Origin of the sequence: Mesorhizobium sp. B2-3-12, from assembly GCF_006442205.1 — a bacterium.
Taxonomy (GTDB): Bacteria; Pseudomonadota; Alphaproteobacteria; order Rhizobiales; family Rhizobiaceae; genus Mesorhizobium.
This window is the reverse complement of the sequence record NZ_VFVR01000001.1, coordinates 841,948-899,067: the sequence shown is the minus strand read 5'-3', so window position 1 is coordinate 899,067 and position 57,120 is coordinate 841,948. Positions and strand designations below refer to the sequence as shown.

Genomic DNA, 57,120 nt, shown 5'->3' with positions numbered 1-57,120 from the left:
GCGGGCGCTCGACATCGATCCCGGTGCGGTCACCGTCTTCGTGCGGGTGCAGACCAAGGGCCATGCCGCTTACGAATTGTCGAAGAAATTCGGCGCCGGGCCGGCCTATGCCGTGGAACTCGCCGAGCGGTTGAACCGCACAGGCTACAAGGTTGGCCTGTGTTTCCATGTCGGCAGCCAGATCGAGGATCCCGACACCTATGAGCGGGCGCTGGCCTCGGCCGACTGGGTGCGCAACCGGCTGACCTTCGACATTGCCGGGCTCGATGTCGGCGGCGGCTTTCCAGCCGAATACGGCCATGATCCCAACCGCAAGCAGATCGAGATGCCATCGCTCGGCCAGATCATGTCGCGGCTGTCGGGCGACCTGAAGGAATACCAGTTCGACCAGGTGCCGCTGGTGGCGGAGCCGGGCCGGGTGATCGTGGCGCGCTGCCTGTCGCTGATCGTGCGCGTGCTGTTGCGCAAGGGCAAGCGTCTCTACATCAATGACGGCATCTGGGCGTCGCTGTCGGATTCATGGACCGGCAAGATCACGCTGCCGGCGCGCTTCATTCCCGATCCGGCGATCCGAACGCGCAATGGCGACGAGAAGAACATCGTGCCGTTCAAGGTGTGCGGCGCGACCTGCGATTCCGTCGACATCCTGTCGCGGCCATTCTGGCTGCCCGAAACCGTCGACACCGGCGACTGGATCGAGATCGGCCATATCGGCGCCTACTCGCTGTCGCTCAGGACCCGCTTCAACGGCTTTTATCCCGACACCTTCGTCGAGGTGACGACGCCCTTCGACGAGGGCGACGCGCCGCAAGGCTTTGCGAGCCTGGAGACGATGGCGGATTAGGAAAAGAGTGAGTAGTGAGTAGTCAGTAGGGAATTCTCCATATTTCACTACTCACTACTCACTACTCACTACTCACTACTCACTACCTTACAACTTCCCCAACAACTCTGGCGTCGGCCAGCCATCCACCGGCATGCCCAACCGCATCTGTTCCCTGCGGATCGCTTCACGGGTGTTGGTGCCCAAAATGCCGTCGACGGTGCCGACGTCGTAGCCTCTGGCTTCGAGCTTGGTCTGCAGTTCCTTCATCTGGTCGTTGTTGAGACCTGGCTCGGGATTGCGCGGATCGAGCGGCGGCGCGCCGGCGAGCCGCGCGGCGAGATTGGCCGCGGTCAGCGCGTAGGTAAAGGACTGGTTCCATTCGAGATAGACGTCGAAATTCTCATAGGTGAGGAAGGCCGGACCCTTGCGGCCCATCGGCAGTGCCAGGCCGGCCTTCAGGCCCTTGTCGACCAGCGGCGAGCCGTTGGGATTGGTGACGCCCCACTGCGCCCACTGCGTCAGCGGCAGTTTGTTGGTGCGCCCGGTCTGGTCCCACGGCATCTCCTCGGGCACGCGCACTTCCTGGATCCAGGGCTCGTCGCGCTTCCAGCCGCGCGACAGCACCTTGTTGCCCGTGGTCATGATCACGTCCGGCACGCTGTTTCGCAGGTCAATCTTGCCGTCCCCATCGCCGTCGACGCCGCGCGCAAGATAGTCGGACGGCAGGATCTGCGTCTGGCCGATTTCGCCGGCCCAGGCGCCCGTGACATCGGCCGGCAGCACGCCGCGATCGATCAGTTCCAGGAGCGGCACCAGTTGCTGCCGGAACAATTGCGGGCGGCGGCAGTCATGCGACAGGGTCACCAAGGCGCTCAGCGTATGGAAATCGCCCTGGACGGCGCCGAAATCCGTTTCAAGCGCCCAGAAGGCGGTGATGACAGGCGCCTGGACGCCGAATTGCTGGTCGGCGCGGGCGAAGATGTCGGCGTATTTCTTCATGTTCGCCGCACCTTGCTTCAGCCGGTAGGCCGAGATCATGCGGTTGGAAAACTGGACGAAGGTTTGCGTGAAGACGCCCTGCGCGCGGTCGCGCGCCAGGGCCCTCGGGTCAAAAGTGGCATCCTCCAGCGCATCGAGACCCACGGCGCCGACACCGGCGGCCTTGGCTTCCGCCGCGACGCCCTGTTTCCAGGTTTCGAAATCGCCGCCGCATTCCTGCGCCATCGCCGGCAAGGCCGTGGCGCACAGAAACAGCGCCGCGAGGGCTTGGGAACGCAGTCGCATCAGCTTCCTTTCGAAACGAAGAGGGCATTGGCGTGCCTGGAGCCTAACGCCCTGAATTACCAGCGGTTGCACTCTTTACCGCTGGTAGTGTCGAAAAGCAGGCGGCAGGCCCGGTGTCAACGGTTCTTCTGCCGCAGCCGCCATTCCAGCCGGCTTCGCGACCGTTAGCCGGTATCAGCGCGTGTTCTGCCGCAGCCACTTGTTCCAAGCGGCTTCCGAGCCGTTGAAGACGTTGATGTCGGATTTGCCGGTCATGCCGGGAACGATACCGGTTCCGGTGTACTGCCAGAAGGTGAAGGGGTGGCTGCCATATTTTTCGCGTGGGTGGCCGGCGACGGAGCGCAGCCAGTAGGGATAGCCGCGGAAGGTCGACAATTCATTGTCGTCGAAGAAATCGACCGAGGTGTAGATGATCGGTTTCTTGCCATAATGCCGCTCGACGATTTCGAGGAAGGTGGTCATCTCCGCGCGTACCGTGGCCGGGTCGGGGCGCAGGCGGCAGGTCGGCGATTTCGGATTCCATTCCATATCCAGCACCGGCGGCATGGCCGAGCGGTCGACAGGCACATTCTGGATGAACCAGCGCGCCTGGGTGGCCGCCGGCGTGCAGAAATAGAAGAAATGATAGGCGGCGCGTGGAATGCCGTTGGCTTTCGTGCGCGCCCAGTGCTCGCTGAAATATTCATCGAAACGGTCGCCGCCCTCGGTCGCCTTGATGAAGGCGAAGGAAATGCCGCTGGCCCTGGCCGCCGGCCAGTCGACCGAGGTCTGGTATTTGGAGACGTCGGTGCCGTGGACAACATAGTTCCATGGCGCGCCGCTGTCCCATTCATGCGGCTTGGAATCGGCGAAGCGCGGCGCGCGCACGGCCACCGTCGGACTGCTCGACGCGGACGGCGACAGCGGCGACAGATCGTCCACGGTCGAGCAGGCGCCGAGCAGCGTCAGCATGAAAAGAACCGCAAGACGACGCATCGCAACTTCCAAGCCGGAATCAGCCGGTCGCTGATGGGTCTGTGCACCGATGGCCTAAATTGGTCTGGCCCCTCCAGACGATAGCCCCACGCATCGCCTGATATCTTGATTTCGTGCATGTCGTTGTTCCAAAACCGCTGTGCACTTTTGGGCGACATGCATCATGTGATCGCCGATCATGGTTGATAATCAGTTGACGGCGCTCGACAAGAGGCCCGATTTTGCCGAAGCAATGGCGGCAATTCGATGACACAAGGGCAGGCGATTGCCTGGGAGGAAACGCATGCGGTTCGTCGTCAAGATCGTCAAATGGCTGCTTGGCCTGATCGTGCTGGCGGTCGCCGCGCTGTTTGCCTGGCTGTATATAGCGCCGCCGGAACTCATCCGCGTCGGTTCGGGCTATTCGGCCAAGATCGTCTGCTCCAACGTCTTCGTCGCCGGGCGCGACGCCAAGGAGGTGCTGGCCGTCGATGTGCAGGCGCCCGGCCACCCGCTGCTGCGGCTGATGCGGGTCTCGGTCGACAAGAACCGGGGGACGGTTTCGGCCGGACTGCTCGGCTTCCTCGGCAAGAGCGAGGCGGTTGCCCGTGACGGGCTGGGCTGCGCTTCGGTCCCGGACGGCGATATCGGCAAGGCGCGGCGCACGGCGGTCCATGCCGAACCCGCGGCGACGAGCCAGGATGCGCTGTGGCCCGAGGGCGAACGGGTCGATGCCTCGCAGAATCCGGAGGTTGCGAAAATCGTCGGCGACGACGCCATGGCCGGCACCGGCATGCGCGCGATCGTCGTGGTCAAGAACGGACGGGTCGTCGCGGAACGCTATGGCGACGGCTTTTCCGCCAAGACGCCGCTGCTCGGCTGGTCGATGACCAAGACGGTGAATGCCGCCATCGTCGGCACGCTGGTCAAGGACGGCAAGATGGCAGTCGACAACAAGGGCCTGTTCACGCCGTGGAAGGCGGATGGCCGCGCCGCCATCAGCCTCGCCGACATGATGGCGATGTCGAGCGGGCTGGAATTCAACGAGGACTATGGCGACGTCGCCGACGTCACGCGCATGCTCTATCTCGAGCCCGACATGGCGGGCTTTGCCGAAGCCAAGCCGCTCACCGGCGCGGTGGGCAAGGTGTTTTCCTATTCGAGCGGCACGGCGGTGATGCTGTCGCGGCTCTGGCAGGACGCGATCGGCGACAAGGCAAAGGCGCTGACTTGGCCACGTACGGCGCTATTCGAACCGCTCGGCATGCACAGCGCGGTGCTCGAGACCGACGAGCAGGGCACTTTCGTCGGCTCTTCCTACCTCTACGCCACGGCGCATGACTGGGCGCGCTTCGGCCAGTTCCTGCTGCAAAGCGGGGTGTGGAACGGCAACCAGATGCTGCCGGCCGGTTTCGTCGACTGGATGCGCGAGCCGGCGCCCGCCTCGAAAGTCTACGGCAAGGGCCAGTTGTGGATAGAGGCGCCGGGCGATGAGGAAACCCCCGGCGCGGGCGTTGCCGCCGGCCTGCCCAAGGACACTTACTGGATGGAAGGCCATGACGGACAGACCGTCGCCATCATTCCCTCCGAGCAATTGGTCGTGGTACGGCTCGGGCTAACGCCGGCCAAGCTCAATTATCGCCCGCAGGCAATGGTCGGGGCGCTGGTGAAGGCGCTGCACTAGAGCAATTCCAGGAGAAGTGTGTAACGGTTTTCCTGGGAGAAGCGCGTAGCGCTTCCCCTTGGGAATTGCGTGGAAACAAAGAGCTAGAGCGGTTCGGCGTTTCTATTAAACGCTGAACCGCTCTAAAGCGGAAGTCGATCGATACAATCTGTCTTCTATGCCGCGGTCGCCAAAGGCTTGGCGCGATCGACACGCGCTCGCTCGTCGGGCGAGTTCATGACCGTCCAAAGATCACTGCGGCGCTGCACGTTGAGCCAGAAATCCGGGCTGTTGCCGAAGACCCGCGCCAGGATGAGCGCGGTCGCAGCCGTCACGTTGCGGCGGTCGTTGCACAATTCGTTGACATGCTTGCGCTGGACCCCCATCGCTTCCGCCAAAGCAGCCTGTGTCAGGCCGAGCGGCTGCATGAATTCTTCCGTGAGGATTTCGCCCACCGTTGCAGGCTTGCGTGTGGTCATCAACATGTGTCACCTCACCTTGAGGTCATACCATAACCGCATCCGCCGGGGGTGGGAATGGAGCGGCAGGTGGCCAGCGCGAATGCGAAAGCGCCCCGAACTCGGGCCACTTTTACCCGAGCTTGATCACAGCCAGCCAGGCATAGCCACGATAAAGCGTGCGAAAACGGAAGGTTGCGCTGGCGCGCTCGGCTTCCGATTCCAGACCGTCACGCAGGGATTCGCGTGGCGTGACGTGGAATTTTTTCAGCCACCCGCGCAGCAAGGCGCGAAACCACCCCGGCAGGCCTTCCTGCTGGCCGAAATCGACCACGTGCAGCGAGCCCGTCGGGGTCAGCGCGGCAAGTGCCGCCGAGACCGTCTTCTCCCAGCCCGGGATCATCGATAGCGAATAGGAGACGAAGACCCGGTCGAAGCTGGCTTTGCCGAACAGCGCCTTGGCGGCGAAATCGGTGGCATCGCCCCTTGCCAGCACGACCCGGTCCGACAGGCCTTCGCGGTCGATCGCCTTGCCCGCCGTTTCCAGCATTTCGGCCGAAATATCGAGACCGAAGAAGCGCGCGTCTGGATAGGCGCGGGCGGCGAGGATGATGTTGCGGCCGGTGCCGCAGCCGAGCTCCAGAACGGTGCCGCCCGGCGGTACGTCCAGCCCCGCGATCAGCCGGTCGCGGCCGAGCAGGTAGTATTTGCGCGTCAGGTCATAGATGTGGCGCTGCCAGCGGTAGACGCCGTCCATCAATTCGGCATGGTTAGCCTTGAATTCGGGGCTGGCCGGCAGTTCCGTCGTGCTCATGCCGCGCGCTTCACATAGAGATGGAAGCCGCCATAGATGGCGGAGCGGTCGCGGGCCGAGAATTCACGCGATGCTTCGTCCTTATAGTCCCACTGGTCGAGCAGCGAGGTGGAGACGCGACCTGGCAGCAGGCTGGGCTCGGCGGCGGTGCGGAAGATGACGCGGGCGCCGGCCGAGGCCGTGCGGGTGATCTCCGACCACAGCGCATTGAGCTGGTCGTCGGTCATCCAGTCCTGCGCGTCGAGCAGGATGAAGCGGTCGACGGCGCCGGCATCCTTGCCGGCGAGGAATTCGATCAGGTTGGCATGGTGGATGGCGACGCGGTCGATGTTGCCGCGAATGGTGTCGTAGTTCTGCTTTTCCAGATAGGCGGGCAGGGCGGCCTCGCCTGGTTCCGGGTAGCGGCGGGCGAAAGCCTGCCAGGCGAAGTAATTGTTTTGCAGGGGGAAATCGCAGGCGAGCTTTTCCAGCCGGGCCTTCAGCACGCTGGCCATGGTGCCGTCGCCGGAGGTGATCAGCGAATCGTACTGCGCCGGCGGAATGCCGAGGCCGAACAGGGAAGCCTTGCGCGAGGTCGCCCACTTCAGAAGCTTCCTGTCGAAGACCGGCGCCAGTTCCTCGTTGAAGAAGCGGCGCTGCTCGCCGATATTCCTGGCTTCCATCATGCGCGCCGGGTTGACGCCGAAGAATTTCGCCGTGCGGTGGCCCATGGCGATGAACAGGCCGAGCAGTCCGGTCTGGTAGAAATTGCGGTCGAAAACAGCGATGCGCCTGTTGCCGCGCCAGTTGCGGCGCTCCCAGTAATGCCGGCTGACCGGATCGAGATGCGGCGCGATGAAGCGGTCGTAGGCTTCCGAATTATGGCTGGTATCGGCTGCACCGAAGAAGCGGAACAGGTCGCCTTGCGAGGGCAGATGGCGAACCGCTTCCAGCTTCATGCGGTTCAGCGCGATGTGGGCGGCGTTGAGGTCAACGGCGTCGATCCGTGCCGGCGAGCGGGTGAGATAGGCCAGGATGTTGCAGCCGCCTGACGCGATTGTGACGACGCGGTGGCCCTGGCCAAGCTGCATCGCCTCCATGTCGACGTCAGGGTCTTCCCAGATCTGCGGATAGACCAGGCCGGAAAACAGGAAGGCGAACAGCCGCTCGGAGATGCCGGCTTTTGAAAGCGCGCGGTTCTGGTAGACGGCCTTGCCAACTTCCTTGCCGCGGCGAAAAACCAGATCCGAGGAGACGTCCGTCATGGCAAAGTGATTCCCCATTTGCTTTGCCGCAAGCGGGTAACCCAGGGTCATGACAGGCCAGTGACAGCTTGTTGACGCCTTTCTTACAGCTTGCCAAACCCTCCCGGCGTTGGTGTCCTCAGGATGACAGCCTCGCCTGCCTCAAGCATGGTCTGGTCACAGGCTTTCAGCACATCGACCGTGCCGTCGTTGCGGCGCACCTTGGTCGAGCCGACCTCGCCGTCGCCGCCACCGTCCAGCCCCTGCGGCGGGCGGTTGCGGTGCGAGGACAGGATCGCGCATTCCATCTTTTCGAGGAAGCGGATGGTGCGTCTTGTGCCGTCGCCGGCGCTCCATTTGCCCTTGCCGCCGGAACCCTGGCGGATGTGGAAATCCTCCAGCACCACGGGAAAGCGCAGTTCCAGCACTTCCGGGTCGGTGAGACGCGAATTGGTCATGTGGGTGTGCACGCCCGACGTGCCGGCAAAGCCGCGCCCCGAATTCATATGCCCTGCCGGCGAGCCGGAGCAGATCGTCTCGTAATACTGATATTTCTTGTTGCCGAAGGTCAGGTTGTTCATCGTTCCCTGCGCATTGGCCATCGCGCCCATGGCGCCGAACAGCGCGTTGGTGACGTGCTGTGAGGTCTCGACATTGCCGGCGACGACGGCGGCAGGGTAGGCGGGCTTCAGCATGCAGCCATCGGGAATGACGATGTTGATCGGCCTGAGGCACCCGGCATTCATCGGGATCATGTCCTCGACCATGACGCGGAAGGCATAGAGTACCGCGGCACGAGCGACGGGCTCCGGAGCGTTGAAATTGTTCTTCATGACAGGCGACGTGCCGCTGAAATCGACGGTCGCCTCGCGTTTTTGCCGGTCGACCGATATCCTGACCTTGATCACCTGGCCCGTATCGGTCGGATATTCATACTCCGATGTATCGGGCAGCCGCTCCAGCACACGCCTTACGCTCTCGGCCGCATTGTCCTGGACATGGCCCATATAGGCCTGGACGACATCGAGGCCGAAATGCGTGACCATCTTGCGCAACTCCGCCACGCCTTTCTCGTTGGCCGCGATCTGGGCCTTGAGGTCGGCGATGTTCTGCTGCGGGTTGCGGGCCGGATAGGGGTGGTCGGTGAGCAGCGTATGCAGCTCCGTCTCGCGGAATTTTCCGCGGTCGACGACGCGGAAATTGTCGAACAGCACGCCTTCCTCGTCGACCGTGGTGGCGAGCGGCGTCATCGAGCCGGGGGCGGTGCCGCCAATATCGGCGTGGTGGCCGCGCGAGGCCGCCCAGAAGAGGATGTTTGTCCTGGCATCGTCGAAGACCGGCGTCACCACGGTGATGTCGGGCAGATGGGTGCCGCCATTATAGGGGGCGTTCAAGGCAAAAACGTCGCCGGGATGGATATCGCCGGAGTTCAGCCGGATGATGGTTTCGACCGAACGGTCCATGGAGCCGAGATGCACCGGCATGTGCGGCGCATTGGCGACCAGCGCCCCGGTGTGGTCGAAGACCGCGCAGGAAAAATCCAGCCTTTCCTTGATGTTGACGGAATAGGCGGTGTTCTGCAGCGTCACGCCCATCTGTTCGGCGATCGACATGAAGAGATTGTTGAAGACTTCGAGCATCACCGGATCGGCTTGCGTGCCGAGGGCTGCGGCGCGCGCTTTCTTTTCCGTGCGGCGTATGACGACGTGGTTGACGTCCGTGATTTCGGCCCGCCAGCCAGGCTCGACGACGATGGTCTGGTTCGGCTCGATGATCAAGGCGGGACCAGCGACCAGACTGGACGGCCTGAGGTTTTCGCGGCGGTAGACGCCAGCTTCATGCCACTTGCCTTCCGTGTAGACAGGCCTGGTCTCGGAGGTGTCCGGCTTGGCCTTCGCCGGTCCGGCGGGCGCATGGGCTTCGGCGCTGGTCTGGCCGGTTTCGGTGCCTTCGACGCCGACCGTCTCGACGATCATCGGCTTGTCGTCATAGACGAAGCCGAACTGCGCCTTGTGGGCGATTTCGAAATCGCGCCTGGCCTGGAAGATCGAATCCGCCTCGAAATTCACCGGCAGTGCCGTGTCGGTGCCGTCATAGCGGATGTGCAGCACCGGCTTGGTGGCGACCGCGTTCTCGGCGATGCCTTGCGCCGCCAGCTCCGCGACCACGGCCTTTTTCAAGGTGGCGATGAGGTCGCCGATCTCCGTTCTGGACTCTTCGGCGAGCGGCTTCAGCAGCGCCTGCTGGCGCGAGGCGAACACCGAGGCGAGGCCGATGCCGTAGGCCGAAAGCAGGCCGGAGAAGGGATGGATCAGCACCGCCTCCATGCCGAGCGCGTCGGCGACCAGGCAGGCGTGCTGGCCGCCGGCGCCACCGAAGCAGTTCAGGAGATATTCGGTGACGTCGTAGCCGCGCTGGACGGAAATCTTCTTGATCGCATTGGCCATGTTCTCGACCGCGATGGTGACGAAGCCTTCGGCGACCGCTTCGGGCGTGCGGCCGTCGCCGATCTCGGAGGCCAGTGTTTCGAATTTCGCGCGCACGGTTTGCGCGTCGAGCGGCGCGTCCTGGTCCGGGCCGAAGATCGACGGGAAGAAATCGGGCCGCAGTTTGCCGAGCATGACGTTGGCGTCGGTGACGGCAAGCGGCCCGCCGCGCCGATAGGCGGCGGGGCCGGGATTGGCGCCAGCGGAATCCGGTCCGACGCGGAAACGGCCGGCCTCGTAGTGCAGGATCGAGCCGCCGCCGGCGGCGACGGTGTGGATGCGCATCATCGGGGCGCGCACGCGCACCCCGGCGACTTCGGTGTCGAAGGCCCGCTCATATTCGCCGTCATAGTGAGCGACATCGGTGGAGGTGCCGCCCATGTCGAAGCCGATGACCTTGTCGAAACCCGCGAGCTTGGCCGTCTCGACCATGCCGACGACGCCGCCGGCCGGGCCCGACAAGAGCGCGTCCTTGCCTTGGAACATGTCGGCGGCGGTAAGCCCGCCGGAAGACATCATGAACATGAGGCGGGGGGATTCGTCGTTCCCTCCCGCCGTGCCCAGTTCTCCCGCCACCCTTTGCACATAGCGCGACAGGATCGGCGACAGATAGGCGTCGACGACCGCCGTGTCGCCGCGGCCGACCAGCTTGATCAGCGGCGAGACCTCGTGGCTGACCGAGACCTGGCCGAAACCGAGCTTGCGACAGACCTTTGCCACCGCCTTCTCGTGATCGGGATATTTCCAGGCATGCATGAAGACGATGGCGACGGCGTCGATGCCATCGGCTTTCGCCTGCTCCATGGCCGGCCGGCAGGCCGCGATGTCGAGCAGCCGTTCGACGCAGCCATCGGCGAGCACGCGCTCGTTGACCTCGATGACGCGCTCGTAGAGCTGTTCGGGAAGGATGATCTCCTTGGCGAAGATGTCGGGCCGCGCCTGATAGGCGATCTTGAGCGCATCGCGAAATCCCTTGGTGATGAGCAACAGCACACGATCGCCCTTGCGCTCCAGAAGGGCGTTGGTGGCTACCGTGGTTCCCATCTTGACGTCGCCGATCAGGCCGGACGGGATGGCGGCCGCCGGCTCCAGGCCGAGCAGGTCGCGGATGCCCTGAATCGCCGCATCGGCATAGGCCTCGGGATTCTCCGACAGCAGCTTGCGCGGATGCAGCCCGCCTTGCGGGTCACGGCCGATAATATCGGTGAAGGTGCCGCCGCGATCGATCCAGAAATCCCATTTCGCGGCCATGCCTGTGTCTCCGGTATTGCGTTTGCGGTGTCGTTGTTAAAGCGCCGAAGCGCCGGCAGCAATGTCGCCCGCATGCCATTGATGTTACAGGCGGAAACGCAACGTTACGAAACCCTCGGCCCAGTCACGCATTTTCCCTTCGACCGTTCACCGCAACGTGAACGTGTGTTGAAGGAGAGATGTTATGAAAAAGATCATTCTTGCTTCCGTGTCCGCACTTGCCCTGCTGGGCGTCGCGGCCTGCAGCGACAGCGGCACCGGCACTGACAACACCACGACGCAGAGCACCAATCCGCCGGCCGCCGAGCAGCCGATGAAGCCCGCGGCCCCGACTGATAATTCGACCAAGCCTGCCGAGCCGGCTCCGGCAACGCCTGCTCCTGCGCCCGCGCAGTAGTTTGTAAGCAGTGAGTGTCTTGGGAGGGAGGCCGGCGTGATGCCGGCCTTTTCTCGTGAAGACCCACCATCGGCACCGGCAATCGCCTCGGGTTCACAGGCCTAGAGGTGGCCTTTATTGGCTTGATAGCGGGGACCGGTTCGCTCTATGAAGCGGGCCATGTCGATTTGGGACCGCCTCGGCGACTTCATCACGCGGGTTTCGTCTTCGACCACGTCTGGCGTCGCCGACGTGGTCGAAGCCGTGCGCACGGTTTTTTCCGGCGACGCCGACCTGCGCCGCCGCGTCGCCTTCTCGGTGGCCATGATCGCGCTGTCGGCCAAGATGGCCAAGGCCGACGGCATCGTCACCCAGGACGAGGTGCGTGCGTTCCAGGAAATATTCGAAGTGCCGCCGAAGGAGACGCGCAACGTTGCACGTCTGTTCGATCTCGCCCAGCAGGACGTGGCCGGTTTCGAAACCTATGCCGAGCGCATGGCGCAGCTTTGCGGCTCCGGGCACTCCAATTGCGTCATGCTGGAAGACATACTCGATGGCCTGTTCCACATCGCCAAGGCCGATGGGCTGGTGCATGAGCGCGAAGGCATCTTCCTGCACCGTATCGCCGAGATCTTCCGCATCGACGACACGCATTACGAGTCGATCATGGCCCGGCACGTCAATCTTGGCGCCGGCGACCCCTATGTCGTGCTCGGCATTGAGCGCGGCAAGCCGTTCGAGGAGGTCCGGAAACGCTATCGCAAGCTGGTGTCCGACAACCATCCGGATCGGCTGATCGCGCGCGGGCTGCCGCAGGAATTCATCAAGATCGCGACGACCAGGGTGGCGGCGATCAACGCGGCCTACGAGATGATCGAACGGGGTCTGCGGCACGCATGAGCGGCTTCCTGCCCGACGAGCCGAGCGCCGAGGTCAGGGTGTCACCGAATTTCGGGCCAAGGCGCGACGGGCTGAAGCCGGACATGATCGTGCTGCACTATACGGGCATGGCGACCGGTGCGGGGGCCGAAGCCTGGCTGTGTGATCCCGCCAGTGAAGTCTCATCGCATTATCTGGTTCATGAGAATGGACACATCGTGCAGATGGTCCGGGAAAGCGACCGCGCCTGGCACGCCGGCCAGAGTTCCTGGTTCGGGCGCACCGACATCAATTCCTGCTCGGTCGGCATTGAAATCGTCAATCCGGGCCATTCACTGGGCTATCCTGGCTTTCCGAAACGTCAGATCACGGCGGTCATCGCGCTGTGCAAGGGGATCGCCGCGCGGCATGAAATCGCCGCCGAGCGGGTGCTGGCGCACTCCGACGTGGCGCCGGGGCGCAAGATCGATCCGGGCGAGAAGTTTCCATGGGGGGCGCTGTTTAAGGCCGGTGTCGGCCATCTCGTGCCTGCCGCTCCCATCAGGCGCGGAGCCGCGTTGAAGTCCGGCGACCACGGTCCCGATGTCGAGGAGCTGCAGTCGATGCTGTCGATCTACGGCTATGGCGCCGAGATATCGGGTGTTTTCGACGATCGGACACGGATCGTCGTCGAGGCCTTCCAGCGGCATTTCCGGCCGCGCCTGGTCGACGGATTTGCCGACGCCTCGACGATGCGTACGCTGCGGAAGCTGCTTGCTTCCGTCGGATCCTGACTGATTCAAGTAATCCCCAAACGTCATAAAGTTACAAACTGTCACGGAAAGTGACTTGCGCCGCCTTCATTGGTTCCAAATCGGGCTTCAAAGGGCGTTTCGTACAGTTTGTCGGACATCAAGCCCCACGTGTTCCGATGGTAACCAAGCGTCGCCGCGCGAAATCTTCGCATGGCCCCAACAAAACAGGATCACATGCAGAAATTGACCGTTTTAACGGCAGCTCTTGCTGCCGGCGCAATGAGCTTTGCCTTCAGTGCGGCCGACGCCGCGCCGTTAAGCCAGCGGGCCGATCAGGGCCTCGTCACGGCATCCGCCAAGGGCAACCCCATTTCGGCCAAAGGCAGCAAGAGTGCGAAGGCGACGACGAAGCAGGCTTCCGCGAAGGTGGAAAAGGCAAGCTGGGCCAAGGCGCGGAAATCCTCCGCCAAGAGGACAAAGCGCGGCCGCAAAACCGTGGACATGACGACGACGGCATCGATCGGTCTCAGGAACGTCGCCGCGTCGACCGCGGCCGTGGCGAGCAGCGGCCAGTATTCCGCGATTGTCGCCCGCTATGCGGCGAGCTACGGGGTTCCGGTGTCGCTGGCCGACGCCGTGATCAAGATCGAGAGCAATTACCGGCCGAACATGGTCGGCGGCGCCGGCGAGATCGGCCTGATGCAGATCAAGCCGGCAACCGCGCGGATGATGGGTTACAACGGATCGGCCAAGGGCCTGTTCGATCCCGACACCAATATCAAATACGGCATGAAGTACCTCGCCATGGCGCGCGACCTCGGCGGCGGCACGACCTGCGGCACGATCCTGAAATACAATGCCGGCCATGGCGCCACCCGCATGAACCCGGTTTCGGCGGCTTACTGCAGCAAGGTCAAGGTTCAGCTGGCGGCTGTCGGCGCGCCGGCTTGACAAGAACCGGTCACGACGGGCTTTTTCGGTTGCGTTTTGTGGTGTGAACCCCTTTATACGCCCTGCCAGCTGGCCGGGCGGCCGCACCCGCAAACGCCGAAAGGCCGCGGGTGAGGAAAGTCCGGGCTCCATGGATACACGGTGCCGGTTAATGGCCGGCGGGGGCGACCCCAGGGAAAGTGCCACAGAAAGCAAACCGCCCCGACTAGTCGGGGTAAGGGTGAAAGGGTGGGGTAAGAGCCCACCGCGCGACTGGCAACAGGAGCGGCACGGTAAACCCCACCGGGAGCAAGACCGAATAGGGGCGGTGCGAGGGGAAACCCTCGAGGGCTGTTTCCGGCTCACCGTCCGGGTAGGTTGCGTGAGGCGCATGGCAACATGCGCCCAAGATGAATGGCCGCCACGTTCTCGCCTCGCAAGGGGCGAGGGCCATACAAAACCCGGCTTACAGGCCAGCTGGCAGTTTTCTCCGCGATATCCGGGATAAGTCTTTCGATATCAGTAGGTGCGCCCTTGGGCGCAGCTTCCGATTCAAGGGCGTGGCGCGGCCTTGAATCGCCATGAGGCATAGAGCCTTCGCCCCATTTTCTTGAAACTGGTGCGATTAAATCGTACCATCGCGGCTCATCAGCGGGAGCCTATCATGGGTCAGGTCGACAAACGCAGCATCACGCTTTCGCCGGAACTGGCACAAGCGGTCGACGATGTGGTCGCGGCCGGAGAATATGCCTCAGCGAGCGAAGTGATCCGCGATGCGTTGCGACAGTGGAAGGACCGCCGTGACCTGATGGGCTACACGGTCGAGGAACTGCGCAAGCTGGTGCAGGAGGGGATCGACAGCGGGCCGGCGCAAGACGGCCAGCCAATCATGGAACGACTGCGCGCGAAATACCTGAAGATGGCCGAGGCCAAAGGCTTTCAGGAGTGAAATATCGACTGCTTCCTCAAGCCGCCGTCGATCTCGAAGGCATCGGTGACTACATCGCCAGCCATGACCCGCGCGCTGCTGCTCGCCTCGTGGACGCCATGGAAAGACGTTGGGATTTGCTGACCTTGCATCCCTTCTCAGGTGCGCCACGCGACGATATCGGGCCCGGCATCCGTCATTTGGTCATCAGCGAGTATCTCACTCTGTATCGTATCAGCGCCGATGCCATCGAAATTCTTCGCGTGCTCCATGGTCGTCGCAACATCGAAGCCGATGACCTCGGCGCGTAGTCGATTTGTCAGCCGCTGATCCTGTCCAGGGAGGCCTCGATCGCCTTCCAGAGCTCTTCCACCGGCTCGCAGCCGACCGACAGGCGGACAAAGCCAGGCGGCACCGCGTCGCCTCGCTTCAAACGCCGCTCGGCTGAAGTGTGGACGCCGCCGAAAGAGGTCGCGGCCTCTATCAGGTGGCAATTGTCGATGAAATCCTCGGCCTCTTGCTCGGAGGCGAGCTCGAACGAGATGAGAAAGCCGAAGCGCTCCATCTGGGCGCGGGCGAGGTTGTGCGAGGGATCGCCATCGAGGCCGGGAAAACGCAGGCCGCGCACCGCGCGATGTTCCTTCAGCCGTTGCGCGATCGTTTCGGCCGATGAGCACATGCGGTCGAACCGTACCTCCAGTGTTTCGAGGCCGCGATGCACCAGCCACGCCTCGAAAGGTCCGGGAATGCCACCGACCATTCCGCGCCAATCCGCCACCTTGGTGACGATATCGGCGTTGCGGCAGGCGACATGACCGAACAGCACGTCGGAGTGACCGTTAACCGCCTTGGTGTCGGCGGAGACGACGGCATCGGCGCCGAAGTCGAGTGGCCGCTGGCCGAATGGCGTCATCGTCGTGTTGTCGACGACAAGGATCGCGCCCTGTTCGCGGACAGCCTGGGAAACGGCCGAGATATCGCAAATGTCCAGGCGTGGATTGGATGGCGTTTCCATGAAGACCAACGAATAGCCTTCGAAGCCGCCGTCAAGGAAAGTCGGCGTCGGTCTGACATCGAAGTTCACGCCCAGAGGCTTCAGGAAGCGTTCGGCCATCGCGCGCGTGGCGTGGTAGCCGTCCGCGGGCAAAAGCACGCGATCGCCCGATTTCAAAAGCGCGAAGAACACCGCGGAGATCGCGGCCATTCCAGAGGGGAAACTCACGCATTGTGCGTCTTCCAGGTGGCCGAGTACATGTTCCACGGCGCGCCAGGTTGGATTGTCGTAACGACCATATTGATCGATCCCGGTCTCGGTGCCCGGCGTGTGAAAGATCGAAGCCATGGTCAGCGGCAATGGGATCGGATCGCCCTTGCCGAAATCGCGGCTGCGCAAATGGGAAAGTTCGGCGGCGCGTGACCTTGCCGTCTCGGACATGAGTTCGATCCTTGTAATTGGCCGTGTAGTGCGGCGAAAGACGTCGCTCGACGCTATGCCCGGCAAAGGCCCTCGGCAAGGCGTGTCGAGTTGGGCCAGACGGCTCTAAACGCTTCGTTAGGCTTAATGGATCATAAAGACGAGACGTGCCGTGACGGCTGCGCTCGTCGGTCGAGATGCGCACGTCTGTGAAGCCTATTCCCGTTGACGCCCATAGTGCCCCATGATATCCCATTTCGACATCAAAGCCTTCGTTCCGCGTCAGGGTAAAGCGTACGCCAATCGGGCAGCCGCGGCGGCTGTGCGTTTGCCGGTTTTCGCCTGTGTGGACGAGGTGGGTGCGGGGCAGGGAACGCGCGGCGGTGGCGCGTGCGACACGATGAAGAGGGGTGCGGCGGCGCAAGCGGCTGTAACGCGTGATGGACCGGTTTCTGTCGAACACGGTGAGCAGGATCGATGCGAAGGGGCGGGTGTCCGTTCCGGCGCATTTTCGTGCCGTCGTGCAGAAGCGCGGCTATTCGGAACTCTATGCGCTGCGTTGCCTGGACCTGCCGGCGATGGATGTCGGCGGCCTCGATCTGCTCGACCGCTACGAGCAGCGCATCGCGCAGGAAGATCCCTTCCTGCAGACGGCGGACGACATGTCGTTCTTCTGCCATGGCGACGGAGCGTTCCTGAAACTCGACCAGGACGGTCGCATCACCATGACCGATTTCATTCGCGAACATACCGGCATCTCGGCGGAGGTGGCCTTTGTCGGGCGCGGCAATTTCTTTCAGATCTGGGAGCCTGGACGGCTTGCGACCTATGGGGCGCAGGCGCGGGCCAGGCTTTTGCAGCTTCGGCAGGGGACGAAGGCTCACGAGGCCAAGGCTCACGAGGCGAAGGCTGGGGAGCGATCGGAATGACGGTGGGCCACGGCGATGATATCAACGCCGTTGGCGGATCGGTCCGCCACATTCCGGTCCTCCTTGGCGAAGTGCTGGAAGCGCTGGCGCCGGCGGAGGGCGACATCGTCATCGACGGCACGTTCGGTGCCGGCGGTTATACCAAGGCCATCCTGGCGTCCGGCGCGTCCGTGGTTGCGATCGACCGCGATCCGGATGCCATCGCGGCCGGCCGCGACCTCGAGGCGCGATCCGGCGGCAGGTTAAGGCTGGTGCAGGCGCCGTTCTCGACGCTGGACGAACATATCGACAGCGCCGATGGCGTCGTGCTCGACATCGGCGTCTCCTCGATGCAGCTCGACCAGGCCGAGCGCGGCTTTTCCTTCCGCTTCGATGGCCCGCTCGACATGCGCATGGCGCAGGCAGGGCTCAGCGCCGCCGATGTCGTCAACAGTTTCAAGCCGGGCGACCTTGCCCGCATCTTCGGCTTCCTCGGCGAGGAGCGTCACGCCGGCCGTATCGCCCGCATGATCGAGGCGCGCCGGGAAAAGCGGCCGTTCGAGCGCACGCTGGAACTTGCCGACGCCATCGAGACGCATATCGGCCGCGCGCCCAAGGACAAGATCCATCCGGCGACGCGGGTCTTCCAGGCGCTGCGCATCTTCGTCAATGACGAGCTCGGCGAATTGGCCAGGGCCTTGCTGGCGGCCGAGCGCGCGCTGAAGCCGGGCGGGCGGCTCGTGGTGGTGACGTTCCATTCGCTGGAAGACCGTATCGTCAAGCGCTTCATCGCCGACCGCGCGGACGCCATGACCGGTTCGCGCCATATGCCGGAGGCGCAGGCGCGCACCGCGACCTTCCGCAAGGCCGGCGGCGGCGTGACGGCTGATGACGCCGAGGTCGCGGCCAATCCACGCGCCCGTTCGGCCAGGCTGCGTGCGGCAATTCGCACCGAGGCTCCGGCGCGCAGCGGCGATTTTTCGATCTTCGGCCTTCCAAAGCTTCCCGGCATCGATCGGCCGGGGGAGAGGTAAGCACGTGTTTCGTACCAGCGACATTGTCCTGATCGCCGTCATGGTTTCGGCGGCGGCCTTGACCTACAAGGCCAAGCGCGAGGCCGAGGACCAGTTGGCGGCCGTGCAGAAGATCCATGCCCAGATACGCTACGAGGAGGACACCATCGACCTGCTCAAGGCCGACTGGAGCCTGCTCACCCAGCCGTCGCGGCTGCAGAAGTTGGCCGAGCTGTACAAATCGCAGCTCGCACTGGAACCGGTCAGTGGCCGCCAGATCGTGGGTCTGGGTGACCTGCCGGCCAAGGCCCTCGACATCCAGGACATCCTGAACGGGCGCCAGGGCGCCATGGCCGACAATGCCGACAAGGCGCCCGCGGGCGACAAGGATCCCGTCGTGACCGGAGACATCGCCCAATGATCGGCAAACTGCTGAAGCGCTTCGCCACGGCAAGCCGCGCCAGGACGGGCGAGGACAGGTCGATCGTGGTCGAAGGCGCCCGCAAGGCGACAGGCGGCAAGGGCAAGGCGCGCATCGTCATGACCATGGCGGTGTTTTTCGGTATCTTCTCGACCATATCGGGGCGGCTGGTCTATCTCGGTTTCCAGACTCCCGACCTGTCGGGCGGTCCGCAGAGCCGGGTGACCGCCTCACGTCCCGACATCGTCGATCGCAACGGCGAGGTGCTGGCCACCGACATCAAGACGGCGTCGCTGTTCGCCGAGCCGCGCCGCATCGTCGATGCCGACGAGGCGATCGAGAAGCTGTCGACGGTGCTGCCGGAGATCGATTACGAGCAGACCTATCACAAGCTGAAGAGCGGAGCCGGCTTCGTCTGGCTGCAGCGGCAACTGACGCCCAAGCAGCAGGCCGACATCATGCAGCTTGGCATTCCCGGTTTCGGCTTCCGCACCGAAAAGCGTCGTTTCTATCCGAGCGGCGAGACCTCGTCCTACATTGTCGGCCTGACCAACATCGACAACCAGGGCATCTCCGGCATGGAGAAATACATCGACGAGCAGGGGCTTAGCGACCTGCAGGCGTCGGGCCTGGCGGTGGCCAAGGATCTCAGGCCGGTGAAGCTTTCGATCGATCTGCGGGTCCAGCATGTGGTGCGCGACGAGATCGCCGCCGGCCTGGAGCGCTATCGCGCCATGGGCGCGGGCGCCGTCGTGCTCAACGTCAAGACCGGCGAAGTGGTGGCCATGGCCTCGGTGCCGGATTTCGATCCGAACAACCCCTATAATGCGCAGGACAAGGATCGGCTCAACCGGATGTCGGCGGGGCTCTACGAGATGGGCTCGACCTTCAAGAGCTTCACTTCGGCCATGGCGCTCGATTCCGGCAAGGCGACGATGTCGAGCCGCTTCGACGCTTCGCATCCGATCCGGGTCGGGCACCAGGCCATTCACGATTTCCACGGCAAGAACCGTGTGCTGTCGCTGCCGGAGGTGTTCCTCTATTCCTCCAACATCGGGTCGGCCAGGGAGGCCGAGCTGGTCGGCATCGAGGCGCACCGCGAATTCCTGCATCGCCTCGGCATTCTGGAAAAGATGCAGACCGAACTGCCCGAAGTCGCCCGTCCGACCGAGCCGAAAGTCTGGAAGCAGGTCAATTCGTTCACCATCGCCTTCGGCCATGGCGTGTCGACGACGCCGCTGCAGGCGGCCGTCGGCTGCGCGGCGCTGGTCAATGGCGGCTTTCTGATGCCGCCGACCTTCCTGGTCCGCAGCCAGGAGGATGCGATGGCGGCGGCCAAGAAAGTGGTCAGCGAAAAGACCGTCGAGGGCATGCGCTACCTCTATTCGCTCAACGCCGAGAAGGGGTCGGCCAGAAACGCCCGGGTTCCCGGTTACCGCGTCGGCGGCAAGACCGGAACGGCCGAGAAGGTCATCAATGGCCGTTACTCGAAGGACTTGAATTTCAACACCTTCGTCGCCGCCTTCCCGATGGACGATCCGCAATATCTGGTGTTCACGATCGCCGACGCCCCGCATCCGGAAAAGCCTGGGATGACCGACGTCGCGGCCAACAATGCGGGGGTCATGGCCGGCAATATCATCAGGCGTTCGGCGGCCATGCTTGGCGTGAAGCCAGATTTCAGCCATGAAAATGGTGCAACGCTGGTTTCCTATCAGTGATTCTTAGGGCGCGCCGGCAACTGCGCGCTATTTTGTTGCGGTGAACGGGACTCGATGAAGCTCAAAGATCTAGCCGGTATCCTGCCAGTCGAAGGAACAGCTTCCGCCGATCTGGAGGTTACCGGCATCTCGTCGGATTCCCGCCAGGTAAAACCGGGCGTCGTCTTTTTCGCGCTCGCCGGAACCAGGGCCGATGGCGCGAGCTACGCCGCCGACGCGGCCCAGCGTGGCGCTGCCGCGATCGTCGCGGGCAAAGGCAGCGGCCTTGGCGATTTGCCGGTTCCGGTGCTGGCGGTCGATGATCCGCGCCTGGCATTGGCGTTGAGCGCCGCCCGCCACTTCGGCAACCAGCCGCAAACCATGGTCGCGGTGACCGGCACCAGCGGTAAGACGTCGGTCGCGGCCTTCACCAGGCAGATCTGGGAGCAGGCGGGATACGCCGCCGCCTCGATCGGCACCACCGGCGTGGTGGCGCCCGGCCGCAACGAATATGGGTCGCTGACGACGCCGGATCCGGTCGCCCTGCACCAGTTGCTCAGGGAATTGGCGGATGCCGGCGTTACCCACGCATCGATGGAGGCCTCCAGCCACGGGCTCGACCAGCGCCGCCTAGACGGCGTCAAGCTTGCCGCCGGCGGTTTCACCAATCTCGGCCGCGACCACATGGATTACCATCCGACCATTGAGGATTATCATCGCGCCAAATTGCGCCTGTTCGACACGCTGCTGCCGAAGGGCGCGCCCGCGATCGTCTTCGCCGACGATCCGTGGTCTGAACCGACGATAAAAGCGGCGCGAGCCGCCGGGCTCGACGTGCTGACGGTCGGCCGCCATGGCGATTTCCTCAGGTTGAAGCGGGTCGAGCATGAACGTCATCGCCAGCGTGCCGAGGTCGAGGCCGACGGTGTGATCCACGAGATCGACCTGCCGCTCGCCGGTGATTTCCAGATCGCCAATGCGCTGGTTTCGGCGGGACTTGCCATTTCCACTGGAACGCCTGTCGCCAAGGCCTTGGCGGCACTGGAGAAATTGAAAGGCGCGCCGGGCCGGCTCGACCTCGTCGGCACCACGGCGGGCGGCGCGCCGGTCTATGTCGACTACGCTCACAAGCCCGATGCGCTGCAGAATGTGCTGGCGTCGGTACGCCCGTTCACCACCGGCCGGGTGATGGTCGTGTTCGGCTGCGGCGGCGACCGTGACCGGGGCAAACGGCCGATCATGGGCGAGATCGCGACACGGCTTGCCGACGTCGTCATCGTCACCGACGACAATCCGCGCTCGGAAGTGCCGGAAACGATCCGCGCCGCCATTCTTGCAGCGGCGCCCGGCGCCATCGAGATCGGCGACCGGCGCAAGGCAATCCACGAGGCAGTCGCCATGCTGCATGCCGGCGACACGCTGATCGTGGCCGGCAAGGGGCATGAGGAAGGCCAGACGATCGGTTCGCAAACGCTGCATTTCTCCGACCACGAGGAAGTGCGGGCAGCGCTCAGGGAGCGCGCCGCATGAATTTGCTGTGGACTTCGGAAGCGCTGATTGCCGCCACGGACGGGCGGCCGCTCGGCCCCATGCCGGAAGGCATATCGGGCATTTCGATCGACAGCCGCAGCCTGCAGCCGGGCGATGCCTTCTTTGCCATCAAGGGCGAGGCGATGGATGGCCACGACTTCGTCACCGCGGCCATCAAGGCCGGCGCCGGCGTGCTGGTGGTGGCGGAAGGCAAGCTGCCGTCTCTCGGCCGGCTGACGGCGCCGATCATCGTCGTCGAGGACGTCCTGGTGGCGCTGGAAAAGCTCGGTGTCGCCGCGCGGACGCGCTCACAGGCCAAGGTCATCGCGGTCACCGGATCGGCGGGCAAGACCACCACCAAGGAGGCGCTGCGCCACGTGCTTTCATCCGTCGGCAAGGTGCATGCCTCGGCGCAGTCCTTCAACAACCATTGGGGCGTGCCGCTGACCTTGGCGCGCATGCCCGTCGACTGCGACTATGCCGTGTTCGAGATCGGCATGAACCATCCCGACGAGATCCGGCCGCTGGTGAAGATGGTGCGGCCGCACGTCGCCATCGTCACCATGATCGCGGCCGCGCATCTCGGCTTCTTCAAGAATCTGGACGAGATCGCTAAGGCCAAGGCCGAGATTTTCGAAGGGCTGGAGCCCGACGGTGCCGCCGTCCTCAACCGCGACGATGCGCGTTTCAAGCTGCTGGACAAGATGGCTCAGGCCGCCGGCGTCGAGCATGTCTATGGCTTCGGCGAGAATGCACGCTCGACCTTCAAGCTCACCAAGTGCGAGTTGCACGCCGACCATTCCGACATCGCCGCCAGGATCAGCGGCCACGACATGATCGCGCGTATCGGAGCGCCCGGCCGGCACATGGTGCAGAATGTGCTGGCGGTGCTGGGTGCCGCGCATCTGGTCGGCGCCGATCTCGACAAGGTGGCGTTGGCGCTGGTGGATCTCTCCGCCGAGCGCGGCCGCGGCAAGCGCCATGTGCTGCGCCATTCCAAGGGATACATCACGCTGATCGACGAGAGCTACAACGCCAATCCGGCCTCGATGGCGGCCGCCATGGCGCTTCTCAACGCAACCCCGGTGACGGGCGAGGGCAGGCGCATCGCCGTGCTTGGCGACATGCTGGAACTCGGCGACCATTCGGCCAAGCTGCATGCCGCGCTTGCCGATCTCATCGTCGGCACGGGCACGCGCACCGTCTTTCTCGGCGGGCCGGAAATGCGCTCGCTGGCGGACGCGCTGCCGGGCGATATCGAGACGGAATACCGCGCCGGCGTCGAGGAGTTGAAGCCGGTGCTGCTCGCCGCGCTGAAGCCGGGCGACGTGGTGATGATCAAATCGTCGAAGGGCATCGGTTTTGCAAAACTGGTCGATGCGCTGCTGGGCAAATTCCCGGCCGAGACGACAACCAGCAACCAGACCTAGTCGGGGGACGAAAACGCATGTTCACACTGCTGGTCGATTTCGCGGACAAGGTCTCCGTCTTCAACGTCTTCCGCTACATCACGTTCCGCACCGGCGGGGCGCTGATCACTTCGGCGCTGATCGTCTTCATCTTCGGGCCGACCATCATCAATTCGCTGCGGCTCCGGCAAGGCAAGGGCCAGCCGATCCGTGCCGACGGGCCGCAGACCCATTTCAAGAAGGCCGGTACGCCGACCATGGGCGGACTGATGATCCTGTCCGGCATCATCGGCTCCTCGCTTTTATGGGCGAACCTATCGAGCATCTATGTCTGGGTGGTGCTGCTGGTGACGCTGGGCTTCGGCTCGATCGGCTTCTACGACGACTACCTGAAAGTGACCAAGCAGTCGCATCTGGGCTTCTCCGGCAAGGCGCGGCTTGGTCTTGAATTCATCATCGCCGGCATTGCCGCCTGGGTGATCATGCACAACGGCCAGGCGCCGTTCTCGTCGTCGCTGACATTCCCCTTCGCCAAGGAATTCATCGTCAATCTCGGCTGGTTCTTCATTCCGTTCTCCTGCTTCGTCATCGTCGGCGCCGGCAATGCGGTGAACCTGACCGACGGTCTCGACGGCCTGGCGATCGTGCCGATCATGATCGCTGCGGCGTCGTTCGGCGTCATCGCCTACCTCTCGGGCAACGCGGTGTTCGCCGAATATCTGCAGATCCATTTCGTGCCCGGCACCGGTGAACTGGCGGTCGTGCTTGGCGCGGTCATCGGCGCCGGCCTCGGCTTCCTCTGGTTCAACGCGCCGCCGGCGGCGATCTTCATGGGCGACACCGGGTCGCTCGCCATGGGTGGCCTGATCGGCACTGTCGCGGTGGCGACCAAGCACGAGATCGTGCTGGTCATCGTCGGCGGCCTGTTCGTGGTCGAGATCCTCTCGGTGATCATCCAGGTCGGCTACTTCAAGATGACCGGGAAGCGGGTCTTCCTGATGGCGCCGATCCACCATCATTTCGAAAAGCTCGGCTGGACCGAAAGCCAGGTGGTGATCCGCTTCTGGATCATCGCTGTCATCCTGGCGCTGGTCGGCCTTTCCACCCTCAAGCTCAGATAGGCTGCCCTTTGATCCCCGCCGCATCCTTCGCAGGCAAGCGCGTTTCGCTCTTCGGGCTGGGTGGCTCGGGGATCGCCACGGCGCGCGCGCTGATCGAGGGGGGCGCTGATGTTCTGGCCTGGGACGACAATCCCGACAGCGTCGCCAAGGCCGCCGCCACCGGCATCGCCACCGCCGACCTGCGGGGCGCCGACTGGGCGAAATTCTCGGCCTTCGTGCTGTCGCCCGGCGTGCCTTTGACGCATCCCAAGCCGCACTGGACGGTGGAGCTCGCACGCGGCGCCGGCGTCGAGGTGATCGGCGACATCGAACTGTTCTGCCGCGAACGGACCCTCGGCGCGCCGACCGCTCCCTTCGTCGGGATAACCGGCACCAACGGCAAGTCGACGACGACCGCGCTGACGGCGCATATCCTTCAAGCCAGCGGGCGCGACACGCAGATGGGCGGCAATATCGGCCGCGCGGTGATGACGCTCGACCCGCCGAAGCCCGATCGGCACTATGTGGTCGAATGCTCGTCCTACCAGATCGACCTTGCGCCCTCGATCAATCCGACGGCCGGCATCCTGCTCAATCTGACGCCCGACCATCTCGACCGCCATGGCACCATGCAGCACTACGCCTCGATCAAGGAGCGGCTGGTGGCGGGCAGCGAAACGGCGATCATTGGCATCGACGATTCCTGGTGCGCGCAGATCGCCGAGCGGCTGGAGCGGGCGGGACGGCAGGTCATCCGCATTTCCAAGCGTCTGCCGCTGACCGACGGCTATTTCGCCGACGGCACCAATCTGATGGAAGCCGTGCATGGCCGCTACAGCCGTGTCGCCTTCCTCGACGGCATCGGCTCGCTGCGCGGCCAGCACAATGCGCAGAACGCGCTGGCCGCCGTCGCCGCTTGCCTCAGGGTCGGCCTCGACCTCGGCGAGATCCAGTCGGGGCTCGAAAGCTTCCCGGGCCTGGCCCATCGCATGGAGCAGGTCGGCCGCAAGGATCATGTGCTGTTCGTCAACGATTCCAAGGCGACCAATGCCGATGCCGCGGCACCGGCGCTGTCGAGTTTCAACCGCATCTACTGGATCGCCGGCGGGCTGCCCAAGGAAGGCGGCATCGAGCCGCTGCGCGGCTTCTTCCCGCGCATCGCCAAGGCCTATCTGATCGGTGAGGCCGCCCCCGCCTTTTCGGCGACGCTGGGCGAGGCCGTGCCCTACGAGATCTCGGGCACGTTGGCGGCCGCGGTCGAGCACGCCGCGCAGGACGCAGCCAAAGACGACAGCGGCGAGGCGGTGGTGCTGCTCTCGCCGGCCTGCGCCAGTTTCGACCAGTTCAAGAATTTCGAGGTTCGCGGCGAAGCCTTCAGGCAAGCTGCGAGCGCTATAGATGGCGTCAAACCCATCGGAGGGGCACGATAATGCAGAGCCGTCTCGACAAAAGTCCGGTCGCAACCTGGTGGTGGACGATCGATCGCTGGTTCCTGGCGGCGTTCCTGTCGCTGATGGGGCTCGGCATCGTCTTGTCCTTCGCGGCAAGTCCCGCGGTCGCCGAACGCATCGGCCTCGACAGCTTCCACTTCGCCACAAGGCAGATCATCTTCACCGTACCGGCGCTCGGCGTGATGCTGGCGGTCTCCTTCCTCGATTCCAGAGAGATCCGGCGCATGTCGCTGATCATGCTGTGCCTAATGCTGGTGCTGATGGTGGCGGTGCTCTATGTCGGCGTCGAGGTGAAGGGCGCGCGCCGCTGGGTGTCGCTTGCCGGCCTGTCGATCCAGCCTTCGGAATTCCTCAAACCGGCCTTCGTCATCATGTGCGCGTGGCTGTTCGCCGAGCACAAGCGCCAGCCTGACATTCCCGGCAATCTGTTCGCCATGCTGCTGCTGGTGCTGGTCGTGTCGCTGCTGGTGGCGCAGCCGGACCTCGGCCAGACCATGCTGACCACCGGCACCTGGGGCATCATGTTCTTCATGGCGGGGCTGCCCTGGATGTGGATCATCGTGCTCGGCGGCTTGGGCGTCGGTGGCGTGTTCGCCGCCTACACGGTGTTCCCGCACGTTGCCCTGCGCATCGACAAATTCCTGACCGGCGAGGGCGATACGTTCCAGGTCGATATGGGCCGCGAGGCACTGATCAACGGCAACTGGTTTGGCGTCGGGCCGGGCGAGGGAACCGTCAAGCGCATTGTTCCGGACGCTCACACCGATTTCGTCTTCTCGGTCGCTGGTGAGGAGTTCGGGCTGATCATGTGCTTCTTCATCATGTCGCTCTTCGCCTTCATCGTGCTGCGCGGCCTCAATGCTGCGATGAAGGAGCATGACGACTTCACCCGCTATGCCGTCGGAGGGCTCGTCACGGTCTTTGGCTTGCAGGCCGTCATCAACATGTGCGTCAACCTGCAACTGATGCCGGCCAAGGGCATGACGCTGCCCTTCATCTCCTATGGCGGCTCCTCGCAGATTGCGATCGCCATCTCCATGGGCATGGTGCTGGCGCTGACGCGCAAGCGGCCGGAAAAGCGCAAGCAGATGGGCTTTACGCTGCCGCAGCGCGCCATGCCGGCGGAGTGACATGGCCAGAGGCGTTATTCTTCTGTGCGCGGGTGGCACCGGCGGACACCTGTTTCCAGCCGAAGCGCTGGCGCATGAACTGATCGAGCGCGGCTGGTCGGTGCATCTGGCGACCGATACCCGCGCCGAGCGGTTTGCCGGCCATTTCCCGGCCGCCGCCATCCATCCGATCCAGTCGGCGACGATGGGCTCGAAAAACCCCGTCGCCCTGCTTGGCGCCTTCTGGAAAATCTGGCGCGGCGTGCGGCAGGCCTCCGCCATCATCGGCAGGATCAAGCCGGAGGCCGTGGTCGGCTTCGGCGGCTATCCGACCCTGCCGCCGCTCTACGCGGCGACGCGCCGTAAGGTGCCGACGCTGATCCACGAGCAGAACGCCGTGATGGGGCGCGCCAACCGGGCGCTGGCCGGCCGTGTCGATGCGATCGCCGGCGGCTTCCTGCCGCAGGACGAGAGTGCGGCCGGTGCCAAGACGGTGACGACCGGCAATCCGGTCAGGCCGGCTGTGCTCGAAGCAGCCAGGGCACCTTACGCGGCTTCGACCGGGGACGAGCCTTTCCGCCTGCTGGTGTTCGGCGGCAGCCAGGGCGCGCAATTCTTTTCCGATGCCATGCCGGGGGCGATCGCGCTGCTTTCCGATGCACAACGCAAGCGATTGCTGATCACGCAGCAGGCGCGCGCGGACGACGTGGCGCGGGTGAAGGCAGCCTATGCCGCCCTTGGCGTCGCCGTCGAGGTTTCGCCCTTCTTCACCGACATGGCGGCGCGCATTGCCGCGGCGCATCTTGTAATCTCGCGTTCCGGCGCCTCGACCGTGTCGGAGATCGCCGTCATCGGCCGGCCGGCGCTGCTGGTGCCTTACCCCTATGCGCTCGATCACGACCAGGCGGCCAATGCGGCGGCCCTTGCCGCGGCCGGCGGCGGCGAAGTGCATGCGCAATCCTCGCTTTCGCCCGAGCGCATCGCGGCATTGCTCGGCGCCCTGATGGACGAGCCGGAGCGGCTGGCGACGATGGCTGCCGCGGCCAGGTCGGTCGGCAGGCCCGACGCGGCGCGGTTGCTCGCCGACCTCACAGAGGCTATTGCGTCCCGCAAAACAGTATCGGATTTCAGGAAGGGGACGCACGCATGAAGATGCCGCAGACCATCGGCCTTGTGCATTTCATCGGCATTGGCGGCATCGGCATGAGCGGCATCGCCGAGGTGCTGCACAATCTCGGCTACAAGGTGCAGGGGTCCGACCAGGCCGACAGCGCCAATGTGCAGCGGCTGCGCGACAAGGGCATTGACTGCTTCGTCGGCCACAAGGCGGAGAATCTCGGCGATGCCGAGGTCATCGTCGTTTCGACGGCGATCAAGAAATCCAATCCGGAACTGAAGGCCGCGCGGGAGAAATTGCTACCCATCGTCCGCCGCGCCGAAATGCTGGCCGAGCTGATGCGCTTCCGCCAGGCCGTCGCCATCGGCGGCACGCATGGCAAGACGACGACGACCTCGATGGTGGCGACCTTGCTCGAGGCCGGCGGGCTCGATCCGACCGTCATCAATGGCGGCATCATCAATGCCTACGGCACCAATGCCCGCATGGGCGACGGCGAGTGGATGGTGGTCGAGGCCGACGAGAGCGATGGGACCTTCCTCAAGCTGCCGGCCGACATTGCCGTCGTCACCAACATCGATCCCGAGCATCTCGATCACTATGGCAGCTTCGACAAGGTGCGCGAGGCGTTCCGCCAGTTCGTCGAGAACGTGCCGTTCTACGGCTTTGGCGTGATGTGCACGGACCACCCGGAAGTGCAGGCGCTGGTCGGCCGCATCGAGGACCGGCGCGTCATCACCTATGGCGAGAACGCGCAGGCCGACGTGCGCTTCACCAACCACCGCATGGCGGGCGCCACTTCGGAGTTCGACGTGGTCATTCGCGACCGCAAGGGGCGCGGCCAGACGACGATCGCGGGCCTGCGCCTGCCGATGCCTGGCCTCCACAACGTCTCCAACGCCACCGCGGCGATCGCCGTCGCGCACGAGCTCGGCCTGTCGGCCGAGGCGATCAAGAAGGGCCTGTCGTCCTTCGCCGGCGTCAAGCGCCGCTTCACCCATACCGGCTCCTGGAACGGCGTCGACGTGTTCGACGACTATGGCCATCACCCGGTCGAAATCTCGGCGGTGCTGAAGGCGGCGCGCAGCGCCACTAAGGGGCGTGTCATCGCCATTGCCCAGCCGCACCGCTTTACCCGGCTGCATGATCTGTTCAACGAGTTCTCCGCCTGCTTCAACGACGCCGATACGGTGATGGTGGCTCCGGTCTACGCTGCCGGCGAAGAGCCGATCGACGGCGTGACATCGGATGCGCTGGTGTCGCGCATCCGCGCCGGCGGTCATCGTGATGCCCGCTACATCGAGGGGCCGGCCGATATCGCGCCGATCATCCGTGAGCTGGCGAAGCCTGGCGACTTCGTGGTCTTCCTCGGCGCAGGCAACATCACCCAATGGGCCTATGCGCTGCCGAAGGAGCTCGCCGCCTCATGATGAACGGCCAGGCCATGATCGACAGACTTGGCGACCGGCTTGCAGGCCTGCGCGGCCGCGTCACGCCGAATGCCGAGATGGACAAGATCACCTGGTTCCGGGCAGGCGGCCTTGCCGAGGCGCTGTTCCAGCCGGCGGACGAGGAGGACCTTGCCGCGTTTATGCGCGCGGTGCCGGAGGAAATCCCGCTGACCGTTGTCGGTGTCGGATCGAACCTTCTTGTGCGCGACGGCGGTATTCCCGGTTTCGTCGTCAGGCTTTCGGCCAAAGGATTTGGCCAGATTGAAAGAGCGCCTAGCGGTGCGATTAAGGCAGGCGCCGCTGCCCCAGACAAACGCTTGGCCGCGTTTGCCCTGGAGGAAGGCATTGGCGGCTTCCATTTCTATCACGGCATTCCAGGTGCCATCGGTGGTGCGCTAATTATGAACGCCGGCGCCAACGGCGTGGAGACACGCGAACGGGTTGTCGAGCTGCAGGGTGTGAATCGCAAAGGCGATATCGTGACCTTCCTGGCCGAAGACATGGAATATTCCTATCGACATTCGGCAGCGACACCGGGCGTGATTTTTACGTCGGCATGGTTCGAGGGGTATCCAGAGGACAAGGCGACGATCAAGGCGGCGATGGACGCCGTGCAGAACCATCGCGAGACCGTGCAGCCGATCCGTGAGAAGACGGGCGGCTCGACCTTCAAGAATCCGGAAGGCACGTCGGCCTGGAAGGAGATCGACAAGGCGGGTTGCCGGGGCCTGATGATCGGCGGCGCGCAGATGTCGCCGATGCACTGCAACTTCATGATCAACACCGGCACCGCGACCGGCTACGACCTCGAATATCTCGGCGAGACGGTGCGCGCGCGGGTGCTGGAACATTCCGGCATCCGGCTGCAGTGGGAGATCAAGCGCATCGGCAATTTCCGCTCCGGACACGCCGTGCAGGAGTTCCTCGGCCAGCTGCTTTAAGGTGGCTTGAAGTTCACGTGATGGATGAACTTCAACACCTTCTCAAAAGCCTCGAAACCGTTGCTGCAAAGACTCAGCGAGACGGTTTTCGCATCCATTTTCTCACAAAGTGAATCTCTCGGAATCATAGGCACTTGCCAGTGAATCAACTCTCTGATTCTCTGCTCCAAAGCGTTTCCTGATTTGAGTCGTTCGACGCGTTACCCGCGTTTTCCGTCTGGGGGGCAACCTGCCGGGAGACTCGGACTCAATGTTGCGGAAATCTTGGTTTTTGGTCCGCCATGAGAGGGGATGACGGGGAATGAAGAACAAGCATGTGGCCGTATTGCTGGGAGGTTTCTCGTCCGAGCGGCCCGTGTCCCTGTCTTCCGGAAAGGCCTGTGCCGATGCACTCGAACAGGAAGGCTACCAGGTCACCCGCGTCGATGTCGGGCGCGATGTCGGCTCGGTGCTTGCCGAGCTTCGGCCCGACGTCGCCTTCAATGCGCTGCACGGGCCTTTTGGCGAGGACGGCACCATCCAGGGCATCCTCGAATATCTCGGCATTCCCTATACTCATTCGGGCGTGCTCGCCTCGGCTCTCGCCATGAACAAGGAGCAGGCGAAGAAGATCGTCAAATCGGTCGGCGTTCCCGTTGCCGAATCGAAGGTCGCCAATCGCTTCTCCATCCAGAACAAGCATCCGATGAAGCCGCCCTATGTGGTCAAGCCGGTCAGCGAGGGGTCGAGTTTTGGCGTCGTCATCGTATCGGAAGGGCAGTCGCATCCGCCGCAGGTCATCGGGTCGTCCGAGTGGAAATATGGCGATACCGTCATGGTCGAGCGCTACATCCATGGACGCGAGCTGACCTGCGCCGTCATGGGCGACGTGGCGCTCGGCGTCTGCGAGATCATCCCGACGGGCCATTCCTTCTACGATTACGATTCAAAATATGTCGCGGGCGGATCAAAACACGAATGCCCCGCAAAAGTTTCACCGAATATTTACCAAAAAATACAGACACTGGCGCTCAAGGCTCACCAAGCTGTCGGCTGTCGGGGCGTTTCCCGGTCGGACTTCCGTTATGACGATCGTCACTCCGAAAATGGCGAGGTTGTATGGCTCGAGGTCAACACTCAGCCGGGCATGACGCCGACGTCTCTGGTGCCTGAAATTGCCGCCCATGCCGGGCATTCGTTTGGTGAACTGTTGAGTTGGATGGTGGAGGACGCTTCGTGTCTGCGTTGAAATGGGGACAGGGCAAGGTGAGGGGCGCGGCCGGGCCGTCGCTGTTCGGCCTGCCATTGTCGCTGGACCATTTCGTTCTGCCGCGCGTGCTTCGCCGTCCGGTGCGCATCCTGACGCGCCTGGGTGACGGCGAATTCCAGGCGCCACGATTCTCCGCCGCGATCATGTCGGCCGTGCTTCTGGCTTCGAGCGGAGCCTATGGCTCCTATATTGGCGGCCATGCCGACGGCATCATTCAAAGCATCACCGCCCGCACCGGTTTTGCCGTCGACCAGGTCAAGGTGGTCGGCAACCGTCAGACGTCGGAGATCGACATTCTCGACCGGCTCGAACTGGATGGCTGGACGTCGCTGATCGGCTTCGATGCCGAGGCCGCGCGCGAGCGCATCGCGACCTTGCCGTGGATCGAGGTCGCCGCGGTGCGCAAGGTCTATCCGCACACGCTGGAAGTGCGCGTCGAGGAGCGCGAGGCCTTTGCGCTCTGGCAGCAAGGCAGCGATCTCTCGGTCATCGAGAAGGATGGCGCCATCATCGCGCCGTTCTCGGGCGGCAAGCAGGTGCTGCTGCCGCTGTTGATCGGCACCGGCGCGCCAGCCAAGGCGCCCGATTTCATGGCCAAGATCGAACAATATCCCGACCTCGCAAGCCGCATCAAAGGCTATATCCGTGTCGGCGAGCGGCGCTGGGATCTGAAGCTCGACAACGGCATCACCATCAAGTTGCCCGAGGATGACGAGGATCAGGCGCTCGCCGAACTGGTCAAGATGGATCATGACAAGGGGTTGTTGTCGCGCGACATCGCCGCTGTCGACATGCGTCTTTCGGACCGGCTGGTCGTGGAGCTGACGCCCGAAGCGGCAACCCAGCGCGAGGCCGCGCTCAACGAGAAGCCGAAAACCCTCAAGCGCAAGCCGGAGACGAAGATATGAGCTGGCTTGGCGGTTCTGGCGATGCCTCGTCGCGCCGGTCCGGCACCCTGACGGTGCTGGATGTCGGCTCGAACAAGGTTTGCTGCATGGTGGCAAAGCTGAAGCCGAACGATGACGGCAAGCTCTTGCGCGGCCGCTCGCACCGGATCCAGGTGATCGGCATCGGCCACCAGAAATCGCAAGGCGTGAAGTCGGGCGTGATCGTCGATCTCGACCGCGCCGAACATGCCATTCGCCTCTCCGTCGACGCCGCCGAACGCATGGCCGGGCTGACGGTCGATTCGCTCATCGTCAACATGACCGCCGGCCGGCTGAAGAGCGAAAGCTTTTCCGCGACCATCAATCTTGGTGGCCACGAGGCCGACGAGGCCGACATCAAGCGCGTGCTCGGCGCCGGTGCCAAGCAGGCGCTCAAGGCCGAGCGCGAGGTCGTCCATTCGCTGCCCGTCGGCTTCTCGCTGGATGCCGAACGCGGCGTGCGCGACCCGCGCGGCATGGTGGGCGATGCGCTTGGCGTGGACATGCATGTGCTGACCGGCGATGCCGCGCCGATGCGCAATCTGGAGCTTTCCATCAACCGCTCGCATCTGTCGGTCGAGCGCATGGTGGCGACGCCCTATGCCAGCGGACTGGCGGCCCTGGTCGACGACGAACTGGAATTGGGTGCCGCCTGCATCGACATGGGCGGCGGCACGACCACGATCTCGGTGTTTTCGGAAGGCAAGTTCGTTCATGGCGACGCCATCGCCATCGGCGGCAACCATGTGACGCTCGACATGGCCAAGGGGCTCTCGACCTCGCTCGATGCCGCCGAGCGGCTGAAGGTAATGCATGGCTCGGCACTGCCGGGCAGCGCCGACGACCGCGACCTGGTCTCGATCCTGCCGATCGGTGACGATGGCGACGTGCCGCTGCAGATTCCGCGTTCGGTGATGACGCGCATCGTGCGCGCCCGCATCGACGAGACGCTCGAACTCCTGCGCGACCGGCTGAACAAGTCCGGCTACGGCAATGCGGTCGGCAAGCGCGTCGTGCTGACCGGCGGCGCCAGCCAGCTGGCCGGCCTGCCCGAGGCGGCACGCCGCATCCTGGGACGCAATGTGCGCATCGGCCGCCCGCTCGGCGTGGCGGGCCTGCCGGAAGCGGCGAAGGGACCGGCCTTCTCGGCCGCGGTCGGGCTTCTGATCTATCCGCAGATGGCGAGCTTCGAGAGCCATCCGGCGAAAGGCATTTCCGGTCTCAGGATGACTGGAACGGGTGGAAAACTGCATCGCATGAGTCAGTGGTTGAGAGACAGTTTCTAATTGACGGGGACAGCCCCATAGGCGGCCGCGGCGGCGAAGCGGCGTGAAAGGCAAAGGACGGAGACAATGACCATCAATCTGCAGAAGCCGGACATCACCGAGCTCAAGCCGCGCATCACCGTGTTCGGTGTCGGCGGCGGCGGCGGCAATGCCGTGAACAACATGATCACCGCCGGACTGCGCGGTGTCGAGTTCGTCGTGGCCAACACCGACGCGCAGGCGCTGACCATGTCGAAGGCCTCGCGGCTGATCCAGCTTGGCGCGCATGTCACCGAGGGGCTCGGTGCCGGCTCGCAGCCGGAAGTCGGCCGCGCGGCGGCGGAAGAGTGCATCGACGAGATCCTCGACCATCTCACCAACACCCATATGTGCTTCGTCACCGCCGGCATGGGCGGCGGCACCGGCACCGGTGCTGCTCCCGTGGTTGCCCGCGCAGCCCGCGAGAAGGGTATCCTGACCGTCGGCGTCGTCACCAAGCCGTTCCACTTTGAAGGCCAGCGCCGCATGAAGACGGCCGACTTCGGCATCGAGGAGCTGCAGAAGTGTGTCGATACGCTGATCGTCATCCCCAACCAGAACCTGTTCCGGCTGGCCAATGACAAGACCACCTTCGCCGACGCCTTCGCGATGGCCGACCAGGTGCTTTACTCCGGCGTTGCCTGCATCACCGACCTGATGGTCAAGGAAGGCCTGATCAATCTCGACTTCGCCGACGTGCGTTCGGTGATGCGCGAGATGGGCAAGGCGATGATGGGCACCGGCGAGGCTTCGGGCGAGGGCCGTGCAATGGCCGCCGCCGAAGCCGCTATCGCCAATCCGCTGCTCGACGAGACCTCGATGAAGGGCGCCAAGGGCCTGCTGATCTCGATCACCGGCGGCCGCGACCTGACCCTGTTCGAGGTCGACGAAGCGGCGACCCGCATCCGCGAGGAAGTCGACCAGGACGCCAACATCATCCTGGGCGCCACGTTCGACGAGGAACTCGAGGGCGTCATCCGCGTCTCGGTGGTCGCGACCGGCATCGACAAGTCGGCCGCTGAAATCGCCGCTGCGCCGATCTCGATCCGCACCGCGCCGCCGAAGCCGGCAGCCCGCCCGGCCGTTGCCGCGGTGGAGAGCCGCCCGGCGCCGGTCCAGCAGACCGTCTATGAGCCGCGCGCCGTCGATCCGGTTGCCGAAGCCATCCAGTTGGCCGAGGCGAATGCCGCCGCCATGGCGCAGGCGCGTCCCGCACCGGTGGCCCATGCGGACGATTTCCGCCCGCAGAGCAAGATCTTCCAGGCGCCGCCCGCGCAGCCGCAGCCCATGCCTCAGCCTGTCGTCCAGCAGATGATGCAGCCAGCCCCGCAGCCGCGCGAGATGCTGCGCGAGGTCCAGCAGCCGGTGGCGATGGCGCCGCAGCGCATGCCGCGCGTCGAGGACTTTCCGCCGGTCGTGAAGGCCGAGGTGGATGCCAAGAGCCGTCCGGCCGACCATGAGAACAGCGGCCCGATGGGCCTCCTGAAGCGCCTGACCAATGGCCTGACCCGCCGCGAAGAAGAGCCTGCACGGCTGCAGCCGGCGCAGCCGCGCGAGCCCAAGCTGCGCCAGGCCGCACCGGAAGTGCGCCGCCTCGCCAGCCAGGACGCCCAGCTCTATGCGCCGCGCCGTGGCCAGCTCGACGACCAGGGCCGCCTGACGCCGCAGACCAGGGCGACTCAGGATGACGATCAGCTGGAGATTCCGGCGTTCCTGCGCCGCCAGGCCAATTGAGCGGTTAACGGACTGTAACAACTGTTAACAGGCAGGCAAGAAATTGCTTGCCTGTTAACGTTTAAAACGCTGCGTAATCAATCGGTTATGATACCGTACATGTTCAAGTTCGCGGTTACAACTAGTAAGAAACCGTGATTTGGAGTCTCCCTGCCGGGACATTATCTTCGCTGCCTACCATAGTCGGTTTGCCGGGATTCGGGGGAAGTGGCCCTGCCAGCCGATTTAACAAGAGCCGCGCCCTCGGGCTGGAGAAGCGGACCTAGGCATTACGGGCTCATGGGGATTGTCTTGCACGACCACCAGACGACAGTGAAGACGCGCGCGTCGCTTACAGGCACCGGCGTTCACAGCGGCAAAGAAGTTTCCATCAGTTTCCTGCCCGCGGATGCCGATACCGGCATCGTGTTCCAGCTTCTCAATGGCGACGGGCAGGGCCGTGAGTTCCGCGCCCTGTTTTCCGAGATCGGCGCCACCGACCTTTGCACCATGCTTGGCGATCCCTCGGGCGAGCACATCGCCACGGTCGAGCACATCATGGCCGCCCTGTTCGGGCTCGGCATCGACAATGTCGTCATCGAGATCGACGGTCACGAGGTTCCCATCCTCGACGGCAGCGCCATGGGGTTCGTGGAAGCCATCGACCAGGCCGGCATCGAGGTGTTGGCCGTCAAGCGGCGCTATATCAGGGTGGTCAAGGCGGTTCGCATCGAGAACGGCGCCTCCTGGGCCGAATTCAGGCCCTATGACGGCACCCGCTTCGAGGTGGAGATCGATTTCGAAAGCCCGGCGATCGGCCGCCAGCTCTTCGCCTCCGACATCAATGCCGACATTTTCCGCCGCGACATCGCACGGGCCCGCACTTTCGGCTTCATGAAGGACGTCGAGCGGCTGTGGGCCGCCGGCTATGCGCTGGGATCCTCGCTGGAAAACTCCCTGGTGATTGGTGACGACAACCGCGTCATCAACATGGGCGGCCTGCGTTATCCTAACGAATTCGTGCGTCACAAGACGCTCGACGCCATGGGCGACCTGGCGCTGGCTGGCGCGCGCTTCATCGGCTGTTTCCGCTCCTATCGCGGTGGGCACAGGCTGAACGCCGCCGCGCTGCGTCGCCTGTTGTCGGACCGCACGGCCTTCGAGATCGTCGAGACGACACGCCGCGAACGTGGCCGCGCGGCGGAAATGAGTGCCGTCAACGCGCCGCTCTACGCGCCCTGGATGATCTGATTTTCTTCATTTTTCTCGGATATGATGGTGGTGCGAGTGTTGCAGTAATGCACCATCCGCCAGCGAAATCGCAGGGATGCGCCGCCGCTGACGGGCTGCCACAAAAATGCGCGATTGGCTGGACATAGCGTTGCCGGGCAAGGCGGTTATGGTTTATGGCTGCTGCCGTCGATTAGTGCATATCGCTCAAAAGTGGGGACCAGTTTTGGGAGAACTGCATGCAAATGGCACGAAAATAACGCCGAAAGGGCGCAATCCAATCATGTTTTTCAAGCGAGTCGGTCAATCGAAGGCGCCGCAGCGGTCTGTTTTCCTGGCGCTTTCGGTGGTTGTTCCATCGCTCTTTCTGTCGGCCTGCATGTCGTCCGAGAAAGACATCGACCTGTCGACCTATGTCGACCAGACCGAACCGGCCGACGTTCTCTACAATCAAGGCCTGGCCAATCTGAATGCCGGCCGGCTGGATGAGGCGAGCAAGAAGTTCGACGCGGTCGACCGCCAGCACCCCTATTCGGAATGGGCCCGCAAATCGATGGTGATGGGCGCGTTCGCCGACTATCGGAAAGGCAGCTACGACGACGCGATCCAGTCGGCAAAGCGCTACCTGGCTCTCTATCCGTCGACGGATGACGCACCCTATGCGCAGTACATCATCGGTCTCAGCTACTATCGCCAGATCAAGGACGTGACGCAGGACCAGAAGGAAGCACGCCAGACCGTGCAGACGATGCAGGACTTGGTGACGCGCTGGCCGACGTCGGAATATGTCGACGACGCCAAGGAAAAGATCCGCTTCGCCAACGACCAGCTCGCCGGCAAGGAAATGCAGATCGGCCGCTATTATCTTGAGCGTCGCGAATACATCGCCGCCGTCAAGCGCTTCCGCACCGTCGTGGAGAATTACTCCAACACGCGCCATGTCGAGGAAGCGCTCGCCCGCCTCACTGAAAGCTACTATGCGTTGGGCTTGACCTCCGAGGCCCAGACGGCGGCCGCGGTGCTGGGTACCAACTATCCAGACAGCTCGTGGTACAAGGATTCCTACAAGCTGCTGCAGAGCAACGGGCTGGCACCGCGCGAAAATGCGGGATCGTGGATATCCAAGGCCGGGAAGCTGATCACCGGCGCCTGACCGCGGAAGCTCCGAGCGAAGCGCGCGCAACGCGCTTTTCGGATTGATCCGAAGCCCAAACAAAAAGATAGTGCGGCGCTGCGACTCCACTGTCGGGCGCCGCCTTAAATCTTTTGTTTTCGTGCCTGTCGTTATCCCGAAACCGGGTCCACTCTTGGGCGGCATGCAATAGGTCCGGTTTCTCATGCTTTCCAGACTGTCGATCCGAGATATCGTCCTGATCGAAAAGCTGGACATCGACTTCCAGCCGGGTCTTTCCGTGCTGACCGGCGAAACCGGCGCCGGCAAATCCATCCTGCTCGATGCCCTGTCGCTGGCGCTCGGCGCGCGCGGCGATGCCTCGCTGGTGCGCCATGGCGCGGCCCAGGGCCAAGTCATTGCCGTGTTCGATGTGCCGCGCAACCATCCGGTGCGCGCGCTGCTCGCCGAAAACGCCATCGAGGATGATGGTGACGTGATCCTGCGGCGCGTGCAGACGGCGGACGGCCGTACCCGCGTGTTCGTCAACGACCAACCGTCCAGCGTAACGCTGATGCGCGATGTCGGCCGCGCGCTGGTCGAGATCCACGGCCAGCATGACGAGCGCGCCCTGGTCGATCCCGGCGCCCACCGCGACGTGCTCGATGCCTTCGGCGGCCATCTCGGCGCCGTTCGTTCGACGGGAGAGGCATGGCGGCACTGGCGCGCCTGCGAGCAGGAGCTGACGCGCCATCGCGCCAAGGTGGCGGCCGCCGCGCGCGAGGCCGACTATCTGCGCGCCGCGGTGGCCGAACTGACCAAGCTCGATCCGCAGCCCGGCGAGGAAACCGAACTTGCCGAGCTGCGCGCCCACATGATGCGCGCCGAGAAGATCGCCTCCGAGATCCACGACGCGCAGGACGTGCTTTCGGGCCCGTCCTCGCCCTTGCCGCAACTGGCCAGCCTGCTGAGGCGGCTGCAGCGCAAGGCGACGGAGGCGCCCGGCCTGCTTGAGGACGTGGTCAAGTCGCTCGATGAAGCCATGCTGTCGCTCGATGCCGCGCAATCGGGTGTCGAGGCCGCGCTTCGCGCCACCGAGTATGACCCGCAACGGCTGGAGAAAGCCGAGGAGCGGCTGTTTTCATTGCGCGCGGCGTCGCGCAAGCACAGCGTCGCCGTCGACGATCTGGCACAGCTGCGCGACACGATGGTTGCCGATCTCGCCGATCTCGATGCCGGCGAGGAGCGCCTGCATGGGCTGGAAAAGCAGGCGGCCGCCGCGCGCGAAACCTACGATATCGCCGCCGCGCAGCTATCCTCGCTTCGCCATGCCGCGGCGGTCGGCCTGACCAAGGCGGTGATGGCCGAACTGCCGGCGCTGAAGCTCGAACGCGCGGCCTTCATCGTCGAGATGAAGAGCGAGCCCGAGAGCCGCATGGAGGAGGGTATCGACCAGATCGAGTTCTGGGTGCGCACCAATCCCGGCACGCGGCCCGGGCCGATGATGAAGGTCGCCTCCGGCGGCGAGCTGTCACGCTTCCTGCTGGCGCTAAAGGTGGCGCTTGCCGATCGTGGTTCCGCGCCGACGCTGGTTTTCGACGAAATCGACACCGGCGTGGGCGGGGCGGTGGCCGACGCCATCGGCCAAAGGCTGGCGCGGCTGTCGAAGCGCGTTCAGGTGCTTTCCGTCACCCACGCGCCGCAAGTCGCGGCGCGGGCGGCGACACATTTCCTGATCTCCAAATCGGGCGGCACCGACCGCGTGGCGACCGGAATTGCCGAGATGGACAGGTCGGCGCGGCAGGAGGAGATCGCCCGAATGCTGGCCGGCGCCACCATCACCGACGAGGCGCGCGCCGCCGCCGAGCGGCTGCTGCGCGAGAATACGAACGCGGCTTGAGACTATCGGGCGTCATGGGACGAGTCAGGATATGGCTCCATCCTGCTGTTCAGGAATGATCTTTTCCGAAAACCGGTTCCCACCTTTCAAGATCATGCTCTATTGTGGCGCGCTACCGTTCGGGGACAAAAGCATGGCCGAAAAACCTGTCGATTCGCTCAGCGAAAGCGAGGCTGAAGCCGAGCTCCAGCGCCTTGCCGAGGAGATCGCCGGTCACGACCGGCGCTATCATGCCGAGGACGCGCCCACGATCACGGACGCCGAGTATGACGCGCTGCGGCGGCGCAACCTTGCCATCGAGGAGCGCTTTCCCGGGCTGGTGCGTGAGGATTCGCCCTCGCTCAGGGTTGGTGCCGCACCGGCGGAAGGCTTCACCAAGGTGCGCCATGCCGTCCCCATGCTCAGCCTCGCCAAGGCCTATACCGACGCCGACGTCACCGACTTCATCGAGCGCGGCCGGCGCTTCTTCGACCGCGACAAGGACCTCGACATCGCTTTTACCGCCGAGCCGAAGATCGACGGGCTGTCGGCGTCACTGCGTTACGAAAAGGGTGTGTTCGTGCAGGGCGCGACGCGCGGCGATGGTGCGGTCGGCGAGGATATCACCGCCAATTTGAGGACAATCGCCGACATTCCCGCGAAGCTCAAAGGATCAGGCTGGCCCGAAACCATCGAAATCCGTGGCGAGGTCTATATGACCTATGCCGAATTCGAGGCGCTCAAGGCGCGCTCGGCGGCTGTCGGCGGCCAGGATTACGTCAATCCGCGCAACACGGCGGCCGGGTCGCTGCGCCAGAAGGATCCCTCCGTCACCGCCAGCCGCAACCTCAAATTTTTCGCCTATGCCTGGGGCTACACCACGCAAGATCCGGCCCCGACCCAGTTCGAATCGGTACAGAAATTCGCCGATTGGGGTTTCAAGATCAGTCCGCTGATGGTGCGGGCGAAATCGGTCGAGGATCTTATCGCGCATTATCACCTGATCGAGGAACAGCGCTCGTCTCTCGGCTATGACATAGACGGCGTCGTCTACAAGGTCGACCAGCTGGAGCTGCAGCGCCGCTGGGGTTTCGTCACCGGTGAGCCGCGCTGGGCGGTCGCGCATAAATTCCCCGCCGAACAGGCGATGACATCAGTGCAGAGGATCGACATCCAGGTCGGCCGGACCGGCACGCTGGCGCCGGTCGCGCGGCTTGCCCCGGTGACGGTCGGCGGCGTCGTGGTCGAAAACGTCACGCTGCACAATGAGGACTATATCAAGGGTCTGGACAGCACCGGCCAGCCGATCCGCGACGGCATCGACGTGCGCATCGGCGACACGGTGGTGATCCAGCGGGCAGGGGATGTCATCCCGCAGATCGTCAGCGTCGTCATCGACAAGCGTCCGCCCGATGCCGTGCCGTACGAATTCCCGCACACTTGCCCGGTCTGCGGCTCGCCGGCGACGCGCGAGATCAACGAGAAGACCGGCAAGGAGGATTCGCGGCGCCGTTGCACGGGCGAGCTGATCTGCGCGGCGCAGGCCGTCGAAAGATTGCGCCACTTCGTGTCGCGCGGCGCCATGGATATTGAAGGCCTGGGCGCCGAGAACATCGACCTGTTCTTCAACTCGGGACTGGTCAAGACAGCCGCCGACATTTTCACGCTCAGGGAGCGCCGCCCGGCCGTGACCAAGGCGCTTGCCGAGCGGCGCGAGGAGCAGGCCAGGCAGCGCGAGGCGGCGTCCGGCAAGACACGCAAGAATGTGCGCGGCGTCGAGGACCGCAATTACGAAGGCCTCGACAAATTGTTCGCGGCCATCGATTCGCGCCGCGCGCCGGAGCTAGACCGCTTCATTTTCGCGCTCGGCATCCGTCATATCGGCGAGACGACCGCCGCCCTATTGGCCCGGACATTCTCGACCATCGAGGAGCTGATCCGGGTCGGCAAGGAGACGGCGGCGGCGCAGGATCCGCATGCCGTCTTCCCCTCGATCAACGGCATTGGCGATACGGTGATCGATGCACTGCGCGACTTCTTCGGCAATGAGCGCAATGACGAGGTATTGGACAAGCTGCTGGAGCAGGTCAAGCCGAAGCCGTATATCGTCACCGTCTCGGCCGACAGCGAGGTCGCCGGCAAGACAATCGTCTTTACCGGTTCGCTGGAAAAGATGACCCGCTCCGAAGCCAAGGCAATGGCCGAGCGTCTCGGCGCCAAGGTGGCCGGCTCGGTTTCGGCGAAGACCGATCTGCTGGTGGCCGGCCCCGGCGCTGGTTCCAAGCTCAAGCTTGCCAGTGAACTCGGCGTCGAAGTCATCGACGAGGACACCTGGCTGCAGCGGGTCGGCAAGTCGTGACGGATGGAATTTTCAAAGGGTTTGGGCCGAAGGCCATGCCGTTCTTCAAAGCGCTCGACTTTCACCAGAGCCGCGAATGGTTTTGGGAAAACCGGGCGCTTTACGACAGCGAATTGTACGAGCCGTTCTGCGATCTGGTCGAGACGCTGACCCAGCGCTTCGCGGCGGCCGGGCTTGGCCTGCGCGGCGACCGCAAGAAATCCATGTTCCGCATCAATCGCGATGTGCGCTTTGCCAAGGACAAGCGGCCCTATAACCGGCATCTGTCGGCCATCCTGTCGCCGGACGGCACCAAGATGGAGCAGGGCGTGTTCTACGTTCATATCGGGCTCGAACGCTGTTTCGCCGGCGTTGCCTGGTGGAGCCCGGAGCCGGCGCTGCTGCTGGCGATCCGTCGTGCCATCGAGACGAAGCCTGAAAAGTTTCGGGGAATGGTCAAGGCGCTCGCCAGGAACGGCCTGGTGCTCGACACGGATGGCTGCATGAAGCGCACGCCGCGCGGCTTCGAGCATGTTGCGGACGCCGATCTCGTCGCGGCCATCCGCAACCGGCATTTCGTTGTCCGCCACGCCATCGATCCGGCCAATATTCACGGTCCGGAACTGGTCGAGGAACTGGTCGATTTCACCACGCGCGCCAAGCCGCTGCTCGACTGGGGCAGAGCGATCGAAGGCAAAGCGGCGAAGGACTGAGCTGCCGCGCAGGCCCACGACGATCATTTCCGCTGATCGTTTGGCTCAAGCGAATTCGTGTGACAAGCCGGGTGGTGCTTCCTACATCAGCCCTCTGATCGGGGAGAGACATGTCGGCGCAAGCAATTTCGGAGAACGGCGCGAAAAGCGATTTTTGGCAAGGCGTGCGGCTCTCCATGCCGGTCGTGGTGGCGGCGGCACCGTTCGGGCTGCTGTTCGGCGCGATTGCCGTCGACAATGGCTTTTCCGTTTTCGAAGCCTTCCTGATGAGCGCGCTGATCTTTGGCGGCGCCAGCCAGATGGTCGGCATAGAACTGTTCGGCCAGCATGTCGCGCCGTGGCTGATCGTGCTGTCGATCTTCGCCGTCAATTTCCGCCACGTGCTCTATTCCGCCGGTATTGGCCGGCGCATCGCGCACTGGTCCGTGGTGCAGCAGGCGCTCGGTTTCTTCATCCTCACCGATCCGCAATTCGCCGTCGCCGAGGCCAGGGCCCAGTCGGGCCAGACCGTCGGCTTTGCCTGGTATCTGGGACTTGGGCTGCCGGTCTATGTGTTCTGGACCATCGAAAGCGCGCTCGGAGCGCTGTTTGGAAAGCTCATTCCCGACCCCCATGCGCTGGGCATCGATTTCCTGCTGCCGATCTATTTCCTCGGCCTGGTGATGGGCTTCCGCAAGCGGCCGCTGTGGCTGCCGGTGGTCGTCGCCAGTGCCTGCGCCTCGATCATCGCCTACAAGACGGTCGGTTCGCCCTGGCACGTCTCGATCGGCGCGGTTGCCGGCGTGCTGCTCGCCGTCATCCTGCCGCCGCACCATAGCGGCGTGGAGACAAGGCCATGAGCACGACCTTCTGGATCATCATCGCCGGCGCGATCGCCACCTATCTCACGCGTGTCGGCGGCCATCTGGTCATCTCCCGGTTCGAAAACATCCATCCGCGCGTCGAAGCCGGCCTCAACGCGGTGCCGGCCGCCGTGTTGACGACGCTGGTGGCGCCGGCCGCGCTCGGCGCGGGTCCGGCGGAATGGGCGGCGCTGGTCGTCTCCGCGCTGGTGGCGCTGCGCGGCGGGCTGATGGCGATGTTTCTGGCGGGTGCTGCGGTGTTGATCGTGGCGCGTCAGTTCGTGGGATAGGCGTCCTGGCGGAGCGATCATTTCGAACTGTTTGCGCCGCCCCTCATTGCCCTGCCGGGCATTTCTCCCCGTAACGGGGAGAAAGAGGCTTGTGTCAAATCTTCGCGTCATGCGGCAGCGGTGCTGTCGCCTTTTCCAGCCAGGCCAGCGTTTCGCCGTCGAGCATCGGGCCGATCTCGGCCAGCACGCGGGCATGGTAGGCGTCGAGCCAGTGCAGTTCGTCACGCGTCAGCAGGTCCGAACGCACCAACCTGACGTCGATCGGCGCCAGCGTGAGCGTCTCGAAGGAGTGCATGGCAATGTCGCCACCCTCGATCTGTTCGGCCGGCGTCACCAGGATCAGGTTCTCGATGCGGATGCCGTAGGCGCCTTCCTTGTAATAGCCTGGCTCGTTGGACAGCATCATGCCTTCGAGCAGTTTTTCGGTGCCGGTGCGGGCGATGCGCTGCGGGCCCTCATGCACTGCCAGGTACGAGCCGACGCCGTGGCCGGTGCCATGGGCGAAGTCGCAGCCATGCTTCCACAGCGCCATACGGGCGACGGCGTCGATCTCGGAGCCGCGCGTGCCGGCGGGGAAGCGCAGCGTGGAAATGCCGATCATGCCTTTCAGCACCAGCGTGAAGCGTTCGCGCATCTCTTCGGTCGGCTCGCCGATAGGCACGGTGCGGGTAATGTCCGTCGTGCCATCCTGGTATTGCGCGCCGGAATCGAGAAGGAACAGTTCGCCAGCCCGCAGTTTGCGGCTGGTGGCGCGCGAGACGCGGTAATGCATGATGGCGCCGTTCGGGCCAGCGCCCGAAATGGTGTCGAAAGAGACGTCGCGCAGCGGCATCTGGGTTTCCTCGCCGGTCTGCCGGCGTGTTTCCTCCAGCCTGGTGACGACCGCGATCTCGTCGAGCGAGCCGGGTTTCTGCCGCTCGAGCCAGCACAACAGCTTTGCCACCGCCGCGCCGTCCCGGCGATGCGCGGCGCGCGAGCCATTGATCTCGGCCTGGTTCTTGGTGGCGCGCGGGATGCGGGCGGGGTCGGGCGCGGCAACCACGGTGCCGCCATTGTCCTCGACCAGCATGCGCAGCCGGTCGGCTGCCAGCACGGGATCAAGCGCGATTTTCGCGCCGCCTTTCGCCAGTGCCACGATCGCTGCTTCGAATTCGCCGGGCTCATGCGGATCGGCAAGCTGGGTGAGATAGGCCTCGACCTGGCGCGAAAATTTGCGGCTGTCGATGAACAGCTGGTGCGACCCGTCGGCGGCCAGGATGGCGAAGCCTAGCGCCAGCGGCGTGTGCGGCACGTCGCCTCCACGGATGTTGAAGGCCCATGCGATGGAAGAGGGGTCCGTCAGCACCGCATGGGTGGCGCCCTCCTTGCCGATCGCCGTCGCCAGCCGCGCCAGCTTGTCCTTGGCGAGTTCGCCAGCGAAGCCGATCGGGTGCAGTTCGACCGGAGACACGGGTGCTGCTGGCTGATCCTTCCAGATGATGTCGATCGGGTTCCTGTCGAGCGGCACGAGCACCGCGCCGGTCTTGTCGGCGGAGGCCTGCAGCGCCTTGACCTCGCCGATCGTGTGCAGCCAGGGATCGAAGCCCAGTCGCGCGCCTTTGCCGAGGTTCTCCCTGAGCCAGACGGCAGGCGGGTTGTCGACCAGGCTTTCGATCGAAAAGATGCCGAGATCGACTTCGTTCCGCACCTGCAGCGTGTAGCGCCCGTCGACGAAGACGAAGGCGCGGTCGCGCAGCACGATGGCGACGCCGGCCGAGCCGCTGAAGCCGGTCAGCCATTTCAGCCGTGCGGAACGATCGGCGACATATTCGCCCTGGTGCTCGTCGGCGCGCGGAACGATGAAGCCGTCGAGGCCATTGTCGCTCAGCCATTGGCGCAGCAGCGCCACGCGCGGCTTGCCGACCGCCGGATCGCCCGCGGAATCGAAGGTCTGGAACATGATGGGCCTCCTGGTATTCGCGCGACCGTAACCTATGGGGCTGCAAATCGGAATCGATTTCCAGCCGGCGCAAACTGCTACAGCGTCGCCTGGCTGACAACCGATCGCGCTTGGTCCAGCCATGCCGCAGAATTTTTCGCGCTTCGGCATGTGGCGCGCAAATGTCCATTGATGCAAATTCGCAACGGACCCCCCGCGGATTTCCTTCCAAGGTCACCGTTGCGTGGTTTCGGCAATCTTTACGGCTTGCAATCGGTTGTCTCTCGGCGGCGGTTTTCGTACCGTGGTGACGGGCTTCAGGGTCGATACAGTCAAGGGATGGCTGGTCGGGGGGAATTTATGAGACATTCGGTTTTTACTGCGCATGCCAAAAACAATGGCGAGGCGAAGGCGCGGGTCGCATGCTCGCTGCTGGCATCGACCTCGCTTCCTGCTTTGTTGATGGCCGGACTTGTTGCGGTCGCCATGACGCCGCTCGTGCCTGGTGTCGCCTCGGCCGAGAATTTCGTTCACCAAAGCGGCAATTGGGGTACGGCTGCGAACTGGACGCCCGCAACGGTTCCCAACGGCGTCGATGCGGTCGCGACCTTCAACCATGATGCGGCGGACCAGGGTCTCGGCTATACCGTTAACCTGTCAGGTGGACCCTACACGGTAGGCACATTGAACTTGAATGCCACCAGCACCTCTGGCGGCTACCGGTTGTCAAACGGTGTTTTGAATTTGGAGGCATCCGGCCAAGCCGCCATCAACGTGCAAACGAACAATTTCATTGCCGATCTGGAGGCCGATGCCGGTCTCAACATGATCTCCGACACTGTTTTCACGGTTGATGCCGGTGCTCATTTTACCGCCGATGGAGCGATTTCAGGCGGGGGCTTGACCAAGAGCGGCGATGGCTTGCTGAGGTTGAATGGGGCCAACACCTACACAGGCGGCACCAATCTCTATGGCGGTACGCTCAGCCTGGGTAACAATGCTGCGCTTGGCACCGGCCCGGTCTATGCGAATGGTGGTACCGTCATCGACATCCAGAACGGCGTCGCGATCGGCAATGACCTCACCATGTACGGGAGCATGATGCTGAATGTCGGTTCAGGAACCGGCACTTATGGCGGACAGATTTCTCAATTCGACGATCCCGCCACGCTGATCAAGACCGGTGTCGGCACGCTCGTTTTGAGCAGCAGCAATAGTTTCGGGGGTGGCGCCACCGTTAACGGTGGCACGCTTCGGATCATGACCAACAATTCGCTGGGTGCCACCGGGTCCGGGATGGTCACGCTGGATGGCGGTACGTTGCAAGCTGGTGCTGATAACATCGTCATTTCCAACAGCCTCATTCTGTTCGGGGCCGCCGGCGGTGCCATCGATACGCAAGGCTTCAGTCTGAGCACTGGCGCCAATATGGGCGATGGCGACGTTCCGAACGGGACGTTCACGAAGCTCGGCACGGGTACGTTGACCGTGACCGGCTTTGCCGACAGCAACACCTATTCCACGGCCACGGATGTCGCCGAGGGAACGCTCAAGGCGAGCGACGTCAATATTTTCAGTGCCAACAGTGCCTATACGGTCGGCGCCGGCGCCACGCTTTCACTCAACAATTTCAGCCAGGTGATCGGCTCGCTGGCCGGCGCGGGAACGGTTGATGAGGGAACGGGCAAGCTGACGACCGGAGGCAATGGTGGCTCGACCGTCTTTTCGGGCGGCCTCACCGGCACCGGCGGACTGATCAAGGACGGAACGGGGACTTTCGAGCTGTCGGGTTCGAGCACCATGTCGGGCGCCACTGAAGTGAAGGCCGGCACGCTTCTTGTCTCAGGCTCGCTGGGCGGTTCGCCCGTCACCGTCGACAGCGGCGCCACGCTCGCCGGGAGCGGCACGGTTGGAGCACTCAATGCCTCCGGCACCGTTGCGCCCGGCAACAACGCGATCGGCACGCTGACGGTCAACGGGACCGCCAGCTTCGCGTCGGGCTCGACCTATGCGGTTGAGCTCAATTCGGCTGGTCTTTCGGATCTGATCGGCGCGTCCGGCGCCGCCACCATTACCAGTGGCGCCGGCTTGACGGTGACCAATATCGGCCTTGGCGGCCTGGTAGCCGGCACCCGCTATACCGTGCTCCAGGCCAGCAGCGTCAGCGGAACCTTCACGCTGAGCGATTCGCAGATCTCCAACTTCGTCAGCCTGAGCACCACGTCCGATGCGACCCATGCCTATGTCGACGTAACCCAGACGAAAACCTTCGGCTCGGCCGGCCTGACGCCGAACCAGATCGCTACGGGCGAGGGGCTTGACAGCGCCGCCAGCAGCGCCCTCGTCAGCGCCATTCTCGGTCTGCCGAGCGACGAGGCCGCGCAAGCCGCCCTCGATCAGCTCTCCGGCGAAATTCATGTATCGGCCAAGGGCATGCTCCTCCAGGACAGCCACTTCCTGCAGGATGCGGTGACGGCACGCCTGCGCGCCGCCTTCGGCGAGAGCGGCAAGACCGCTTCGCTGCCGGTCATGGCTTATGGCGAGGACGGCGTTCAGCCGGTGGCGGCCGACACGGATCGCTTCGCCTTCTGGACGCAGGGCTTTGGCTCCTGGGGCGGCACCGACAGCGACGGCAACGCGGCTGCCTTCGATCGGTCGGCGGGCGGGCTGCTGATAGGCGCCGACGGCATGGCCGGCGACTGGCGGATTGGCTTGGCCGGCGGCTACAGCCGCACCAGCTTCGACGCCGATGACCGGCATTCCTCGGGCGACAGCGACAATTACCACCTCGGCCTCTATGGTGGGACCAATTGGGGCGCGATCGCGTTCCGCACCGGTGCCGCCTATACCTGGCACCGGATCTCGACATCGCGCTCGGTCGCTTTCGACGGCTTCGCGGACAGCCTGTCGGCTGATTACGATGCCGCCACGGCGCAGGCCTTCGGCGAACTGGCCTACAAGACGGATGCCGGGCCGTTCGCCTTCGAGCCGTTCGCCAATCTTGCCTATGTGAACCTGCACACGGACGGCTTCACTGAAACGGGCGGGGATGCCGCGCTGACGAGCAGCAGTTCGACGGCCGACGCGACCTTCACCACGCTTGGCGTCCGGGCTTCCACCGACATTACATTTGGCGGCGTTGCGGCGACCGCGCGCGGCATGTTCGGGTGGCGCCATGCCTTCGGCGACGTAACGCCGCTGTCGGCCTTCGCCTTCGCCGGGGGCGACGATTTCACCATCGCGGGCGTGCCGATCGCCAGGGACGCAATGCTGGTCGAGGCCGGCTTCGACGTGCAACTGGCGCGGAATGCCACGCTTGGCCTGTCCTATGCCGGGCAGTTCGGACCGGATGCCTTCGACAACGGCTTCAAGGCCAATCTGGGCATCAAGTTTTAAGAGTTAGCCTGAGAGGGCCGGCAACCGCCTTGCCGGCCTCAGTGCTTGAGGTGGATCGTCACCCAGCCTTCGCGGTGCAAGGTACTGATATGGCGGAAGTTCTGGCCGACATAGGCCGAGATGACCGCGTCGCGCTGGCGGTCGAGGATGCCCGACAGCACGATCGAGCCGCCGAGCGCGATGTGCGCGGCCATTTGCGGCGCCAGCCGCATCAGCGGCCGCGCCAATATGTTGGCGACGATGAGGTCGAAGGGCGCGCGTCTGGCAAAGATCGGGTGGTGAAAGCCCGGCGCGCTCACCGTCTCGATCAGGCCCTTGACGTGGTTCAGCCGCGCATTGGCGGCGGCGACCCTGACCGCGACCGGATCGATGTCGGTGGCCAGCACCGGAATATGCGCCAGCTTGGCGACCGCGATCGCCAGAACCGCGCTGCCGGTGCCGAGGTCGAGCGCGTTGCGTGGGCGCTCGCGCCGCACGACTTTCTCCAGCATTTCGAGGCATCCTGATGTGGTGCCGTGATGGCCGGTGCCAAAGGCAAGGCCTGCCTCGATCTCGATGGCGAGTTCGCCGCTATGGCGCTTCCTGCGGTCATGCGCGCCATGGACGAAGAAACGGCCGGCACGCACCGGCTTCAACCCTTCCAGCGAGCGCGCCACCCAATCGATGTCGGGCAGTGACTCGCGCTCGACCGGCTTCGACATGGAAAGCCCGGCGAGCACGTCCTTCAGCCGCGCTTCGACGGCGTCGACATTGCCATCGGTATAGAGCGAGACCTCGTGGATGTCGGCGTCCTCGTCGACCTCAAGCACGGCGATCGGCAGGCCTTCTTCCTCGAAGGCCATCTCCAGCGCCGCGAAGATGCGTTCAGCCTCGATCTTGCCGGTGGTGAAATGGAGCCGCGTCTGGGTCATGTGAATTTACGTTTCTCCAGGCTTGTTCTTGTCCGAAACCGGTCTCCACTTTTCGGAATCAAGCTCTAGCCCTTCGCGGCAAGGCGCTTCAGTTTCTCCACGGCGGTGCTGGCGCTCTCTCCGTAGGCGATCGTGCCGGCAAAGTCGCCCTGGGGATTGAGCAGCAACACCGAGGCGGTGTGGTCCATCGTGTAGTCGCCGTCGCCGGTGTCGACCTTCTTCCAGTAGATGCCGAACGACTTGGCCATGGCGTGGACCTTGTCCGGGTCGCCGGTAATGCCGGTGATGCGATCGGAGAAATTGCTGACATAGGCGTTCATCACCTGCGGCGTGTCGCGCTCCGGGTCGACCGAGACGAAATAGGCGTGCAGGTTCTTGCCGTCATCGCCGAGCGTCTTCAGCCAGCCGGAGAGTTCGAACAAGGTGGTCGGGCAGACTTCGGGGCAATGGGTGAAGCCGAAGAAGACGACGCTGGGCTGTCCGCGGAAAGCAGCCTCGGTGATCGGGGCGCCTTTCTGGTCGACCAAGGTAAAGGGCGCGCCGAACGGTTCGCCGCCATAGTGGCCGCGATACCAGTCGAAGGTCAGCCAGCCGACGCCGGCCGCCATCAGGACGAGAATGCCGACCAGGATAGAACGCATCATCAGAAAAGTCCGTCCGCAGAAATCATCGCGCCGGCTCAATGCCGCGCCGGTGCGACAGTCTTAGCGGTTCGGCCCCGCGCAGGCAAAGTGCCGCGTTGCCGCAACCGGCCGTGGTGTTGACGCTTGCGCTTGCAAAGCCACACAGTCCGCCCCACCTGAGACCGGCAACCCGAACCGAGGAGGCTTCTTTGCTCGAACTGATTGGGCTCGAACTCACTGGGCGAAAACTGGCTGAGCGAAAACTGACCGGGCGAAAACTGATCGGAGGCGCTTTGGCCGCATGCGTCGTGCTTGGCGCCGGCAGCGCCGTTGCTGAGGAAGTCGGCAAGGTCGGCGTCGACTGGGTCGGCAATGACATCATCGTCGAGGCGATCAAGGATCCGAAGGTGGAAGGCGTCACCTGCCACGTTTCCTATTTCGACCGCAGCGTCATCGACCGGCTGCACAAGGGCAACTGGTTCGAGGATCCCAGCGATTCCTCGATCTCGTGCCGCCAGACCGGCCCGATCACCATCGGCGACATCGACACGGGCGAGGGCGGCGAGGAGGTTTTCAAGCAGGGCATCAGCCTGATCTGGAAGAAGCAGGTGGTGAACCGCATCTACGACAAGAAGAACGAGACGTTGATCTATCTCTCGCACTCGCGCCAGGTGCAGGACGGCTCGGCCAAGATGTCGGTCACGACGGTGCCGCTCTATGGCCAGAACGTGGTGTGGAGCAAGGACAAGCCGAAATAGGCAATTCTTTCGAGCCGTTTGGCGTTACGGCCAATTGCTCCGCCTTGCGGCGGCAATTGCTCTGACGTAAAGCCGCCGACATGGACCGTTCCGAAGATCTCGTTCCGAAAGACCCCGAGCCGCGCATTCATCCGACCGCGGAGATGAAGGGCTGCAAGCTTGGCCGTTATGCCGCGATCGGCGAACGCGTCGTGCTGCGCGAGGTCATTGTCGGCGATTTCTCCTATTTCGAACGCCATGCCGAGGCGATCTATACGACGATCGGCAAATTCTGCTCGATCGCCGCCAACAGCCGCATCAATGCGCTGGAACATCCGATCGAGCGGCTGACCCAGCACAAGGTCAGCTATCGGCCGAACGAGTATTTTCGCTGGCTGGGCGTCGATGCCGCGTTCCGCGAGCGGCGGCGATCGAAGGCCGTGACCATCGGCCACGATGTCTGGATCGGCCATGGCGCGGTCATCTTGCCTGGCGTCGCCATCGGCAATGGAGCGGTCATCGGTGCCAATGCCGTGGTGACGCGGGACGTGCCGTCCTACACGATCGTCGCCGGCGTGCCGGCGAAACCGCTCAGGCCACGCTTTGCTTCTGAACTAGCGGCACGCATCGAGGCTCTCGCCTGGTGGGACTGGCCGGTCGAGAAACTCGCTAGGGCGGTTCCCGACATGCAGGCAATGCCGATCGAGACCTTCCTCGATCGCTGGGAAAACGACGCCGCCTGAGCCGGCATCCCTATACGTTCTCCACAGCCGCCATTTCCGGAAACGAAACATTGCGTTGGGCGGAGATGCTTTGAGGGTAACCAATTTTCTTAACGTAAAATATTAGCGTTAAAAATTGGAAAACGAATTGTATCTCTCAAATTAAACAATCCATGGTTGCAAGACTTTTTGCGAAATGCACTAATCGATGCGGGGGTAAGTCGTAAGAAGTCGAAGGAAACACTGTTAGCAACAATGGAGAGAAGTCATGAAGAAGTTCGCACTTGTACTCACTGCTGCAATGGTTTCGTTCTCGACTGTCGGCGCCTATGCCGGCGGCTGGGGCGGAGGTAGCTCGGGCAGCCTGATCAACGTGTCGCCGTCCATCGGTCTCGGCCAGGTGAACGCGTTGAACGGCGTTCTCAATGGCAACAACATCCTGAGCGGCAATGTCGTCCAGGGCATCCTGAACGGCAACAAGACCAACGTCCTTTCCGGCGTTCTCAGCGGGATCGGCGTCAACGTCCTCGGCGGCAACAGCTACAAGCTGGGCGGCCGTCACTAGGCAGCAAGGTCACGGGCAATTTCCGTGTCGGAGGCAGGAGGGTCTCGCACACCCTCCTGCCTCGCTGGTTTTCATAGTCCGGGTAGAGCACATCCGGTCGGAAAACCGTTCTTCCCGGATTAGCCTTCCCCGCAAACAGGCCGGACATGCGCGAAGACGAAGTCAGATCTTGGCGCGCAACGCAATGAAGGCATCGATGCTGTGTTCGCGATCGTCGATGACCGTCTTGATGGTCCTGTTGATATCGACGCGCAAGACGACGGCCATCGACTTGCTCGCGTCATATGTCGCCTCGGCATAGATGCCTTTTCGGCGCTCCTGGTTCTCATAGAGCAGATTGTCCTTGAGCTCGTAGAAGATGCCGGACGCAATGCCGAGATTCTCACGCAGCTTGGTGCCGATTTCCAGTTCCGCGCGCTGCAGCCATGAGGCCAGCGGGTCGTCGGTGTTGGATGTTTCGTAGCGCCCGAAATACGTGCCGCGCAGCTCGAAGCCGCGCGGCAATGGCTTGCCGAAGGTCACCTGCCAGGTCGGGCGCCAGCGCTGGTAGATGTCGTCGGCGCCGCGCAGGAACTCCGCGCCCAGCGCCAGGCCCAGTGTGGAGCCGTCCGATCCCTTGTAGGCGGCCTCGGCGCGCAGCGTATAGGCATCGAACGACAGGAACAGCGGCGGATAGCCGATCCGCTCGACGCTGGCGAAGAGCGCCGATGCCGATGCGCCGAAGGCGAACTGGCCGACGGTCCGGGTGATCCTCGCCGCCAATTGGAAGAGGTTGCGGTCGGCGTGCAGTTTCGCCGGCAGGATCGGGTCGTCCTCGAAATGCGTCGCGCCGAGTTTTTCGAAACTGTCGGCGGCTTCGAGGATCAGCGATGTCGCATTGCCGAGATCGATGCCGAGTTGTGTCTGGGCACCGAAGACCTGCTTGGCCTCGCGCGTTCCGAGCGTCAGCGGGCCGATGTCGAGATTGTCACCGGTGCTGGACACGCGATAGCTCAGCGTTCCCCTCAATTCGAGACCCGGCGTGAGGCGGCGGAAGGCCTCGGCCGACACGCCCAGGGAGCGGTCATCCTCGATCGAGGTGTGGTCGTAGTGCGAAACCTGGAAGTCGGCGTTGAGCTTGGCGTAAGCGTCGCTGTCGCCCCATTGCTGTTGCAGCGCGCCGCGCAGCAGCGAATACCAGTCGGAGACGTTGCGATCGCTGTCCAGCGCGTTGTTGGTCCAGTGGCGTTCCAGGCTGCCGGTGATGACTGGATCGGGTGACGCCGCGGCCGCCTCCGCCGCCGGCGGGGCCGTCGGTTCGGCTGCCGGCGTGGTCGTGGATTCAGCCCGGGCGGTGACGGCAGCGCAGGTCATCAACAGGCCGAAGCCGGCGCTGCGGAGCAGAGTGCGCGAACGTGGAGCGATGGTTTGTGCCGGCCGGCGCTTTGGGGAAACCATGCTCCGCGCTCTCCGGAATGAAACCCCTTCCGCCATGCGGGGGTGGCGCAGCGGAAGGGGCTGGAGGTAAACCGCTGTGAAGCGGAAGGAACAGGCTCCTTGCCTGCATGGTTACCATGACATTGAACCGATAAGGTGTGTTTTTCACCAGATGCGCGTCCTGCGTGTATTCAATTGTGCCGGTTGCATTCCTTGCGGTGGGAACTCGAACGGCCCCCGCTTGTTTCTCATCGCGGCAAACATTGAGGGCACTCGACACATGGAAAAGCATTTCACCAAGGTTGCCAACTGGGTCGCTCACATGACCGGCCTGCCGCTGACCTTTGCCGTCTGCTGTCTGATCGTCGTCGTCTGGGCGGTCAGCGGGCCGTTCTTCGGTTTCTCGGACACCTGGCAACTGGTGATCAACACCGGCACGACCATCATTACCTTTCTCATGGTGTTTCTCATCCAGAACACCCAGAACCGTGACGGCGCCGCAATCCAAGCCAAGCTCGACGAATTGATCCGGGTCAGCGAGGGCCACAACCATTTTATCGGCATCGAACACCTGACCGAATCCGAGGTCGAGGAAATCCGCTCCAAATGCGAGCGGGCGGCAAAACGGCACGACAAGGAGATCGCCACCCTGGCGGCCAACAAGGCGGTTGCCAAGAAGCGGAGCGCGGGAAAGAGCGCTGCTTGAGGCTCAGCCCTTCAGGAATGCCACGAATGCATCCTTGTGGTCGGGGTGCCAGCGTGACAGGGCAGGGCGGTTTTCGATGATGTCGCCGATCGCCCAGGCCATGCGCTTTTCGTCCAGCGGTCGCGCCACCTCATTGTCGGGGCACAGGATGTAGAAGTCGCCCCGGACCAGCGAGACCAGCATGAAATCGACGACCTGCTCGCCGGTCCAGGCACCGGCGGGCTTTTCCGTCGCGCCTTCGGTCAGGCCGGTATAGGTGAAGCCGGGAATGAGCAGATGCGCCGACAGGCGGGCGCCGGGCTCGTTGCGCAGCGCATGCGCAAGGCCTTCCGTAAAGGTCTTCACGCCGGCCTTGGAAACGTTATAGGCGAGGTTGCCGGGCGGCGTGGTGATGCCTTGCTTGGAGCCGGTGTTGATGATCAGGCCGGGCTTGGCCGACGCCAGCATGCGTGACGTGAAGGCTTCGACGCCATGCAAGACGCCGCAGAAATTGACGTCGAGCAGCCGTTTCCAGCCGTCGCGGTTTTCCCAAGGCTTTCCAGGATTGTCGCCGACGCCGGCATTGTTCATCAGCAGCGAGACCTCGCCGAAGGCGCCGAATGCCCGGTCGGCGAGACGGTCGACCTCATCGGCCTTCGAAACGTCGGATGCAACGGCAAGCACGGCGTCGTCGCCGGTAATCGCGGCGACGGCGCGCGAGGCATCGTCGAGGCGCGGCCCGCCAATGTCGGCCAGCACGATCTTCATGCCCATCAACGCCAGCCTTTTGGCCGCCGCAAGGCCGATGCCGCTGGCGGCGCCGGTGATGACGGCGGTATTGCCTTGACCAAGCGCTGGCAGGGCGGTCTGGATTTCGGCGTCGGTGATCATGAGCGGAAAGGTCCTTTTCTCGATGGCGCCGAACTTAGCGCCGGATCGGGCTTGCGCAAGCCTCTGTCGGGCTTGTCGGGTTGACCAGCCCGGTCGTGGCTGCGCATGCTGCCACGACAAAGGAGACTTCCGATTGACGGATTGGGTTGCAATTCTGAAGGAGCAGACCGCCACCGGCGACCAGATGGGGCGCGAGGTGCCACAGATGCTGGCCAATCCCGATATCAGCGAAGCCCAGGTGAAGACTTTGTTCTCGGCGCTGGAAAAACAGGCTGAGTTCGTCGAGAAACTGCGCATGGCGCTGGAGAAGTTCGGCCATGATTTCTCGATCATCAAGGCGGCGGAGCAGCTGGAAGAGCGCTATGGCGACCTTGCCGCGTCGGTGGCGGAAAAGCTGAAGGCGATGCGCGGCTAAGCAATTCCAGGAAAAGTGTGAAGCGGTTTTCCGTCCGGAATTGCGCCGGGCAAACAGTTATTTTTCGATCACCCGCGCGAAGCGGGTGTCCGGCACCAGCCAGACAAGGGCGACGGCAACATAGAGCGCAACGCCGATCCACCGGTCGAGGAAGGCCAGCCCGACGGCCGCGATGTAAATGGCGAGCGAGATCCTCCCCTTACGGTCGGCGCCGATGGCCTTGGCGAATGCGGTGTCCTGCCCATGCAGCCGATGTAGCGCGATGACCAGGATGCTGTAGGCGGTCGCGCACATTACAAGGTCGAAACCGTAGACCGCGACGGGAACCGTGGCGAAATGGTTCTCGCCCATGAAGGCGGTCGTCACCGGCATCAAGGACAACCAGAACAGCAGATGCAGGTTTGCCCACAGCACGCGGCCGTCGACCCGCTGCACGGTGTGGAACATATTGTGCAGATTGTTCCAGTAGATGCCGACATTGATGAACGAGAGCACGTAGCACAGGAAGATCGGCCACTGCGGCAGCAAGGCCGAAAAATCCTCGCCTTCCGGCACCTTCAGGTCCAGCACCATGATGGTGATGATGATCGCCACCACGCCGTCGGTGAATGCCTCGACCCTGCCTTTGCCCATGATCACTGCCCCGGAGCGCGATGAATTGCCGAAAGATAGTAAATCGTTAGCGGATGTTGGCGTGCCGATAAACGGCGTACGGTAAATTCCTCAACTATATCAGGGGAAATCTCCATGCCCGGACCGGTGATCATGGTGATTGGCCTCGGCCAGTTGTTGACTTTTCTTGCCGCTGCATCTCCCCTTGCGACGCGGTCCCGGCCGAAGCAGTCGAACGGCCGGCGCTCGAATGGAGGGACTGAT

51 protein-coding genes and 1 other RNA gene (2 of these 52 cut by a window edge) are annotated in these 57,120 nt (G+C 63.7%); 39 read left to right on the top strand and 13 right to left on the bottom strand.

Going from position 1 to position 57,120, the window contains the following annotated elements; translation table 11 throughout:
- Window positions 1-844: the 3' portion of an alanine racemase gene (locus FJ948_RS04370; protein ID WP_140701938.1), read on the top strand. The gene continues 377 nt to the left of window position 1, outside the view; only the last 844 of its 1,221 coding nucleotides appear in the window; its start codon lies beyond the left edge, outside the window; the stop codon is at window positions 842-844.
- Window positions 845-931: 87 nt separating this feature from the next.
- Here the strand turns inward: FJ948_RS04370 and FJ948_RS04365 are convergent, their stop codons facing one another.
- Entirely contained in the window at window positions 932-2,110 is a 1,179-nt protein-coding gene (locus FJ948_RS04365) for a lytic murein transglycosylase (protein ID WP_140701937.1), read from the bottom strand.
- Window positions 2,111-2,284: 174 nt separating this feature from the next.
- Window positions 2,285-3,085 carry a GH25 family lysozyme gene (locus tag FJ948_RS04360; protein ID WP_140701936.1) on the bottom strand — a complete coding sequence of 267 codons (801 nt, stop codon included), beginning with the start codon at window positions 3,083-3,085 and terminating at the stop codon, window positions 2,285-2,287.
- Between the two features lie 283 nt (window positions 3,086-3,368).
- Between FJ948_RS04360 and FJ948_RS04355 the strand changes: the two genes are divergently transcribed.
- Complete coding sequence (locus FJ948_RS04355; RefSeq protein ID WP_140701935.1) at window positions 3,369-4,748, top strand: serine hydrolase; 1,380 nt, start codon at window positions 3,369-3,371, stop codon at window positions 4,746-4,748.
- A gap of 155 nt (window positions 4,749-4,903) precedes the next feature.
- Here FJ948_RS04355 and FJ948_RS04350 read toward each other — a convergent pair whose 3' ends face one another.
- The 4 genes from FJ948_RS04350 to FJ948_RS04335 form a co-directional block, all read right to left on the bottom strand.
- A complete protein-coding gene (locus FJ948_RS04350; protein ID WP_140701934.1) occupies window positions 4,904-5,212 on the bottom strand; it encodes a HigA family addiction module antitoxin in 309 nt (102 codons plus the stop codon).
- 106 nt (window positions 5,213-5,318) lie between these two features.
- A complete protein-coding gene (locus FJ948_RS04345; RefSeq protein ID WP_140701933.1) occupies window positions 5,319-5,999 on the bottom strand; it encodes a class I SAM-dependent methyltransferase in 681 nt (226 codons plus the stop codon).
- Window positions 5,996-7,294 (bottom strand): DUF3419 family protein, encoded by a 1,299-nt coding sequence (locus FJ948_RS04340; RefSeq protein WP_140701932.1) that lies wholly within the window; start codon window positions 7,292-7,294, stop codon window positions 5,996-5,998. The genes FJ948_RS04345 and FJ948_RS04340 overlap by 4 nt, the downstream gene beginning before the upstream one ends.
- A gap of 32 nt (window positions 7,295-7,326) precedes the next feature.
- On the bottom strand, window positions 7,327-10,959 hold the full coding sequence (locus FJ948_RS04335) for a hydantoinase B/oxoprolinase family protein (RefSeq protein ID WP_140701931.1): 3,633 nt from the start codon (window positions 10,957-10,959) through the stop codon (window positions 7,327-7,329).
- 184 nt (window positions 10,960-11,143) lie between these two features.
- Here FJ948_RS04335 and FJ948_RS04330 point away from each other — a divergent pair, with 184 nt between their 5' ends.
- From FJ948_RS04330 to FJ948_RS04300, 7 genes are all read left to right on the top strand, one after another.
- The gene (locus tag FJ948_RS04330; protein ID WP_140701930.1) at window positions 11,144-11,356 is read left to right on the top strand and encodes a hypothetical protein; all 213 of its coding nucleotides are present in this window, start codon (window positions 11,144-11,146) and stop codon (window positions 11,354-11,356) included.
- Between the two features lie 159 nt (window positions 11,357-11,515).
- Window positions 11,516-12,235, top strand: a complete 720-nt coding sequence (locus tag FJ948_RS04325) for a DnaJ family molecular chaperone (RefSeq protein WP_140701929.1) — start codon at window positions 11,516-11,518, stop codon at window positions 12,233-12,235.
- Window positions 12,232-12,987 (top strand): N-acetylmuramoyl-L-alanine amidase, encoded by a 756-nt coding sequence (locus FJ948_RS04320; protein WP_140701928.1) that lies wholly within the window; start codon window positions 12,232-12,234, stop codon window positions 12,985-12,987. Before FJ948_RS04325 ends, FJ948_RS04320 begins: the two co-directional genes overlap by 4 nt.
- Before the next feature lie 195 nt (window positions 12,988-13,182).
- Window positions 13,183-13,899, top strand: coding sequence for a transglycosylase SLT domain-containing protein (locus FJ948_RS04315; protein ID WP_140701927.1), 717 nt, complete (start codon window positions 13,183-13,185; stop codon window positions 13,897-13,899).
- 65 nt (window positions 13,900-13,964) lie between these two features.
- An RNA gene (gene rnpB / locus FJ948_RS04310) (RNase P RNA component class A) lies at window positions 13,965-14,363 on the top strand.
- Between the two features lie 179 nt (window positions 14,364-14,542).
- The gene (locus FJ948_RS04305) at window positions 14,543-14,827 is read left to right on the top strand and encodes a type II toxin-antitoxin system ParD family antitoxin (RefSeq protein ID WP_140701926.1); all 285 of its coding nucleotides are present in this window, start codon (window positions 14,543-14,545) and stop codon (window positions 14,825-14,827) included.
- Entirely contained in the window at window positions 14,824-15,117 is a 294-nt protein-coding gene (locus FJ948_RS04300) for a type II toxin-antitoxin system RelE/ParE family toxin (RefSeq protein WP_140701925.1), read from the top strand. The genes FJ948_RS04305 and FJ948_RS04300 overlap by 4 nt, the downstream gene beginning before the upstream one ends.
- Before the next feature lie 8 nt (window positions 15,118-15,125).
- Here FJ948_RS04300 and FJ948_RS04295 read toward each other — a convergent pair whose 3' ends face one another.
- Entirely contained in the window at window positions 15,126-16,241 is a 1,116-nt protein-coding gene (locus FJ948_RS04295) for a cystathionine gamma-lyase (protein WP_140701924.1), read from the bottom strand.
- A gap of 419 nt (window positions 16,242-16,660) precedes the next feature.
- Here FJ948_RS04295 and mraZ point away from each other — a divergent pair, with 419 nt between their 5' ends.
- From mraZ to FJ948_RS04180, 23 genes are all read left to right on the top strand, one after another.
- The gene (gene mraZ / locus FJ948_RS04290) at window positions 16,661-17,149 is read left to right on the top strand and encodes a division/cell wall cluster transcriptional repressor MraZ (RefSeq protein WP_140702253.1); all 489 of its coding nucleotides are present in this window, start codon (window positions 16,661-16,663) and stop codon (window positions 17,147-17,149) included.
- Window positions 17,146-18,162: a 16S rRNA (cytosine(1402)-N(4))-methyltransferase RsmH gene (gene rsmH / locus FJ948_RS04285; RefSeq protein WP_140701923.1), complete on the top strand. Its 1,017-nt coding sequence runs from the start codon at window positions 17,146-17,148 to the stop codon at window positions 18,160-18,162. Before mraZ ends, rsmH begins: the two co-directional genes overlap by 4 nt.
- A 4-nt stretch (window positions 18,163-18,166) precedes the next feature.
- Window positions 18,167-18,562: a hypothetical protein gene (locus FJ948_RS04280; protein WP_140701922.1), complete on the top strand. Its 396-nt coding sequence runs from the start codon at window positions 18,167-18,169 to the stop codon at window positions 18,560-18,562.
- Window positions 18,559-20,283, top strand: a complete 1,725-nt coding sequence (locus FJ948_RS04275) for a penicillin-binding protein 2 (RefSeq protein ID WP_140701921.1) — start codon at window positions 18,559-18,561, stop codon at window positions 20,281-20,283. Before FJ948_RS04280 ends, FJ948_RS04275 begins: the two co-directional genes overlap by 4 nt.
- Window positions 20,284-20,337: 54 nt before the next feature.
- Window positions 20,338-21,792 (top strand): UDP-N-acetylmuramoyl-L-alanyl-D-glutamate--2,6-diaminopimelate ligase, encoded by a 1,455-nt coding sequence (locus FJ948_RS04270; protein WP_140701920.1) that lies wholly within the window; start codon window positions 20,338-20,340, stop codon window positions 21,790-21,792.
- The gene (locus FJ948_RS04265; RefSeq protein WP_140701919.1) at window positions 21,789-23,222 is read left to right on the top strand and encodes a UDP-N-acetylmuramoylalanyl-D-glutamyl-2,6-diaminopimelate--D-alanyl-D-alanine ligase; all 1,434 of its coding nucleotides are present in this window, start codon (window positions 21,789-21,791) and stop codon (window positions 23,220-23,222) included. Before FJ948_RS04270 ends, FJ948_RS04265 begins: the two co-directional genes overlap by 4 nt.
- A gap of 17 nt (window positions 23,223-23,239) precedes the next feature.
- The gene (mraY, locus tag FJ948_RS04260; protein WP_140701918.1) at window positions 23,240-24,322 is read left to right on the top strand and encodes a phospho-N-acetylmuramoyl-pentapeptide-transferase; all 1,083 of its coding nucleotides are present in this window, start codon (window positions 23,240-23,242) and stop codon (window positions 24,320-24,322) included.
- 8 nt (window positions 24,323-24,330) lie between these two features.
- Window positions 24,331-25,731 (top strand): UDP-N-acetylmuramoyl-L-alanine--D-glutamate ligase, encoded by a 1,401-nt coding sequence (gene murD / locus FJ948_RS04255; protein WP_140701917.1) that lies wholly within the window; start codon window positions 24,331-24,333, stop codon window positions 25,729-25,731.
- Complete coding sequence (gene ftsW / locus FJ948_RS04250) at window positions 25,731-26,882, top strand: putative lipid II flippase FtsW (RefSeq protein WP_140701916.1); 1,152 nt, start codon at window positions 25,731-25,733, stop codon at window positions 26,880-26,882. Before murD ends, ftsW begins: the two co-directional genes overlap by 1 nt.
- Window position 26,883: 1 nt before the next feature.
- On the top strand, window positions 26,884-28,011 hold the full coding sequence (gene murG, locus FJ948_RS04245; RefSeq protein WP_140701915.1) for an undecaprenyldiphospho-muramoylpentapeptide beta-N-acetylglucosaminyltransferase: 1,128 nt from the start codon (window positions 26,884-26,886) through the stop codon (window positions 28,009-28,011).
- The gene (murC, locus tag FJ948_RS04240) at window positions 28,008-29,408 is read left to right on the top strand and encodes a UDP-N-acetylmuramate--L-alanine ligase (RefSeq protein ID WP_140701914.1); all 1,401 of its coding nucleotides are present in this window, start codon (window positions 28,008-28,010) and stop codon (window positions 29,406-29,408) included. Before murG ends, murC begins: the two co-directional genes overlap by 4 nt.
- A complete protein-coding gene (murB, locus tag FJ948_RS04235) occupies window positions 29,405-30,370 on the top strand; it encodes a UDP-N-acetylmuramate dehydrogenase (RefSeq protein ID WP_140701913.1) in 966 nt (321 codons plus the stop codon). The genes murC and murB overlap by 4 nt, the downstream gene beginning before the upstream one ends.
- Before the next feature lie 301 nt (window positions 30,371-30,671).
- Window positions 30,672-31,598 (top strand): D-alanine--D-alanine ligase, encoded by a 927-nt coding sequence (locus FJ948_RS04230; RefSeq protein WP_140701912.1) that lies wholly within the window; start codon window positions 30,672-30,674, stop codon window positions 31,596-31,598.
- Window positions 31,586-32,527: a cell division protein FtsQ/DivIB gene (locus FJ948_RS04225; RefSeq protein WP_140701911.1), complete on the top strand. Its 942-nt coding sequence runs from the start codon at window positions 31,586-31,588 to the stop codon at window positions 32,525-32,527. Before FJ948_RS04230 ends, FJ948_RS04225 begins: the two co-directional genes overlap by 13 nt.
- Window positions 32,524-33,831 carry a cell division protein FtsA gene (gene ftsA, locus FJ948_RS04220; protein WP_140701910.1) on the top strand — a complete coding sequence of 436 codons (1,308 nt, stop codon included), beginning with the start codon at window positions 32,524-32,526 and terminating at the stop codon, window positions 33,829-33,831. Before FJ948_RS04225 ends, ftsA begins: the two co-directional genes overlap by 4 nt.
- Before the next feature lie 66 nt (window positions 33,832-33,897).
- Window positions 33,898-35,583, top strand: a complete 1,686-nt coding sequence (gene ftsZ, locus FJ948_RS04215; RefSeq protein ID WP_140701909.1) for a cell division protein FtsZ — start codon at window positions 33,898-33,900, stop codon at window positions 35,581-35,583.
- Window positions 35,584-35,862: 279 nt separating this feature from the next.
- On the top strand, window positions 35,863-36,813 hold the full coding sequence (lpxC, locus tag FJ948_RS04210; protein WP_140701908.1) for a UDP-3-O-acyl-N-acetylglucosamine deacetylase: 951 nt from the start codon (window positions 35,863-35,865) through the stop codon (window positions 36,811-36,813).
- Window positions 36,814-37,075: 262 nt separating this feature from the next.
- Complete coding sequence (locus tag FJ948_RS04205; protein WP_140701907.1) at window positions 37,076-37,945, top strand: outer membrane protein assembly factor BamD; 870 nt, start codon at window positions 37,076-37,078, stop codon at window positions 37,943-37,945.
- Between the two features lie 184 nt (window positions 37,946-38,129).
- Window positions 38,130-39,803, top strand: a complete 1,674-nt coding sequence (recN, locus tag FJ948_RS04200) for a DNA repair protein RecN (RefSeq protein ID WP_140701906.1) — start codon at window positions 38,130-38,132, stop codon at window positions 39,801-39,803.
- Window positions 39,804-39,936: 133 nt separating this feature from the next.
- Window positions 39,937-42,141, top strand: a complete 2,205-nt coding sequence (gene ligA / locus FJ948_RS04195) for an NAD-dependent DNA ligase LigA (protein WP_140701905.1) — start codon at window positions 39,937-39,939, stop codon at window positions 42,139-42,141.
- Window positions 42,138-42,833 (top strand): TIGR02453 family protein, encoded by a 696-nt coding sequence (locus tag FJ948_RS04190; RefSeq protein WP_281405352.1) that lies wholly within the window; start codon window positions 42,138-42,140, stop codon window positions 42,831-42,833. Before ligA ends, FJ948_RS04190 begins: the two co-directional genes overlap by 4 nt.
- A gap of 110 nt (window positions 42,834-42,943) precedes the next feature.
- The gene (locus tag FJ948_RS04185) at window positions 42,944-43,672 is read left to right on the top strand and encodes an AzlC family ABC transporter permease (RefSeq protein WP_140701903.1); all 729 of its coding nucleotides are present in this window, start codon (window positions 42,944-42,946) and stop codon (window positions 43,670-43,672) included.
- Window positions 43,669-43,965 carry an AzlD family protein gene (locus tag FJ948_RS04180; protein WP_140701902.1) on the top strand — a complete coding sequence of 99 codons (297 nt, stop codon included), beginning with the start codon at window positions 43,669-43,671 and terminating at the stop codon, window positions 43,963-43,965. The genes FJ948_RS04185 and FJ948_RS04180 overlap by 4 nt, the downstream gene beginning before the upstream one ends.
- A gap of 94 nt (window positions 43,966-44,059) precedes the next feature.
- Here the strand turns inward: FJ948_RS04180 and FJ948_RS04175 are convergent, their stop codons facing one another.
- Window positions 44,060-45,904 carry an aminopeptidase P family protein gene (locus FJ948_RS04175; RefSeq protein WP_140701901.1) on the bottom strand — a complete coding sequence of 615 codons (1,845 nt, stop codon included), beginning with the start codon at window positions 45,902-45,904 and terminating at the stop codon, window positions 44,060-44,062.
- A 441-nt stretch (window positions 45,905-46,345) separates the two neighbouring features.
- On the opposite strand from FJ948_RS04175, the gene FJ948_RS04170 reads away from it, so the two are divergent.
- Window positions 46,346-49,279 carry an autotransporter domain-containing protein gene (locus FJ948_RS04170; protein ID WP_181173551.1) on the top strand — a complete coding sequence of 978 codons (2,934 nt, stop codon included), beginning with the start codon at window positions 46,346-46,348 and terminating at the stop codon, window positions 49,277-49,279.
- A 38-nt stretch (window positions 49,280-49,317) separates the two neighbouring features.
- Here the strand turns inward: FJ948_RS04170 and FJ948_RS04165 are convergent, their stop codons facing one another.
- Window positions 49,318-50,190 (bottom strand): 50S ribosomal protein L11 methyltransferase, encoded by an 873-nt coding sequence (locus tag FJ948_RS04165; RefSeq protein WP_140701899.1) that lies wholly within the window; start codon window positions 50,188-50,190, stop codon window positions 49,318-49,320.
- A 65-nt stretch (window positions 50,191-50,255) separates the two neighbouring features.
- A complete protein-coding gene (locus tag FJ948_RS04160; protein WP_140701898.1) occupies window positions 50,256-50,834 on the bottom strand; it encodes an SCO family protein in 579 nt (192 codons plus the stop codon).
- 242 nt (window positions 50,835-51,076) lie between these two features.
- Here FJ948_RS04160 and FJ948_RS04155 point away from each other — a divergent pair, with 242 nt between their 5' ends.
- The 3 genes from FJ948_RS04155 to FJ948_RS04145 all read left to right on the top strand — a co-directional run bounded on the left by FJ948_RS04155 (window position 51,077) and on the right by FJ948_RS04145 (window position 52,837).
- Complete coding sequence (locus FJ948_RS04155; RefSeq protein WP_181173568.1) at window positions 51,077-51,571, top strand: CreA family protein; 495 nt, start codon at window positions 51,077-51,079, stop codon at window positions 51,569-51,571.
- A gap of 80 nt (window positions 51,572-51,651) precedes the next feature.
- Window positions 51,652-52,293: a DapH/DapD/GlmU-related protein gene (locus FJ948_RS04150; protein WP_140701897.1), complete on the top strand. Its 642-nt coding sequence runs from the start codon at window positions 51,652-51,654 to the stop codon at window positions 52,291-52,293.
- A 247-nt stretch (window positions 52,294-52,540) separates the two neighbouring features.
- Window positions 52,541-52,837, top strand: coding sequence for a hypothetical protein (locus tag FJ948_RS04145; RefSeq protein ID WP_140701896.1), 297 nt, complete (start codon window positions 52,541-52,543; stop codon window positions 52,835-52,837).
- A gap of 162 nt (window positions 52,838-52,999) precedes the next feature.
- Here FJ948_RS04145 and FJ948_RS04140 read toward each other — a convergent pair whose 3' ends face one another.
- Complete coding sequence (locus tag FJ948_RS04140) at window positions 53,000-54,274, bottom strand: hypothetical protein (RefSeq protein ID WP_140701895.1); 1,275 nt, start codon at window positions 54,272-54,274, stop codon at window positions 53,000-53,002.
- 259 nt (window positions 54,275-54,533) lie between these two features.
- Here FJ948_RS04140 and FJ948_RS04135 point away from each other — a divergent pair, with 259 nt between their 5' ends.
- Window positions 54,534-54,959 (top strand): low affinity iron permease family protein, encoded by a 426-nt coding sequence (locus tag FJ948_RS04135; protein WP_140701894.1) that lies wholly within the window; start codon window positions 54,534-54,536, stop codon window positions 54,957-54,959.
- Between the two features lie 3 nt (window positions 54,960-54,962).
- On the opposite strand, the gene FJ948_RS04130 is transcribed toward FJ948_RS04135, so the two are convergent.
- Window positions 54,963-55,829 (bottom strand): SDR family NAD(P)-dependent oxidoreductase, encoded by an 867-nt coding sequence (locus FJ948_RS04130; protein WP_140701893.1) that lies wholly within the window; start codon window positions 55,827-55,829, stop codon window positions 54,963-54,965.
- A gap of 133 nt (window positions 55,830-55,962) precedes the next feature.
- Between FJ948_RS04130 and FJ948_RS04125 the strand changes: the two genes are divergently transcribed.
- A complete protein-coding gene (locus FJ948_RS04125) occupies window positions 55,963-56,244 on the top strand; it encodes a hypothetical protein (protein ID WP_140701892.1) in 282 nt (93 codons plus the stop codon).
- 57 nt (window positions 56,245-56,301) lie between these two features.
- Here FJ948_RS04125 and FJ948_RS04120 read toward each other — a convergent pair whose 3' ends face one another.
- Window positions 56,302-56,877, bottom strand: coding sequence for a TMEM175 family protein (locus tag FJ948_RS04120; protein ID WP_140701891.1), 576 nt, complete (start codon window positions 56,875-56,877; stop codon window positions 56,302-56,304).
- Between the two features lie 241 nt (window positions 56,878-57,118).
- Between FJ948_RS04120 and FJ948_RS04115 the strand changes: the two genes are divergently transcribed.
- Window positions 57,119-57,120 carry a 2-nt sliver of an SH3 domain-containing protein gene (locus tag FJ948_RS04115; RefSeq protein WP_140701890.1) on the top strand. It continues 406 nt past the right edge of the window, so a 2-nt sliver of its 408-nt coding sequence is all that appears in the window; only part of the start codon is in view: it crosses the right edge, with 2 bases visible at window positions 57,119-57,120; its stop codon lies off the right edge, out of view.

Coding starts and splice junctions, on each gene's coding strand:
- FJ948_RS04365 (WP_140701937.1), bottom strand. CDS start 2,110: ATGCGACTGCGTTCCCAAGCCCTCGCGGCGCTGTTTCTGTGCGCCACG.
- FJ948_RS04360 (WP_140701936.1), bottom strand. CDS start 3,085: ATGCGTCGTCTTGCGGTTCTTTTCATGCTGACGCTGCTCGGCGCCTGC.
- FJ948_RS04355 (WP_140701935.1), top strand. CDS start 3,369: ATGCGGTTCGTCGTCAAGATCGTCAAATGGCTGCTTGGCCTGATCGTG.
- FJ948_RS04350 (WP_140701934.1), bottom strand. CDS start 5,212: ATGTTGATGACCACACGCAAGCCTGCAACGGTGGGCGAAATCCTCACG.
- FJ948_RS04345 (WP_140701933.1), bottom strand. CDS start 5,999: ATGAGCACGACGGAACTGCCGGCCAGCCCCGAATTCAAGGCTAACCAT.
- FJ948_RS04340 (WP_140701932.1), bottom strand. CDS start 7,294: ATGACCCTGGGTTACCCGCTTGCGGCAAAGCAAATGGGGAATCACTTT.
- FJ948_RS04335 (WP_140701931.1), bottom strand. CDS start 10,959: ATGGCCGCGAAATGGGATTTCTGGATCGATCGCGGCGGCACCTTCACC.
- FJ948_RS04330 (WP_140701930.1), top strand. CDS start 11,144: ATGAAAAAGATCATTCTTGCTTCCGTGTCCGCACTTGCCCTGCTGGGC.
- FJ948_RS04325 (WP_140701929.1), top strand. CDS start 11,516: ATGTCGATTTGGGACCGCCTCGGCGACTTCATCACGCGGGTTTCGTCT.
- FJ948_RS04320 (WP_140701928.1), top strand. CDS start 12,232: ATGAGCGGCTTCCTGCCCGACGAGCCGAGCGCCGAGGTCAGGGTGTCA.
- FJ948_RS04315 (WP_140701927.1), top strand. CDS start 13,183: ATGCAGAAATTGACCGTTTTAACGGCAGCTCTTGCTGCCGGCGCAATG.
- FJ948_RS04305 (WP_140701926.1), top strand. CDS start 14,543: ATGGGTCAGGTCGACAAACGCAGCATCACGCTTTCGCCGGAACTGGCA.
- FJ948_RS04295 (WP_140701924.1), bottom strand. CDS start 16,241: ATGTCCGAGACGGCAAGGTCACGCGCCGCCGAACTTTCCCATTTGCGC.
- mraZ (WP_140702253.1), top strand. CDS start 16,661: ATGGACCGGTTTCTGTCGAACACGGTGAGCAGGATCGATGCGAAGGGG.
- rsmH (WP_140701923.1), top strand. CDS start 17,146: ATGACGGTGGGCCACGGCGATGATATCAACGCCGTTGGCGGATCGGTC.
- FJ948_RS04275 (WP_140701921.1), top strand. CDS start 18,559: ATGATCGGCAAACTGCTGAAGCGCTTCGCCACGGCAAGCCGCGCCAGG.
- FJ948_RS04270 (WP_140701920.1), top strand. CDS start 20,338: ATGAAGCTCAAAGATCTAGCCGGTATCCTGCCAGTCGAAGGAACAGCT.
- FJ948_RS04265 (WP_140701919.1), top strand. CDS start 21,789: ATGAATTTGCTGTGGACTTCGGAAGCGCTGATTGCCGCCACGGACGGG.
- mraY (WP_140701918.1), top strand. CDS start 23,240: ATGTTCACACTGCTGGTCGATTTCGCGGACAAGGTCTCCGTCTTCAAC.
- ftsW (WP_140701916.1), top strand. CDS start 25,731: ATGCAGAGCCGTCTCGACAAAAGTCCGGTCGCAACCTGGTGGTGGACG.
- murG (WP_140701915.1), top strand. CDS start 26,884: ATGGCCAGAGGCGTTATTCTTCTGTGCGCGGGTGGCACCGGCGGACAC.
- murC (WP_140701914.1), top strand. CDS start 28,008: ATGAAGATGCCGCAGACCATCGGCCTTGTGCATTTCATCGGCATTGGC.
- murB (WP_140701913.1), top strand. CDS start 29,405: ATGATGAACGGCCAGGCCATGATCGACAGACTTGGCGACCGGCTTGCA.
- FJ948_RS04230 (WP_140701912.1), top strand. CDS start 30,672: ATGAAGAACAAGCATGTGGCCGTATTGCTGGGAGGTTTCTCGTCCGAG.
- ftsA (WP_140701910.1), top strand. CDS start 32,524: ATGAGCTGGCTTGGCGGTTCTGGCGATGCCTCGTCGCGCCGGTCCGGC.
- ftsZ (WP_140701909.1), top strand. CDS start 33,898: ATGACCATCAATCTGCAGAAGCCGGACATCACCGAGCTCAAGCCGCGC.
- lpxC (WP_140701908.1), top strand. CDS start 35,863: ATGGGGATTGTCTTGCACGACCACCAGACGACAGTGAAGACGCGCGCG.
- FJ948_RS04205 (WP_140701907.1), top strand. CDS start 37,076: ATGTTTTTCAAGCGAGTCGGTCAATCGAAGGCGCCGCAGCGGTCTGTT.
- recN (WP_140701906.1), top strand. CDS start 38,130: ATGCTTTCCAGACTGTCGATCCGAGATATCGTCCTGATCGAAAAGCTG.
- ligA (WP_140701905.1), top strand. CDS start 39,937: ATGGCCGAAAAACCTGTCGATTCGCTCAGCGAAAGCGAGGCTGAAGCC.
- FJ948_RS04185 (WP_140701903.1), top strand. CDS start 42,944: ATGTCGGCGCAAGCAATTTCGGAGAACGGCGCGAAAAGCGATTTTTGG.
- FJ948_RS04180 (WP_140701902.1), top strand. CDS start 43,669: ATGAGCACGACCTTCTGGATCATCATCGCCGGCGCGATCGCCACCTAT.
- FJ948_RS04175 (WP_140701901.1), bottom strand. CDS start 45,904: ATGTTCCAGACCTTCGATTCCGCGGGCGATCCGGCGGTCGGCAAGCCG.
- FJ948_RS04170 (WP_181173551.1), top strand. CDS start 46,346: ATGGCCGGACTTGTTGCGGTCGCCATGACGCCGCTCGTGCCTGGTGTC.
- FJ948_RS04165 (WP_140701899.1), bottom strand. CDS start 50,190: ATGACCCAGACGCGGCTCCATTTCACCACCGGCAAGATCGAGGCTGAA.
- FJ948_RS04160 (WP_140701898.1), bottom strand. CDS start 50,834: ATGATGCGTTCTATCCTGGTCGGCATTCTCGTCCTGATGGCGGCCGGC.
- FJ948_RS04150 (WP_140701897.1), top strand. CDS start 51,652: ATGGACCGTTCCGAAGATCTCGTTCCGAAAGACCCCGAGCCGCGCATT.
- FJ948_RS04145 (WP_140701896.1), top strand. CDS start 52,541: ATGAAGAAGTTCGCACTTGTACTCACTGCTGCAATGGTTTCGTTCTCG.
- FJ948_RS04140 (WP_140701895.1), bottom strand. CDS start 54,274: ATGGTTTCCCCAAAGCGCCGGCCGGCACAAACCATCGCTCCACGTTCG.
- FJ948_RS04135 (WP_140701894.1), top strand. CDS start 54,534: ATGGAAAAGCATTTCACCAAGGTTGCCAACTGGGTCGCTCACATGACC.
- FJ948_RS04130 (WP_140701893.1), bottom strand. CDS start 55,829: ATGATCACCGACGCCGAAATCCAGACCGCCCTGCCAGCGCTTGGTCAA.
- FJ948_RS04120 (WP_140701891.1), bottom strand. CDS start 56,877: ATGGGCAAAGGCAGGGTCGAGGCATTCACCGACGGCGTGGTGGCGATC.